The sequence below is a fragment of the Duganella sp. P38 genome (assembly GCF_050859475.1).
In the GTDB taxonomy this organism is placed as follows: domain Bacteria; phylum Pseudomonadota; class Gammaproteobacteria; order Burkholderiales; family Burkholderiaceae_D; genus Rugamonas.
Map to the genome: position 1 here is coordinate 286,273 of NZ_CP193936.1, position 56,281 is coordinate 342,553.

53 protein-coding genes, 1 tRNA gene and 5 pseudogenes (2 of these 59 running past the window's edge) are annotated in these 56,281 nt (G+C 65.6%); 41 read left to right on the forward strand and 18 right to left on the reverse strand.

Translation table 11 applies throughout. From position 1 onward, the window contains the following. A protein-coding gene (gene ampC / locus ACRQ5J_RS01245) for a class C beta-lactamase (RefSeq protein WP_432383563.1) crosses the window boundary here: on the forward strand, positions 1-726 show its 3' portion. Its footprint begins 399 nt before the window's first position; only the last 726 of its 1,125 coding nucleotides appear in the window; its start codon lies beyond the left edge, outside the window; its stop codon occupies positions 724-726. Here the strand turns inward: ampC and ACRQ5J_RS01250 are convergent. The 6 genes from ACRQ5J_RS01250 to ACRQ5J_RS01275 form a co-directional block, all read right to left on the reverse strand. Continuing rightward, positions 723-1,556 (reverse strand): N-acetylmuramoyl-L-alanine amidase, encoded by an 834-nt coding sequence (locus tag ACRQ5J_RS01250; protein ID WP_432380787.1) that lies wholly within the window; start codon positions 1,554-1,556, stop codon positions 723-725. The genes ampC and ACRQ5J_RS01250 overlap by 4 nt on opposite strands. Before the next feature lie 18 nt (positions 1,557-1,574). Further along, complete coding sequence (locus ACRQ5J_RS01255; protein ID WP_432380788.1) at positions 1,575-2,474, reverse strand: N-acetylglucosamine kinase; 900 nt, start codon at positions 2,472-2,474, stop codon at positions 1,575-1,577. Positions 2,475-2,476: 2 nt separating this feature from the next. Then, entirely contained in the window at positions 2,477-4,168 is a 1,692-nt protein-coding gene (locus ACRQ5J_RS01260; RefSeq protein ID WP_432380789.1) for a glycoside hydrolase family 10 protein, read from the reverse strand. A 32-nt stretch (positions 4,169-4,200) separates the two neighbouring features. After that, a complete protein-coding gene (locus tag ACRQ5J_RS01265; RefSeq protein ID WP_432380790.1) occupies positions 4,201-5,478 on the reverse strand; it encodes an MFS transporter in 1,278 nt (425 codons plus the stop codon). A gap of 116 nt (positions 5,479-5,594) precedes the next feature. Continuing rightward, positions 5,595-6,482 (reverse strand): N-acetylmuramic acid 6-phosphate etherase, encoded by an 888-nt coding sequence (locus ACRQ5J_RS01270; RefSeq protein WP_432380791.1) that lies wholly within the window; start codon positions 6,480-6,482, stop codon positions 5,595-5,597. 5 nt (positions 6,483-6,487) lie between these two features. Further along, positions 6,488-7,228, reverse strand: coding sequence for a GntR family transcriptional regulator (locus ACRQ5J_RS01275; protein WP_432380792.1), 741 nt, complete (start codon positions 7,226-7,228; stop codon positions 6,488-6,490). Between the two features lie 168 nt (positions 7,229-7,396). Here ACRQ5J_RS01275 and ACRQ5J_RS01280 point away from each other — a divergent pair, with 168 nt between their 5' ends. The 11 genes and pseudogenes from ACRQ5J_RS01280 to ACRQ5J_RS01330 all read left to right on the forward strand — a co-directional run bounded on the left by ACRQ5J_RS01280 (position 7,397) and on the right by ACRQ5J_RS01330 (position 19,673). Continuing rightward, entirely contained in the window at positions 7,397-7,834 is a 438-nt protein-coding gene (locus ACRQ5J_RS01280) for a YchJ family protein (protein WP_432380793.1), read from the forward strand. An 18-nt stretch (positions 7,835-7,852) separates the two neighbouring features. Continuing rightward, positions 7,853-9,460, forward strand: coding sequence for a carboxyl transferase domain-containing protein (locus ACRQ5J_RS01285; protein ID WP_432380794.1), 1,608 nt, complete (start codon positions 7,853-7,855; stop codon positions 9,458-9,460). 11 nt (positions 9,461-9,471) lie between these two features. Then, the gene (locus tag ACRQ5J_RS01290) at positions 9,472-10,260 is read left to right on the forward strand and encodes an enoyl-CoA hydratase/isomerase family protein (RefSeq protein WP_432380795.1); all 789 of its coding nucleotides are present in this window, start codon (positions 9,472-9,474) and stop codon (positions 10,258-10,260) included. A gap of 94 nt (positions 10,261-10,354) precedes the next feature. Then, a complete protein-coding gene (gene bioA, locus ACRQ5J_RS01295; RefSeq protein ID WP_432380796.1) occupies positions 10,355-11,683 on the forward strand; it encodes an adenosylmethionine--8-amino-7-oxononanoate transaminase in 1,329 nt (442 codons plus the stop codon). Positions 11,684-11,685: 2 nt separating this feature from the next. Then, a pseudogene (gene bioF / locus ACRQ5J_RS01300) lies at positions 11,686-12,869 on the forward strand (8-amino-7-oxononanoate synthase). Between the two features lies 1 nt (position 12,870). Further along, a complete protein-coding gene (gene bioD, locus ACRQ5J_RS01305) occupies positions 12,871-13,647 on the forward strand; it encodes a dethiobiotin synthase (RefSeq protein WP_432380797.1) in 777 nt (258 codons plus the stop codon). Positions 13,648-13,658: 11 nt separating this feature from the next. Next, positions 13,659-14,705, forward strand: coding sequence for a biotin synthase BioB (gene bioB / locus ACRQ5J_RS01310; RefSeq protein ID WP_432380798.1), 1,047 nt, complete (start codon positions 13,659-13,661; stop codon positions 14,703-14,705). A 102-nt stretch (positions 14,706-14,807) separates the two neighbouring features. Further along, positions 14,808-16,768 (forward strand): annotated as a pseudogene (locus tag ACRQ5J_RS01315) (acetyl/propionyl/methylcrotonyl-CoA carboxylase subunit alpha). A gap of 18 nt (positions 16,769-16,786) precedes the next feature. Continuing rightward, on the forward strand, positions 16,787-17,719 hold the full coding sequence (locus ACRQ5J_RS01320; protein WP_432380799.1) for a 2-hydroxyacid dehydrogenase: 933 nt from the start codon (positions 16,787-16,789) through the stop codon (positions 17,717-17,719). Between the two features lies 1 nt (position 17,720). Continuing rightward, positions 17,721-18,632, forward strand: coding sequence for a hydroxymethylglutaryl-CoA lyase (locus ACRQ5J_RS01325; RefSeq protein ID WP_432380800.1), 912 nt, complete (start codon positions 17,721-17,723; stop codon positions 18,630-18,632). Positions 18,633-18,725: 93 nt separating this feature from the next. Further along, entirely contained in the window at positions 18,726-19,673 is a 948-nt protein-coding gene (locus ACRQ5J_RS01330; RefSeq protein WP_432380801.1) for an IS481 family transposase, read from the forward strand. A 200-nt stretch (positions 19,674-19,873) separates the two neighbouring features. On the opposite strand, the gene ACRQ5J_RS01335 is transcribed toward ACRQ5J_RS01330, so the two are convergent. Beyond that, positions 19,874-19,950, reverse strand: a tRNA-Pro gene (locus tag ACRQ5J_RS01335). A 75-nt stretch (positions 19,951-20,025) separates the two neighbouring features. Further along, positions 20,026-20,928 carry a 16S rRNA (cytidine(1402)-2'-O)-methyltransferase gene (rsmI, locus tag ACRQ5J_RS01340; protein ID WP_432380802.1) on the reverse strand — a complete coding sequence of 301 codons (903 nt, stop codon included), beginning with the start codon at positions 20,926-20,928 and terminating at the stop codon, positions 20,026-20,028. Positions 20,929-21,069: 141 nt separating this feature from the next. Between rsmI and ACRQ5J_RS01345 the strand changes: the two genes are divergently transcribed. The 12 genes from ACRQ5J_RS01345 (at position 21,070) to cynS (ending at position 29,858) form a co-directional block, all read left to right on the forward strand. Further along, positions 21,070-22,356 (forward strand): penicillin-binding protein activator, encoded by a 1,287-nt coding sequence (locus tag ACRQ5J_RS01345; protein ID WP_432380803.1) that lies wholly within the window; start codon positions 21,070-21,072, stop codon positions 22,354-22,356. 7 nt (positions 22,357-22,363) lie between these two features. Further along, complete coding sequence (locus ACRQ5J_RS01350; RefSeq protein ID WP_432380804.1) at positions 22,364-22,714, forward strand: YraN family protein; 351 nt, start codon at positions 22,364-22,366, stop codon at positions 22,712-22,714. A 57-nt stretch (positions 22,715-22,771) separates the two neighbouring features. Continuing rightward, a complete protein-coding gene (locus ACRQ5J_RS01355) occupies positions 22,772-23,368 on the forward strand; it encodes a phosphoheptose isomerase (RefSeq protein ID WP_432380805.1) in 597 nt (198 codons plus the stop codon). Positions 23,369-23,389: 21 nt separating this feature from the next. Further along, entirely contained in the window at positions 23,390-23,629 is a 240-nt protein-coding gene (locus ACRQ5J_RS01360; protein ID WP_432380806.1) for a hypothetical protein, read from the forward strand. 8 nt (positions 23,630-23,637) lie between these two features. Continuing rightward, a complete protein-coding gene (locus tag ACRQ5J_RS01365) occupies positions 23,638-24,024 on the forward strand; it encodes a BON domain-containing protein (RefSeq protein ID WP_432380807.1) in 387 nt (128 codons plus the stop codon). Further along, positions 24,021-24,533, forward strand: a complete 513-nt coding sequence (locus tag ACRQ5J_RS01370; protein ID WP_432380808.1) for a peroxiredoxin family protein — start codon at positions 24,021-24,023, stop codon at positions 24,531-24,533. Before ACRQ5J_RS01365 ends, ACRQ5J_RS01370 begins: the two co-directional genes overlap by 4 nt. 6 nt (positions 24,534-24,539) lie before the next feature. Then, complete coding sequence (locus ACRQ5J_RS01375) at positions 24,540-25,673, forward strand: PAS domain S-box protein (protein ID WP_432380809.1); 1,134 nt, start codon at positions 24,540-24,542, stop codon at positions 25,671-25,673. Then, complete coding sequence (locus tag ACRQ5J_RS01380) at positions 25,670-26,269, forward strand: response regulator transcription factor (protein ID WP_432380810.1); 600 nt, start codon at positions 25,670-25,672, stop codon at positions 26,267-26,269. The genes ACRQ5J_RS01375 and ACRQ5J_RS01380 overlap by 4 nt, the downstream gene beginning before the upstream one ends. 82 nt (positions 26,270-26,351) lie before the next feature. After that, on the forward strand, positions 26,352-27,725 hold the full coding sequence (locus ACRQ5J_RS01385; protein ID WP_432380811.1) for a CmpA/NrtA family ABC transporter substrate-binding protein: 1,374 nt from the start codon (positions 26,352-26,354) through the stop codon (positions 27,723-27,725). After that, positions 27,725-28,633: a nitrate ABC transporter permease gene (gene ntrB / locus ACRQ5J_RS01390; RefSeq protein ID WP_432383564.1), complete on the forward strand. Its 909-nt coding sequence runs from the start codon at positions 27,725-27,727 to the stop codon at positions 28,631-28,633. Before ACRQ5J_RS01385 ends, ntrB begins: the two co-directional genes overlap by 1 nt. Next, complete coding sequence (locus tag ACRQ5J_RS01395; RefSeq protein WP_432380812.1) at positions 28,623-29,402, forward strand: ABC transporter ATP-binding protein; 780 nt, start codon at positions 28,623-28,625, stop codon at positions 29,400-29,402. Before ntrB ends, ACRQ5J_RS01395 begins: the two co-directional genes overlap by 11 nt. Positions 29,403-29,414: 12 nt before the next feature. Then, positions 29,415-29,858, forward strand: coding sequence for a cyanase (cynS, locus tag ACRQ5J_RS01400; protein WP_432380813.1), 444 nt, complete (start codon positions 29,415-29,417; stop codon positions 29,856-29,858). Here the strand turns inward: cynS and ACRQ5J_RS01405 are convergent. The 6 genes from ACRQ5J_RS01405 to lipB all read right to left on the reverse strand — a co-directional run bounded on the left by ACRQ5J_RS01405 (position 29,855) and on the right by lipB (position 34,114). Next, positions 29,855-30,727 carry a DUF3034 family protein gene (locus tag ACRQ5J_RS01405; RefSeq protein WP_432380814.1) on the reverse strand — a complete coding sequence of 291 codons (873 nt, stop codon included), beginning with the start codon at positions 30,725-30,727 and terminating at the stop codon, positions 29,855-29,857. The genes cynS and ACRQ5J_RS01405 overlap by 4 nt on opposite strands. Beyond that, entirely contained in the window at positions 30,724-31,230 is a 507-nt protein-coding gene (locus ACRQ5J_RS01410) for a group I truncated hemoglobin (RefSeq protein ID WP_432380815.1), read from the reverse strand. The genes ACRQ5J_RS01405 and ACRQ5J_RS01410 overlap by 4 nt, the downstream gene beginning before the upstream one ends. A gap of 31 nt (positions 31,231-31,261) precedes the next feature. After that, positions 31,262-31,684 carry a PaaI family thioesterase gene (locus ACRQ5J_RS01415; RefSeq protein ID WP_432380816.1) on the reverse strand — a complete coding sequence of 141 codons (423 nt, stop codon included), beginning with the start codon at positions 31,682-31,684 and terminating at the stop codon, positions 31,262-31,264. A 2-nt stretch (positions 31,685-31,686) separates the two neighbouring features. Further along, a complete protein-coding gene (locus tag ACRQ5J_RS01420; RefSeq protein WP_432380817.1) occupies positions 31,687-32,349 on the reverse strand; it encodes a uracil-DNA glycosylase in 663 nt (220 codons plus the stop codon). Positions 32,350-32,472: 123 nt separating this feature from the next. Then, positions 32,473-33,447 (reverse strand): lipoyl synthase, encoded by a 975-nt coding sequence (lipA, locus tag ACRQ5J_RS01425; RefSeq protein ID WP_432380818.1) that lies wholly within the window; start codon positions 33,445-33,447, stop codon positions 32,473-32,475. A 7-nt stretch (positions 33,448-33,454) separates the two neighbouring features. After that, a complete protein-coding gene (gene lipB / locus ACRQ5J_RS01430) occupies positions 33,455-34,114 on the reverse strand; it encodes a lipoyl(octanoyl) transferase LipB (RefSeq protein WP_432380819.1) in 660 nt (219 codons plus the stop codon). Between the two features lie 160 nt (positions 34,115-34,274). Between lipB and ACRQ5J_RS01435 the strand changes: the two genes are divergently transcribed. Then, positions 34,275-34,883 carry a LysR family transcriptional regulator gene (locus tag ACRQ5J_RS01435; RefSeq protein ID WP_432380820.1) on the forward strand — a complete coding sequence of 203 codons (609 nt, stop codon included), beginning with the start codon at positions 34,275-34,277 and terminating at the stop codon, positions 34,881-34,883. Here the strand turns inward: ACRQ5J_RS01435 and ACRQ5J_RS01440 are convergent, their stop codons facing one another. Beyond that, positions 34,884-35,159, reverse strand: a complete 276-nt coding sequence (locus ACRQ5J_RS01440; RefSeq protein WP_432380821.1) for a DUF493 family protein — start codon at positions 35,157-35,159, stop codon at positions 34,884-34,886. Positions 35,160-35,419: 260 nt separating this feature from the next. Here ACRQ5J_RS01440 and ACRQ5J_RS01445 point away from each other — a divergent pair, with 260 nt between their 5' ends. After that, positions 35,420-35,902, forward strand: coding sequence for a phage regulatory CII family protein (locus ACRQ5J_RS01445; RefSeq protein ID WP_432380822.1), 483 nt, complete (start codon positions 35,420-35,422; stop codon positions 35,900-35,902). A gap of 3 nt (positions 35,903-35,905) precedes the next feature. Here ACRQ5J_RS01445 and ACRQ5J_RS01450 read toward each other — a convergent pair whose 3' ends face one another. Both ACRQ5J_RS01450 and ACRQ5J_RS01455 read right to left on the reverse strand, forming a co-directional pair. Then, positions 35,906-37,930 (reverse strand): DUF6600 domain-containing protein, encoded by a 2,025-nt coding sequence (locus tag ACRQ5J_RS01450; RefSeq protein ID WP_432380823.1) that lies wholly within the window; start codon positions 37,928-37,930, stop codon positions 35,906-35,908. Positions 37,931-38,008: 78 nt separating this feature from the next. Next, positions 38,009-38,647, reverse strand: coding sequence for a LysE family transporter (locus tag ACRQ5J_RS01455; RefSeq protein WP_432380824.1), 639 nt, complete (start codon positions 38,645-38,647; stop codon positions 38,009-38,011). Between the two features lie 101 nt (positions 38,648-38,748). Here ACRQ5J_RS01455 and ACRQ5J_RS01460 point away from each other — a divergent pair. From ACRQ5J_RS01460 to ACRQ5J_RS01520, 13 genes and pseudogenes are all read left to right on the forward strand, one after another. Then, positions 38,749-39,719: pseudogene (locus tag ACRQ5J_RS01460) on the forward strand (DUF808 domain-containing protein). 394 nt (positions 39,720-40,113) lie between these two features. Beyond that, positions 40,114-41,751 (forward strand): methyl-accepting chemotaxis protein, encoded by a 1,638-nt coding sequence (locus tag ACRQ5J_RS01465; RefSeq protein ID WP_432380825.1) that lies wholly within the window; start codon positions 40,114-40,116, stop codon positions 41,749-41,751. Positions 41,752-41,753: 2 nt separating this feature from the next. Further along, positions 41,754-43,166, forward strand: a complete 1,413-nt coding sequence (gene hemN, locus ACRQ5J_RS01470; protein ID WP_432380826.1) for an oxygen-independent coproporphyrinogen III oxidase — start codon at positions 41,754-41,756, stop codon at positions 43,164-43,166. Between the two features lie 7 nt (positions 43,167-43,173). Continuing rightward, the gene (locus tag ACRQ5J_RS01475; RefSeq protein WP_432380827.1) at positions 43,174-43,521 is read left to right on the forward strand and encodes a sulfite exporter TauE/SafE family protein; all 348 of its coding nucleotides are present in this window, start codon (positions 43,174-43,176) and stop codon (positions 43,519-43,521) included. After that, a complete protein-coding gene (locus ACRQ5J_RS01480; protein ID WP_432380828.1) occupies positions 43,437-44,027 on the forward strand; it encodes a sulfite exporter TauE/SafE family protein in 591 nt (196 codons plus the stop codon). The genes ACRQ5J_RS01475 and ACRQ5J_RS01480 overlap by 85 nt, the downstream gene beginning before the upstream one ends. Then, on the forward strand, positions 44,006-46,471 hold the full coding sequence (locus tag ACRQ5J_RS01485; protein ID WP_432380829.1) for a heavy metal translocating P-type ATPase: 2,466 nt from the start codon (positions 44,006-44,008) through the stop codon (positions 46,469-46,471). The genes ACRQ5J_RS01480 and ACRQ5J_RS01485 overlap by 22 nt, the downstream gene beginning before the upstream one ends. After that, positions 46,471-46,617: pseudogene (ccoS, locus tag ACRQ5J_RS01490) on the forward strand (cbb3-type cytochrome oxidase assembly protein CcoS); the annotation flags it as partial. The gene ACRQ5J_RS01485 and the pseudogene ccoS, both read left to right, overlap by 1 nt. Positions 46,618-46,801: 184 nt before the next feature. After that, positions 46,802-48,223, forward strand: a complete 1,422-nt coding sequence (gene ccoN / locus ACRQ5J_RS01495) for a cytochrome-c oxidase, cbb3-type subunit I (RefSeq protein ID WP_432380830.1) — start codon at positions 46,802-46,804, stop codon at positions 48,221-48,223. A gap of 14 nt (positions 48,224-48,237) precedes the next feature. Beyond that, positions 48,238-48,852: a cytochrome-c oxidase, cbb3-type subunit II gene (gene ccoO, locus ACRQ5J_RS01500; protein ID WP_432380831.1), complete on the forward strand. Its 615-nt coding sequence runs from the start codon at positions 48,238-48,240 to the stop codon at positions 48,850-48,852. Between the two features lies 1 nt (position 48,853). Then, positions 48,854-49,021: a cbb3-type cytochrome oxidase subunit 3 gene (locus ACRQ5J_RS01505; RefSeq protein WP_432380832.1), complete on the forward strand. Its 168-nt coding sequence runs from the start codon at positions 48,854-48,856 to the stop codon at positions 49,019-49,021. Then, positions 49,014-49,988 (forward strand): cytochrome-c oxidase, cbb3-type subunit III, encoded by a 975-nt coding sequence (gene ccoP, locus ACRQ5J_RS01510; protein WP_432380833.1) that lies wholly within the window; start codon positions 49,014-49,016, stop codon positions 49,986-49,988. The genes ACRQ5J_RS01505 and ccoP overlap by 8 nt, the downstream gene beginning before the upstream one ends. Further along, a complete protein-coding gene (ccoG, locus tag ACRQ5J_RS01515) occupies positions 49,985-51,370 on the forward strand; it encodes a cytochrome c oxidase accessory protein CcoG (protein WP_432380834.1) in 1,386 nt (461 codons plus the stop codon). Before ccoP ends, ccoG begins: the two co-directional genes overlap by 4 nt. A gap of 9 nt (positions 51,371-51,379) precedes the next feature. Then, on the forward strand, positions 51,380-51,877 hold the full coding sequence (locus ACRQ5J_RS01520; protein WP_432380835.1) for a FixH family protein: 498 nt from the start codon (positions 51,380-51,382) through the stop codon (positions 51,875-51,877). A gap of 90 nt (positions 51,878-51,967) precedes the next feature. On the opposite strand, the pseudogene fnr reads toward ACRQ5J_RS01520, so the two are convergent. After that, positions 51,968-52,725: pseudogene (gene fnr / locus ACRQ5J_RS01525) on the reverse strand (fumarate/nitrate reduction transcriptional regulator Fnr). Positions 52,726-52,905: 180 nt separating this feature from the next. Between fnr and ACRQ5J_RS01530 the strand changes: the two are divergent. Together ACRQ5J_RS01530 and ACRQ5J_RS01535 are read left to right on the forward strand one after the other, a co-directional pair. Next, on the forward strand, positions 52,906-53,649 hold the full coding sequence (locus ACRQ5J_RS01530) for an alpha/beta fold hydrolase (RefSeq protein WP_432380836.1): 744 nt from the start codon (positions 52,906-52,908) through the stop codon (positions 53,647-53,649). 188 nt (positions 53,650-53,837) lie between these two features. Beyond that, positions 53,838-56,281, forward strand: the 5' portion of a protein-coding gene (locus ACRQ5J_RS01535; RefSeq protein ID WP_432380837.1) for a response regulator. The gene runs 1,441 nt beyond the window's last position; the window shows 2,444 of its 3,885 coding nt (coding positions 1-2,444); it begins with the start codon at positions 53,838-53,840; its stop codon lies off the right edge, out of view.

Here is a 56,281-nt window from a genome sequence, read left to right on the forward strand (position 1 = left end):
GATGACGTGGCGGACAGCGAGCAGGGCATGCTGGACTACTTCGGCGGCATCAAGCCTAAGGCCGCGCCGGGCGTGGTGCGTGAGTATTCGAATCCGAGTCTGGGCATGTTTGGCCATCTGGCCAGCGTGGCGCTGAAAGCCGATCAGGCGGACGTGCTGGAAAAGCAGATCCTGCCAGGACTGGGCCTCACCAGCACCTATGTGCGCGTGCCTTCCAGCGAAATGTCGCGTTACGCCTGGGGCTACAACTACCAAAACAAACCGGTGCGCATGGGCGCGCAGCTGTTCTCAGTGCAGACCTACGGCGTGCGTTCCAGCAGCGCGGACCTGATCCGCTACGTGCAGGCGAATATCGATCCGGGCCAGCTGGACGCCACGCTGCGCCGCGCGATCGAAGCCACCCATGTGGGCTATTTCCAGATCGGCGGCATGGTGCAGGGACTGGGCTGGGAACAGTACGCGTATCCGGTGTCGCTGGAGACGCTGCAGGCCGGGAACTCCAGCAAAATGAGCCGCGAGCCGAATGCCGTCACGCCGCTGTCGCCACCGAAGCCGGCACCGGCGGCCACCTGGTATAACAAGACCGGCGCCACCGGCGGCTTCAGCTCCTACGTAGCCTTTGTGCCGGAAAAGAAAATCGGCATCGTCATTCTGGCAAACCGCAACTATCCGATCGCGGATCGCCTGAAGGCGGCGCACACCATTCTGTCGTCGCTACAGAATTAATTGCCGTCGGGCGCAGGCGCTGGCGATGGCAGCGCCGGCAGGGGCGTGGTCAGCACGTCCAGCTGGGCGGCCGTCTCCGCGTCCGGCGTGCCGTCGAACAGCGACGGCCGATACTTGGTCTGGAACACCGAGATCACATTGCGCGTCGCCTGATCCAGTTCGCCGGTCTGCGGCACCGCGTAGCCTATCTCCGCCAGCTTGCGCTGGAACCAGAGCACCTCCGGCAGCTGCTCCTGATAGCCCGGCAGGCGCGCGGCCACGCGGCTCGGTTCCGGCCACGGAATCAGGCCGGCATCGGCCAGCTGCTTCCATGGGAACGCGGGGCCCGGGTCCTGCTTGCGCTGCGGCGCGATGTCGTTATGGCCGAGGATATTCCCCGGCGCGATATTGTGACGCCGGACGATATCCTTCAACAGCAAAATCAGCTGGTCGATCTGCGCCTGCTGGAACGGCGCGTAGACGCGGCCCTGCGGCGTCTCCTTGAAACCGGGATTGACGATCTCGATGCCGATCGACGCGGAGTTGAGCTGGTTGTAGATCTTCCAGCTGCTGTAGCCCGCGTGGTTCGACTGGCGCGACTCGTCCACCAGCGTGTAGAAGAACGGCGGATTGGTATCGGTCAGCAGATAGTGCGCGCTGACCGTGCTGCCATGGGCCAGCGTATTGATGGAGCGCGGCAGGTCGCTCACCGTGTAGTGCAGGATCACGTACTTGATGCGATCGCTCTGCGCGCGCGCGGTCAGCGAATGATCGAGGCGCGGTCCTTCGGGCGGCGCCGTGGCGCAACCGGCCAGCAGGGCGGTCAAAGCGAGGAGCGGAACAATTTTCATAAGCGTGTCGGCATCGGGTCAATGGTTGGAGTGTAGAGCAATCCGCGCCGCCGCGTGGTGCGCAAGCGTGTGCCGCTGCGTCAGCGGCACTTCCGGCGGCAGCGCCGCGCGCATGCTGTGCGCGATCAGCGGGTGCAGTTGCGCCGCGCGGCCGCCCAGCACCACCGGGCGGGCGCCATAACGGCGCACCAGCGCCAGCGCGATGCGCGCCAGTTCGGCGCCGGCGCGTTCGAGAATATCGCGCGCCACCGGATCGGCATCCGCGCTGGAAGCGACGGCCAGCGCCAGGGCGCCGATGGCGCCGCGATCCTGGCCGTAGATGAACTGGCGCGACACGGCCCAGTCGCTGCCGCCGATGCGGTCGAACACCGCGCGCGCCATGGCCGATTGCCGCCACGCGCCCGGCTGCTCGTCCTCCTGCCGCCAGATGTGGCGCATGGCTTCGCGCGCGATCCAGAATCCGCCGCCGCCGTCGTCCAGCGTCACGCCGCGGCCGCCGGCGCGGTGAAACTGGTGGCTGGCGTCGATCCACGCGGCGATGGAGCCGGTGCCGGCGTACACCAGATAACCCTGGCCCGGCGCAAAGCTGTCTAGGTAGGCGATTTCGACGTCGTTGCGCATGCCGATGGCGGCCGGCGCGATGTTCAGCGCCTCCGCCAGCAAATGCGCGGCCTGCGTACTGGCGCCGTCAAAGCCGGTCAGGCCGGCGCAAACGCGCACCGGCCGGCCGGCGGCCAGCACCTGCGTCGCCAGCATGGCAAAGATGCCGCGCACCGCGTCGCGCCCGGCGGCGCTGTGCATCTGCGTGGCCGACATGCCGCCCACGCTGCCCTCGGCCACGATAGCGCCGGTGGCGTCGGCCAGCGCCCAGCGGGTCTGCGTACCGCCGGCATCGATGCCCAGACCGAGATCGCCCATCATCAGCTCCGCGCGTTGCCGTTGTAGACGTGAATGCGCTCACTCTCGTTGCCCAGCCGGTCGACCGCGCTGACCACCACCGCCTGCGACGCGCCGCCGGCCGCGTCGTCGGCCAGCAGCAGCACCGGGCGCGAGGCCGGCGCCACGGCAAAGCGCCACTCGTTACCGTAGCGCGACCAGATGGCGTAATGCGACGGCGCCTTGCCGGCGCTGGCGGACAGCTTCAGCGCCACGCCGTTGCTCTCGCGCCGCGCGGACGCTTGCGGCGCCGCCGGCGCGTCGGAACCGAGCCACGGCGTGGCTGGCGTCAGCGCGGCGGTCTGATAAGACTGCGCTTTCAATTGATCGGTGACGCCTTTGCGGTTCTGCATCAGCGGCGCGATCGAGAAGTGCAGGTGGCCGCGTACGCCGCCGCGGCTGCGCGTCACGGCGATCTGCTTGACGATTTCCTCCGGCCCGAAAGCCTTGGCGCTGTTGTCGATGCGGCTGGTGTACAGGCCGGGCCACACATGGCGCGCGCGCGTGTTCTGCGCCAGCCAGTAATCGAGCAGCACATCGAAGGCCTGCGGCGCCTGCGCCACCGGCCAATACAACTGCGGCGCCAGGTAATCGAGCCAGCCGTTTTGCAGCCATAGTTCGGCGTCCGCATACAGCTTGTCGTACTGGCTGAAGCCGATGATGCCGGCCGGGCGGCGATCCGGGCGGCCGATGCCGAACGGGCTGATGCCGAAGCGCACCCACGACTTCTCCTTGCGGATGCCCTTGTACATCGCCTCGATCAGCGCATTGACGTTCTGGCGGCGCCAGTGCGGACGGTCCAGCGTGCCGCCTTCCAGCAGGTAGCGCTGCCACGACGGCTGGTCCGGGAACTCCAGCTCCTGCCGCGCGCCGCCGACGCCGCCGTCCAGCGCCACGCCCTCCGGGCCGGCCGCGTTCGGCGTATCGATCGGATACGGATAGAAGTAATCGTCGATATGCACGCCATCGATGTCATAGCGGCGCACCACGTCCAGCACCACCTCCAGCGTATGCCGCGAGGCGGCGGCCTCGCCCGGGTCCATCCACAGGTAGCGGCCGTAGGACTTGACCAGGTCCGGCTGCCGGCGGCCGATATGGTTGGCGGCCAGCGGCGTCTTGGCCGTCGCATGGCGCGCGCGATAGGGATTGAACCACGCGTGCAGCTCCATGCCGCGCGCGTGCGCCTGCTCGATCCAGAATTGCAGCGGGTCCCACGGCTGCGCCGGCGCGCGGCCCTGCTGGCCGGTGAGGAATTCCGACCACGGCTCCAGCGCCGACGGATAAATCGCATCGGCGCTCGGGCGCACCTGCAGCACGATGGCGTTCAGGTTGAGCGCCTTGGCGCGGTCGAGAATGGCGAGGGCTTCGGCCTGCTGCCTGGCGGTGGACAGGTTGCTGCGGCTCGGCCAATCGATGTTGGCCACGGTCGACACCCAGGCCGCGCGGAATTCGCGCGGCGCCGGCGGCGGCATGCGCGGATCGAACGTGGCCGTGACCGGGCCGCCCGGCGCTGGCCGCGCCGACGGCTCCGGCGGCCGCGGCGATGGCGGCGTCGGGCCGGCTTCCGGACCGGGCGCGGTCGGCGTACTGGAACATCCCTCAAGCAGCGCCGCCACACCAGCCGCCACGCCAGCCGACAAGGTCAGCCGCTTCTTCGCATTAAAAACCAAAACCACTCTCCGAATCAGTAGAGGACGTATTGTAATGGCTATTTCTGACCAAATTCAGCAGGAATCCGCACCCTGGCGGCCATATAAAACGCCGGCAGCGTGGAAATACATGCCCAGATGAAAAAGTGCTGATAACCAAGCTGCTGCTGCACCCAGCCGCTGACCATTCCCGGCAGCATCATGCCCAGCGCCATGAAGCCGGTGCACAGCGCGTAGTGGGCGGTTTTATGCGCGCCGTCGGCCACCATCACCATGTACAGCATAAAGGCGGCAAAGCCGAAACCGTAGCCGAACTGCTCGACGGCAAGGCAGGCCGCGATCAGCACCAGGTCGTCCGGCAGCGCCGTTGCCAGGTAGACAAACACCAGGTCCGGCACGTGCATGATGACCACCATCGGCATCAGCGCGCGCTTGAGGCCGAAGCGCGACACCACCACGCCGCCGGCGATGCCGCCGACCACCAGCGCGCACACGCCGATGGTGCCGTAGACCAGGCCGAAATCCGAGGTACTCAAGCCCAGTCCGCCTTTAGCGCGCGGATCGAGCAGGAACGGCGCCGCCATCTTCAGCAGCTGCGCCTCGCCGAGGCGATACAGCAGCAAAAAGGCCAGCGTGGCGACGATATCTTTCTTGCGGAAAAAACTGGCAAAGGTCTGCACAAAATCCTGCCACAGCGCGCCGCCGGCGCTATGGGCATGATCCTGCGAAGGGCGCGGCAACATCAGCTGATGCCACGCGCACAGCGCCAGGAAGCCGGCCGCCATCAGCGCGAACACCAGCGACCAGGCCTGGGCCGGGTCGCCGGTGGACTGGATCAATTCGCCGGCAAGATAAACCAGGCCGCCCTGGCCGCCGATCATGGCCAGCTTATAAAACGCGCTGCGGACGCCGACAAAGGCGGCCTGCTGCCGCTGCGTGGGCAGGCCCAGCATATAGAAACCATCGGAAGCGATATCATGGGTGGCCGAGCTGAACGCCATCAGCCAGAAAATCACCAGCGTCCAGCGGAAGAAATCGGGCACGTGCAGGGTCAGCGCCACGGCCGCCAGGCCGGCGCCGCCGACCAGCTGCATCAGCACGGTCCAGCGGCGCTTGGTGCCGAACATCTCCACGATGGGCGACCACAGCGGCTTCACCACCCACGGCAGGTACAGCCACGCGGTATAGAACGCCAGATCGGCGTTGGAAATGCCGAGGTTCTTATACATCACGGTGGACAGCATCATCACCGCCACATACGGCACGCCCTGGCTGAAAGACACGCTCGGCACCCACGCCCAGGGATTACGCTGCTGCACCATACAACCTTTCTGCATAAAAGCTCAAGGCAGCCACCATACCCACACCTCTCCCATAACGCAACCGCCCCGGGGTCAGGTCTGACATTCGCACACGGGCTCAACTGCTGCGCAGTTGAGCCCGTGTGCGAATGTCAGACCTGACCCCGGATTGCGGTGCGGAGGTTGCCGGTGTGGCGGTCGAGCAGGGCTTGGGCGGCGCTGGCGGTTTGCTGGTTCAGTAGCATGAGGATGGCGGTTTTGACCTGGTACTGGCAGGCTTCGAGCGCGCCGCGGGCCGCGCCGGCGTCGGCGCCGGTGGCGTGCATCGTGAGCCGGATGGCGCGCTCCGCCAGCTTGGCGTTGCTGGCGCGCAGGTCGACCATCAGGTTGCCGTAGACTTTGTGCAGCCGCACCATCAGCGCGCTCGATAACGTGTTGAGCGCGATTTTCTGCGCGGTGCCGGCTTTCAGCCGCGTGCTGCCGGAGATCACTTCCGGCCCGGTGTCGAGGCAGATGCCGATGTCGGCGCCGCCCAGCAGCGGCGTGCCGCCATTGTTGGCGATGCCGATCGTGAGCGCGCCGACCGCCCGCCCCGCCTGCAAGGCGCCCAGCACGTAGGGCGTGGAGCCGGACGCGGCAATGAGCAGGAGCACGTCGTTGTGGCCCGGACACAGCAGCCGCAGATCGGCGGCGCCGCGGTCGCGGTCGTCCTCGGCGCCTTCGACCGCCGCGAACATCGCGCCCCGGCCGCCAGCCAGCAGCGCCAGCGCGCGCGCCGACGGCCACGAAAACGTCGGCGGCAGTTCGGCGCTGTCGAGCGCGCCCAGCCTGCCCGAGGTGCCGGCGCCGACGTAGATCAGCCGTCCGCCGGCGGCGATGCGCGCGGTCATCGCGTCCACCGCCGCCGCCATGGCTGCCGAGGCCGCCTTGACGGCCTGCGCCGCCTGCGCCTGGTCGTCAAGCAATGCCGCGACCAGGTCCTCCACCGGGTAGAGGTCCAGCTGCGGATGCTGCGTACTCGGCGTCTCGGTCTTGAGCATGGCGGTCAGGTGGCGCGGCGCATCTCCGCGACAAAGTCGTAGTGGTCACTATGGCAATACGAGTGCGTCAGCTCCATCGCCTCGCCGGTGTCGAGGTAGGCGATGCGCGTGATGTACAGCAGCGCCTGCCCCTCGGGCACGCCCAGCTGCGCGGCCAGATCGGCCGAGGCGTTCATCGCGCGGATGTGCTGCAAGGCCCGCGCCGGCGCCTTGTTGATGCCTTCCAGGTACTGGTACAGCGAGTTGCCGACCGCGTTAGGGTCGTTCAGCACCGTCTGCGGCAACACCGACACCTCATACGCCATCACCACGTCGTCGGCCGGGCGCAGCCGCTCCAGCCGCGCCACCTTGGAGTACGGCGACAGGCCCAGGCTCAGCTGTTCTTCCGGCGTCGGCGTGACGATCGCCCGCTTCAGCCAGCGCGAGCCGGGAATGTGGCCGCGCTGCTGTAATTGCTCCGAGAAACTGGTGAGGTTGGACAGCGGCTGCTCGATGCGCGGCGCGATATAGTTGCCCGAACCGCGCCGGCGCACCACCAGCCCCTGGTCCACCAGCTGGTCGATGGCCTTGCGCGCGGTCACCCGGGAAACGTTTAACAGCTCCGACAGGGTCCGTTCGGACGGCAGCGCCTGATCCACCTGATAGCGGCCATTGAGCACATCATCGCTCAACTTGCGGGCAATTTGCATGTACAACGGCGAACTGTCGTTGGCATCCGCCTTGAATTCAAAACTGGTCTGGCTCATTCGATTCTCCTCACGCCTCTAGTGTAATAGCGATGCGGAAAACGGTGTGCGCCGGATGCGATGGGAATCAACAATATTTCTACATCTAGCGTAACGCCGGACGCGGCGAAACCGCCGGTTTGGCGGATAATGCGGGGTTTGCACCACCAGCCCAGACTGTTCCAGACCATGTCCAAGAAGTCCACCGCGCCCGCCGGCTGCCCCTGCGGCGGCCCCGCGCTTGCCACCTGCTGCGGCCCGTACATCGACGGTTCCGCCATCGCGCCGACCGCCGAGGCGCTGATGCGCTCGCGCTATACCGCCTACGGCCAGCGCAACGAGCCTTACCTGCTGGCCACCTGGCACGCCAGCACCCGCCCCGCCGAGCCGATCATGAGCGACGAGGAAAAGGTGCAATGGCTGGGACTTGAGGTAAAATCCGCTTTACGTTTACGTCAACGTAAAGCGGATGAAGCCGACCCGGCCAGGGACACGGTGGAATTCGTCGCCCGGTTCAAGATCAATGGCCGGGCCCAGCGCCTGCACGAGATCAGCAACTTTGTCCGCGAACCGGCAGAAACAGGAGACCTGCGCTGGTTTTACGTTGACGGTAGTTTTCCAGAATAGACCGACAAAGGAAACACCATGCCGCACATCGAAAGCAAGCTCAATCCTCGCAGCGAGGAGTTCAAGGCCAACGCCGCCGCCATGCAGGCCGTCGTCGACGACTTGCGCGACAAGATCGCCCGGATCGCCGAGGGCGGCGGCGAGGCGGCGTCGGCCAGGCACGTGGCGCGCGGCAAGCTGCTGCCGCGCGACCGCGTGCAGATGCTGCTCGATCCCGGCACGCCCTTCCTCGAACTGTCGCAGATGGCGGCCTACGGCATGTACGACGATGCGGCGCCGGCCGCCGGCATCATCACCGGCATCGGCCGCGTGGCCGGGCAGGAGTGCGTGATCGTCTGCAATGACGCCACCGTCAAGGGCGGCACTTATTATCCGATGACGGTGAAAAAACACCTGCGCGCGCAGGAAATCGCCGACCAGAACAGGCTGCCGTGCATTTACCTGGTCGATTCGGGCGGCGCCAACCTGCCGAACCAGGATGAGGTGTTCCCGGACCGCGACCACTTCGGCCGCATCTTCTACAACCAGGCCAACCTGTCGGCCAAGGGCATCCCGCAGATCGCGGTGGTGATGGGTTCCTGCACCGCCGGCGGCGCCTATGTGCCGGCGATGAGCGACGAGTCGATCATCGTCAAGGAGCAGGGCACCATCTTCCTCGGCGGCCCGCCGCTGGTGAAGGCCGCCACCGGCGAGGTGGTGACGGCCGAGGACCTCGGCGGCGGCGATGTGCACACCCGCCTGTCCGGCGTGGCCGACCATCTGGCGCAGAACGACCTGCACGCGCTGTCGCTGGCCCGCACCATCGTCTCGAATCTGAACCGCACCAAGCCGCGGCAGGGCGCGTTGCGCGAGCCGGTGGAGCCGCTGCATGCGGCCGCCGAGCTGTATGGCGTGATCCCGGTCGATACCCGCAAGCCCTTCGATGTGCGCGAGGTGATCGCCCGCATCGTCGACGGCAGCGAGTTCGATGAGTTCAAGGCGCGCTACGGCACCACGCTGGTGTGCGGCTTCGCGCATATCTTCGGCATCAAGGTCGGCATCATCGCCAACAACGGCATCCTGTTCTCCGAGTCGGCGCTGAAAGGCGCGCACTTCATCGAGCTGTGCGCGCAGCGCAAGATCCCGCTGGTGTTCCTGCAGAATATCACCGGCTTCATGGTCGGCCGCAAGTACGAGAACGAAGGCATCGCCCGCAACGGCGCCAAGATGGTGACGGCGGTGGCCACGGCCAGGGTGCCCAAGTTCACCGTCATCATCGGCGGCAGCTTCGGCGCCGGCAACTACGGCATGTGCGGCCGCGCGTTCTCGCCGCGCTTCATGTGGATGTGGCCCAACGCGCGCATTTCGGTGATGGGCGGCGACCAGGCGGCGTCGGTGCTGGCGACCGTCAAGCGCGACGGCATCGAGGCCAGGGGCGGCGCCTGGTCGGCCGACGAGGAGGCCGCGTTCAAGCAGCCGATCAAGGAGCAGTACGAGCACCAGGGCCACCCGTACTACGCCACCGCGCGCCTGTGGGACGACGGCGTCATCGATCCGGCCGATACCCGCATGGTGCTCGGCCTGGGCCTGTCGGCCGCGCTGAATGCGGAAATCGAAGACACCAGGTTCGGCGTCTTCCGCATGTAAGGAGCGATCAGATGAGCTATACCACGCTGACCATCACGCGCGAAGCGCATGTCGCCACCGTCACGCTGAACCGCCCGGACGTGCGCAACGCCTTCAACGAAACCGCCATCGCCGAAATTAAGCGCGCCTTCAGTGAACTCGGCGATGATGCCGCCCTGCGCGCGATTGTGCTGGCGGCCAACGGCCCGGCCTTCTGCGCCGGCGCGGACCTGAACTGGATGAAGAAAATGGCGGGCTACACGCACGCCGAAAACCACGCCGACGCGCTGCAGCTGGCCGGGATGCTGCGCGCGATTTACCTCTGCCCCAAGCCGGTGGTGGCCAGGGTGCAGGGCGATTGCTACGCCGGCGGCATGGGCCTGGTGGCAGCGTGCGACATCGTCGTCGCGGTGGAGGAGGCCAGCTTTTGCCTGAGCGAGGTGAAACTCGGCCTGATTCCGGCGACGATTTCGCCGTACGTGATCAAGGCCATGGGCGAGCAGGCCGCGCGCCGCTACTTCCTGAGCGCCGAGCGCTTCGGCGCGCGGGAAGCGCTGCGCATCGGCTTCGCGCATGAAGTGGTCGGCGCCGATGCACTCGATGCCAAAGTGGCGGAGATAGTGAAGGCGCTGGTCAACAACAGCCCGTACGCCGTGCAGCAGGCCAAGGTGCTGGTGCGCGAGGTGAGCGGGCAGGCGGTGAGCGATGCGCTGCTGGCCGATACGGCCGAACGCATCGCGCAAATCCGCGCCTCCGGCGAGGGGCGCGAAGGCGTGGCTTCCTTCCTTGAGAAGCGCAAGCCCGCGTGGCTGAATAGTTAACCGTCGCCCCGCGCAGGCGGGGACCCATGCCGAGTGTCAGCGCATACTCAGCATGGATCCCCGCCTGCGCGGGGACGACGACATAGGAGCAATTTTGGAATTGAATAAACAAAGCGACTGGGTAGCACGCAGCCTGCGCAGCGTATGGCATCCCTGCACCCAGATGCAGCATCACGAAACCATTCCCCTGATCCCCGTCAGCCGGGGCAAGGGCGCATGGCTGTACGACCATGAAGGCCGCCGCTACCTGGACGCGATCAGCTCCTGGTGGGTGAACCTGTTCGGCCACGCCAACCCGCGCATCAACGCCGCGCTGAAAGACCAGCTGGACACGCTGGAACACGCCATGCTGGCCGGCTTCACGCACGAGCCGGTGATCGAACTGTCGGAGAAGCTGTCGGCGCTCACCGGCCATGTGCTGGGCCACAGCTTCTACGCCAGCGACGGCGCATCGGCCGTTGAAATCGCACTGAAAATGAGCTTCCACTCGTGGCGCAACAACGGCCACGCCGGCAAGCAGGAATTCGTCTGCCTCAAAGGCAGCTACCACGGCGAAACCATCGGCGCGCTGGCCGTCACCGACGTCGCCCTGTTCAAGGACGCCTACGGCCCGCTGCTGCGCGCCTCGCAGACCGTGATGTCGCCCGACGCGCGCGCCGCCGCGCAAGGCGAAACGGCGCAGGACGTGGCGCGCCGCGCCGCCGCCGATGTCGAGCGCCTGTTCATCCAGCGCGGCGACCAGATCGCCGCCATCATCATCGAACCGCTGGTGCAATGCGCCACCGGCATGGCGATGCACGATCCGCTGTACCTGCAACTGGTGCGCGCGCTGTGCGACCAGCACAAGGTGCACCTGATCCTCGACGAAATCGCCGTCGGCTGCGGCCGCACCGGCACCTTCTTCGCCTGCGAGCAGGCCGGCGTGTGGCCGGACTTCCTGTGCCTGTCGAAAGGCATCAGCGGCGGCTATCTGCCGCTGTCGCTGGTGATGACGCGCGACGACATCTACCAGGCCTTTTACAGCAGCGACGTTACGCGCGGCTTCCTGCATTCGCACTCGTACACCGGCAACCCGCTGGCCTGCCGCGCCGCCCTGGCGACGCTGCAAATCTTCGAGGAAGACGATGTGCTCAACGCCAACCGCGCCAAAGCCGAACGCCTGACCCGGGCCCTGCAACCGCTGGCGCAGCACGAACAAGTGCGCCACTTCCGCCAGCGCGGCATGATCTGGGCCTTCGACGCCGTCGGGGCGCCGAAGGACTTCGCGCGCCGCTTCTTTGCCACCGCCACCGAGCACGAACTGCTGATGCGCCCCATCGGCGCCACCGTCTACATGATGCCGCCGTATATCCTCAGCGATGAGGAAATCGACGGCCTGGCCGCCAACACGCTGGCCGTGTTCAACCAGGTCATGGCGGGCTGACGATGGAACTGCTGAACCAACTCCGCCAGCAGCTGCAAGCGCTGGACGAGCGGCAGCTGATCCGCAAGCGCCGCACGGTGGAGACGCCGTGCGGGCCGCGCGTCACCGTCGACGGCCGCGAACTGCTGGCCTTCTGCAGCAACGACTACCTCGGCCTGGCCAACCACGGCAAGATCAAGCTGGCGCTGCAAGAGGGCGCGGCGATCTACGGCGCTGGCAGCGGCGCCTCGCACCTGATCAGCGGCCATGGCCGCGCCCACGCCCGGCTGGAGGAGCGGCTGGCGCAATTCGTCGGCGACCACCTGGAGGCGCCGCGCGCCATCAGTTTCTGCACCGGCTACATGGCCAACCTGGCCGTCATCACCGGCCTGACCGCGCATGACCGCGACGCCGAGATTTTTCCGAGGCGCTCAACCACGCCTCGCTGATCGACGGCGTGCGCCTGTCGCGCGCCAGGGCCCATGTCTACCCGCATGCCGACCTGCCGGCGCTGGCAGCGCTGCTCAAGGCCAGCAACGCCGCTACCAAGGTGGTAGTCACCGACAGCGTGTTCAGCATGGATGGCAACCTGGCGCCGCTGCCGCAACTGCTGGCGCTGTGCGAGCAGCACAATGCCTGGCTGGTGGTGGACGACGCCCACGGCTTCGGCACGCTGGGCGATCAGGGCCACGGGGCGCTGCAACACTTCAAGCTGCGCTCTCCTTATCTGGTCTATATGGGCACCTTCGGCAAGGCGGCCGGCGTGGGCGGCGCTTTCGTCGCCGCGCATGAGACGGTGATCGAAACGCTGATCCAGAAATCGCGCCCGTATATTTTCACCACCGCCGCGCCGCCGGCGCTGGCGCATGCGCTGCTGGCCAGCCTCGACCTGCTGGAAGGCGGCGAAGGCGCCACACGGCGCGCACACTTGCAGGCATTGGTGGCACAATTAGACGATGGCCTGCGCCTGGAGCGCTGGCGGCGCCTGCCGTCGAAGACGGCGATCCAGCCCATCCTGATCGGCGATAATGGCGAAACCATGCGCGCCGGCGCCGCCCTCTACCAGCAGGGGCTGTGGGTCGGCGCCATCCGTCCGCCGACCGTGGCGCCGGGCACCGCGCGGCTGCGCGTCACGCTGTCGGCCGGCCACACCAGCGCGGAAGTAGCAACTTTAACCGCAGCGCTCAATGCATTGGAAAGGACTTGAGATGAGCTTGGACGATCCCGTGTTGGCAGTCGCGCCACAAACCGAACCGACGGCGGCGGCCAGCGGCATGCCGCCGCGCTTTAACTGCTTCGTCACCGGCACCGACACCGAAATCGGCAAAACGCTGATTTCCGCCGCCATGCTGCACGCGCTGGTGGAAACCGGCGTGCGCGCCTGCGGCATGAAGCCGGTGGCCGCCGGCACCGAACTCGGGGAAGACGGCAAATGGCACAACGACGATTGCGACCGGCTGGCCGCCGCCGGCAATGTGCACCTGCTGCCGTCGATCACCACGCCGTTCCTGCTGAAGGAACCGGCGGCGCCGCACATCGCCGCCGCGCTGGAAGGGGTCACCATTTCGCCGGTGCCGATCCTGGCGGCCTACGTGGAAATCAACGCCGCGTCGGACGCGGTGGTGGTGGAGGGCGTGGGCGGCTTCATGGTGCCGCTGAACGACGAATTCGACACCGCCGACCTGGCCGAGCAGCTGGCGCTGCCGGTGGTGCTGGTGGTCGGCCTGCGCCTCGGCTGCATCAGCCACGCGCTGCTGACGGTGGAGGCGATCCGCTCGCGCGGCCTGAAGCTGGTGGGCTGGGTTGCCAATGAAACCCAGGCCGACATGGCCTTCGCCGATGACAACGTGGCGGCGCTGGCGCAGCGCATCCCGGCGCCGTTGCTCGGCCGCGTGCCGCGCCTGGCACAGCCGACCGCCGCAGCGGCGGCGGCATATATCGATTTTACGCAGCTGCCGAACTGGCCGCTGCCGAATGCAATTTAAAAGGAAAACAGATGTCTGAAACTACCCTCCAGGAACCGAAAGTCGTTTCCCTGCACCGCCCGACCGCGCCGATCCAGCCGGCCGCCGCCACCTGGCCGCGCGAAGAAGTGCTGGCGCTGTTCGCGCTGCCGTTCAATGACCTGATGTACCAGGCGCAGCAGGTCCACCGCGCCAACTTCCCGGACGGCGACGTCGAACTGGCGACGCTGCTGTCGATTAAAACCGGCGGCTGCGAGGAGGATTGCGGCTACTGCCCGCAAGCGGCGCGCTACGACACCGGCGTCGAAGCCAAGAAGATCCTCGACATCGACACCGTGCTGGACGCGGCCAGGCAGGCCAAGGACAACGGCGCCACCCGCTTCTGCATGGGCGCCGCCTGGCGCAGCCCGAAAGACCGCGACATGGACAAGGTTGAACAGATGGTGCGCTCGGTGAAGGCGCTGGGCCTGGAAACCTGCGCCACGCTGGGCATGCTGGAAGAGCACCAGGCGCAGCGCCTGAAGGACGCGGGCCTGGACTACTACAACCATAATCTGGACACGGCGCCGGAGTTCTATGACAACGTGATTTCGACCCGCCAGTACCAGGATCGCCTGGACACGCTGGGCCACGTGCGCGAAGCCGGTTTGAAAATCTGCTGCGGCGGCATCGTCGGCATGGGTGAGACGCGCGACCAGCGCGCCGGCCTGATCGCGCAGCTGGCCAATCTGAATCCGTATCCGGAATCGGTGCCGATCAACCACCTGGTGCAGGTGGAAGGCACGCCGCTGCACGGCCTCGATCCGCTCGACCCGTTTGAATTCGTGCGCACCATCGCCGTGGCGCGCATCACCATGCCGAAGGCGCGCGTGCGCTTGTCGGCCGGCCGCCGCGAGCTGGGCGAGGCGATTCAGGCGATGTGCTTCATGGCCGGCGCCAATTCGATCTTCTACGGCGACAAGCTGCTGACCACCGATAACCCGGAAGCCAACGACGACCGCGCGCTGCTGGAGAAGCTGGGCCTGCGCACCCGCGGCGCGGTGCTGGAGTCGGTACAGAAGGAGAGCTGCGGCTGTTGAGCTGACCACACCGTCACTCCCGCGCGCCTGCGCGGGAACGACGCATCGCGATGACAAAAAACTTCCGGCAAATTACAAAATCAAGCCGCAAAGAGAGAGACGATGTTTACCAAAATTCTGATCGCCAATCGTGGTGAAATTGCCTGCCGTGTGGCCGCCACCGCGCGCCGCATGGGCATCAAGACTGTCGCCGTGTATTCCGACGCCGACGCCAACGCCAGGCATGTCGCCGTCTGCGACGAGGCGGTGGCCATCGGCCCTGCCGCCGCCAAGGAAAGCTACCTTTGCGGCGACAAGATCATCGCCGCCGCCAAGGCCAGCGGCGCGCAAGCCATCCATCCCGGCTATGGCTTCCTGTCGGAAAACGCCGATTTCGCCGACGCCTGCGCGGCAGCGGGCCTTGTATTCATTGGCCCGCCGGCATCGGCCATGCGCGCCATGGGCTCCAAGTCGGCCGCCAAGCAGCTGATGGAGAAGGCCAACGTGCCGCTGGTGCCGGGCTATCACGGCGAGCGGCAGGACGCCGACTTCCTCAACGGCGAGGCGGACCGCATCGGCTACCCGGTGCTGCTGAAGGCTTCGGCCGGCGGCGGCGGCAAGGGCATGCGCGTGGTGGAGAGCGCGGCGCAGTTCAAGGACGCGCTGGCGTCGTGCAAGCGCGAGGCGATCAGTTCCTTTGGCGACGACAAGGTGCTGGCGGAGAAATACCTCCAGCGGCCGCGCCACATTGAAATCCAGGTGTTTGCCGACACCTTCGGCAACTGCATCTATCTGTTCGAGCGGGACTGCTCGGTGCAGCGGCGCCACCAGAAGGTGCTGGAGGAAGCGCCGGCGCCGGGCATGACGGACCAGCGCCGCGCCGCCATGGGTGAAGCCGCCGTCGCCGCCGCGCGCGCCGTCGGCTATGTCGGCGCCGGCACGGTGGAGTTCATCGCCAATCAGGATGGCACCTTCTATTTCATGGAGATGAACACCCGCCTGCAGGTCGAGCATCCGGTCACGGAGATGATTACCGGGACCGATCTGGTGGAGTGGCAGCTGCGCGTGGCGGCCGGCGAGCCGCTGCCGAAGCAGCAGCATGAACTGGCGATCAACGGCCACGCGATCGAGGCGCGCATCTACGCCGAGAATCCGGAAAAGGGCTTCCTGCCGTCGATCGGCACGCTGCGCCATCTCGACACGCCGGCCGCCGTCTCGTTCGAGCTGGGTGGAGTCGCGGGCGCGCCGGCGGCGGTGCGGATCGACTCGGGCGTGCGCGCTGGCGACGCGATTTCACCGTTCTACGATCCGATGATCGCCAAGCTGATCGTCTGGGGCGCGGACCGCGAGCAGGCGCTGGCCCGCATGGCGCAGGCGCTGGAGCAGTACCACATCGTTGGCCTGAGCACCAACATCGCCTTCCTCAAGCGTCTCGTCGAGGGGCGGCCCTTCGCCAGCGCCGATCTGGATACGGGCCTGATCGAGCGCCATCACGACACGCTGTTCCCGCCCGCGCAACCCGCGCCCGCAGCCGCCCTCGCGCTGGCAGCGGACGCGCTGCTTGGCGGCGAGCGCACCGCGGCCGCCGATCCGTGGGCGCAAACGAGCGGCTGGCGCATGAACCAAACCTATACCCGCGAGCTCGCCTTCGCCGACGAGCACACCACCTACGACGCCAGCGTCACCTACGGGCCCGGGGGCGCCGCTTCAGCGTGGGCGGCGACAGCCTGCCGCTTGGCGGCCAGGCCAGCCGCGGCGCCGTGCTGCGCGACGGCGATACCTTCCACGTCTTCACCAACGGCGCGCACTACCAGCTGGCCTGGAACGACCCGATGGCCCACGCTGGCGACGCCGAAGCGGAAGGCGGCCGCCTCACCGCGCCGATGCCGGGCAAGGTCGTCGCCGTCCTCGCCAGCAAAGGCCAGGAGGTGAAGAAGGGCGCGGCGCTGGTGATCATGGAAGCCATGAAAATGGAACACACCATCGCCGCCCCGCACGACGGCACCGTTGACGACATCCTCTACAACGTCGGCGACCAGGTTGCGGATGGCGCCCCGCTGCTGGCCTTCAGGGCGGCGGCATAGCAGAACCAGGAGAACCACATGCGCATACTGCTCCACCGCGCGGACGGCAAAACCGAGCCATGGATCAAGGACTTCGCCAAGTTCCTGCCCGCAGCGGAAATCGAAATCTGGCACGCCGGTGAAAAGTGCCAGGCCTGCGATTACGCGGTCGTCTGGTCGCCGCCGGAGGCGATGCTGCCGGAGCTGGCCACCGTCAAGGCCATCTTCGTCACCGGCGCCGGCGTCGACGCGTTGCTCAAGTTCGGCGACGCGCTGCCGGCCCACACCCCCATCATCCGCCTGGAAGATGCCGGCATGGCGGTGCAGATGGCCGAATACGTCACGCACGCGGTGCTGCGCTACTTCCGCCGCTTCGACGAATACGAAGCGCAGGCACGGGCCGGCAAGTGGGCGCCGCTGCCGCAATATAACAAGGAGGATTTCGCGGTCGGCATACTCGGCATGGGCGTGCTGGGCACGCGCGTGCTGGAGGCGCTGGCGCCGTTCGGCTTCCCGCTGCGCGCGTGGAGCCGCACCGAAAAGAGCGTGCCAGGGGTGCAGACCTTCACCGGCGCCGACGGGCTGGACACCTTCCTGCGCGGCAGCCGCGTGCTGGTCTGCATGCTGCCATTGACGGCCGAAACCAGCAACATCATGGACCGCACCAATATGTGCAAGCTGCCGGCCGGCGCCTACGTCGTCAATGTCGCGCGCGGCGCGCACATCGCGGAGCCGGACCTGCTCGCGCTGATCAAGTCCGGCCACATCGCCGCCGCCACGCTGGACGTGTTCCGCAACGAACCCTTGCCGGCGCAGCATCCGTTCTGGCAGGAGCCGCGCATCACCATCACGCCGCACATCTCCGCGCTGACCTTGCGCCGCGAGAGCGTGCAGCAGATCGCCGACAAACTGCGCCGCACCGAAGCGGGCGAGCAGGTCGCCGGCATCGTCAACCGCACACTGGGATATTGAAATGAGCAGCTTGCCGAAACAAGTCAAGATCGTCGAAGTCGGCCCGCGCGACGGCCTGCAGAACGAAAAGGAAAACGTCCCGGCGGGGATCAAGGTCGAACTGGTGAACCGCCTGACGGCGGCCGGCTTCCGGAACATTGAGGCCGCCGCCTTCGTCTCGCCGAAATGGGTGCCGCAGATGGCCACCAGCGCCGAGGTGATGGCCGCCATCGAGCGCAAGCCGGGCGTGCTCTACTCCGCGCTGACGCCGAACATGCAGGGTTTTGAAGCGGCGCTGGCGGCGCGCGCGGACGAAGTGGTGATCTTCGGTTCCGCCTCGGAGGCCTTCTCGCAAAAGAACATCAACTGCTCGATCGCCGAATCGATCGCCCGCTTCGAGGGCGTGGCCAGGGCGGCCAAGGAACACGGCATCCGCCTGCGCGGCAGCATCAGCTGCGCCTTCGGCTGCCCATACCAGGGCGAGGTGCCGCTGGACGCGGTGGCCGACGTGGTGGGCCGCATGCGCGACCTCGGTTGCGATGAAATCGACATCGCCGACACCATCGGCGTGGCCACGCCGCGCAAGACGCAGGCGGTGATGGAGCGCGCCATCGGCGCCTTCCGCGTCGATGGTCTGTCGGGCCACTTCCACGATACGTATGGCCAGGCGCTGGCGAACATCTACGCCAGCCTGGAACTGGGCATTTCGATTTACCACTCGTCGGTGTCGGGCCTGGGCGGCTGCCCGTATGCGAAGGGCGCGACCGGCAACGTCGCCACTGAGGACGTGCTGTACCTGATGCAGGGACTCGGCATCGACACCGGCATCGATCTCGACATCGTGGTCGATGCGGGGCAGTTCATTTCGCAATTCCTCGGCCGCAAAGGCGCCAGCCGCGCCGGCAACGCCATCGCCGCCAAGCGCGCCGGCTAGTTGTGATGCTTCAATAGGTTATTGTGGTTCATTCGGACTGGATTTGAGACACTGGAAATCGCCAAACCCCCAGTTCTCAAGGAGACCAGCCGAATGAACATCCATAAGAATGCCCGATTGACCTTCGTACGTCGAGTCGAAATGGTGCAAAACGTGTTACAGAGCAGAATTCCAGCTGAGCAAGCGGCGGCTCACTATGGAGTGAGTGCGCAGACTGTGCGCAAATGGGTGAGGCGGTTTTTGGCTGAAGGAGATGGCGGATTGTTAGATCGATCTTCTCGGCCGCAGGTAAGTCCGAGATCCATTGATGCGAACAAAGCGCTGACCATCGTGGAATTGCGCAAGAAGCGCATGACCCAGGCGCGGATCGCCACATATGTACTAGTCTCGAAAGCGACCGTCAGCCGTGTTCGCAAACGTGCAGGTTTGTCGCTTCTAAGCGATATCGATCCGGTCGAGCCTGTACAACGCTATGAACACGCCAATCCTGGCGACTTGCTGCACTTCGACACCAAGAAGCTCGGGCGTATTGAGAAAATGGGCCATCGGGTCACAGGGGATCGTAGCGGTGCTACAAATGCGGGATGGGAGGTACTTTACGTCGCCATTGACGACCATGCACGGGTGGCCTTTACCGAAATCCATCCTGATGAGACAGGGCGAAGTTCTGCGAATTTTTTGCGCAACGCTATCGCATATTTCAGAAGCTTGGGAATTACGTCTCGCGCCGTGCTAACCGACAATGGCTCGCCGTTCGTGGCCAGGGCTTTTCGCGATGGATGCTTGGCACTTGGTATCAAACATCGCCGCACCCGGCCCTATCGTCCGCAAACAAACGGCAAAGCCGAGCGTTTCATACAATCTGCCTTACGCGAGTGGGCCTACGGCTTTGCTTATCACCATTCGACTGAGCGCGCTGCCATGCTCAATGAATGGCAACACCACTACAACTGGCACCGCCCTCATCAAGGAATCGGTGGGGTGGCGCCAATGTCCAGACTCAAGTCTTCACGCAAGAACCTCTTGCAACTCCACAGCTAGTCGTCCCCGCGAAGGCGGGGACCCATGGCCTGCGGTCGTGCCCGACAGGGGCGGACTGGAGGTAGAAAGGCGCCGCATGCATAACAGCCATCTACCGGCGGCGCAGCGCGGCAACGGCGCGTGCGACGAACGCGGCAAAATCGGGCGCGAATAGGAAAAAACCCTGTCTGACGTTGCCATCAGACAGGGTTTTTAGATTTTGGTCGGAGTACAAGGATTCGAACCTTGGACCCTCTGGTCCCAAACCAGATGCGCTACCGGGCTGCGCTACACTCCGAAGAAGCAAGATAATACCGGGAAGCCGGTAGCTCGTCAAGTGCAACCTGCGTTGCGCTGCAATTAATGCGCAAAATCAGCCTTTCAGCGCCAGCGCGCGCTCGTACAGCGCGTTTTTCTTGCGGCCGGTGATCTGCGCGGCCAGGCCGGCTGCCTGTTTGACGGGCAGTTCGGCCAGCAGAATCTGCAAAATGCGGTCGGCCTCGGCGTCGTTTTCATCGTCGGCCGCGGCGGCGCCCTCCAGCAGCACGACGAACTCGCCTTTTTCGCGGTGGCCGTCGGCCTTGATCCACGCTGCCGCCTCGGACAGCGGGCAGCGGTGGATTTCTTCGAACATCTTGGTCAGTTCGCGCGCGAACACCACCTGCCGGGTCGGCTCGAAAGCGGCCGCCAGCGCACCGGCGCAGTCGAGGATCCGGTGCGGCGCCTCGTAGAACACCATGGTGGCGGTCACCGCGCGCAAGGTGCCGAGGAAGTTCTCGCGCTGCTTGGCCTTGGCCGGCAGAAAACCCACAAAGTAAAACTGATCGTTCACCAGTCCGCTGGCCGACAAGGCTGTCACTGCCGCCGACGCCCCCGGCAGCGGCAGCACGCGCAGGCCGGCGGCCCGCACCGCGTCGACAATCCGCGCGCCCGGGTCCGACACGGCCGGCGTGCCGGCGTCCGACACCAGCGCGATGCGCTCGCCCGCCTGTAGACGGGAAATCAACATTTCAGCGGCCTCGCGCTCATTGTGCTGATGCGCGGCAATCAGCGGCTTGTGCAGGCCGAAGCGTCCCATCAGCGTCGCCGTGTTGCGCGTGTCCTCGCATGCCACAGCATTGACCAAGCTCAAAACATGCAGCGCGCGCAGGCTAATATCGGTGACATTGCCTATGGGGGTCGCCACGACGTACAAGGTTGCGCTAGGATAGGTCTGATGCGCCATTTCGCCCAGCACGGGCAAACTGGCTATGGAACTGGATTCAAGATCGCTCATTGGGGGTAGGATGAAAAGTGTGAAGTTGACGCTGCTGTGCGTGGCCGCCGCAGTTTTAAGTGCGTGCAGCACGCCGTTTTGCAACGCGCCGGGGGATTGTGCTCGCCCCAGGCGGCAAACACAAGCCCGCCACCGCCGCCGGTGCAGCCGCCGCCACCACCGCTGCCCAAGCCGCCGCCTGAGCCGCCGCTGCCGGCGGCGGAAACCTTCGCCATCGCGCTGCCCGGCGCCAGCGGCGATGTCGACGACAGCCGCGGCCAGCCAGACGCGCGCGCCGAGCCGCCCGCCATCACCCGCGCCGGCGGCGACTACGGCCAGCCGTCCAGCGCGCCGATCCGCATCGGCCTGCTGCTGCCGCTGCAGTCGGAAACGCTGGGCGGCGCCGCCGACGCGGTGCGCGCCGGCTTCATGGCCGCCTGGGAGCGCGACCGCAGCAACATCACCGTCACCGTGCTGGAAACCGGCGACGTGCCGCAGGACATCCTGGCGGTCTACGCGCGCGCGCTGCAAAGTGAGGACATCGTGGTCGGCCCGCTGTCGCGCTCGGCCGTGGCGACGGTGGCGGCCAGCCCGCTGCTGAGCAAGCCGACCATCGCGCTCAACTATCCGGAAGGCTACGGCCAGCCGGGCACGCCGCCGCTGCCGCAGCCGATGGTGGCCATCGGCCTGTCGATCGAGGAAGAGGCGCGCCAGGCGGCGCAGTGGGCCGCCAGCGAGCAGCCGGACGGCGCCGCCGTGGTCATCACCACCAGCTCGCCGTGGCAGCGCCGCGTGGCCAACGCCTTCGCGGCCGAATGGCAACGCCTGGGCCGGCCGGTCCGTACCGTCGAGCTGAGCGCGCCCGACAGCTATCTCAGCGATCCGGAACTGGTGCAGCTGCGCGCCGGCCTGCGCCAGAACCTGCCGGCGCTGCTGTTCTCGGCCATGGGCGCCGACCAGACGCGCCAGCTGCGCATCGCCCTCGGCAGCACCGTCAGCAGCGCGCCGGACAACCCGACCTTCAGCACCGCCGACGCGCTGCCGCCGACGCCGCCGGCCGCGCCCGGCGAACAGTTCAGCAGCCTGCCGTTCTACGGCACCTCGGCGCTGAATCCGGGCCGCGAGGCCGGCTTCCCGACCCAGGACCTGGAAGGCGTGCGCCTGCTGGACCTGCCGTGGCAGGTCCAGCGCGACCACCCGGCGGTGATGGTCTACCCGCGTCCGCTGCAGGCCGGCGCCGGCAGCGCCGACCTGTCGCGCCTGTACGCGCTGGGCATCGACGCCTTCCGCGTGGCGCGCGAGATCGGCCGCCATCCGGTCGGCCGCTTCCAGCTGGACGGCGTCACCGGCCGCCTGAGCGTGGATTTCGGCCAGGGCCCGGCGCGCTTCGAGCGGGTCGAGCCGGCCGCGATCTACAAAAACGGCACGCCCGAGCCGCTCAACCCATGAGCAGGCGATGCGGCGCACGCCACAGCAGCGGCTGGGCCGGCAGGGCGAGGACCGCGCCCTGGCCCACCTGCAAGCCCACGGCCTGACGCTGCTCGAGCGTAATTTCCTGTGCAAGTCCGGGGAAATCGACCTGATCATGCAGGAAGGACCGGTGCTGGTGTTTGTCGAAGTGCGCCGGCGCGCCAGCGCGCGCTTCGGCGGCGCCGTCCACAGCGTGACGCCGGCCAAGCAGCAGCGCCTGTTTCGCGCGGCGCAATATTATCTGTTGCGCCATGCATTGCCGCCGCCGTGCCGCTTCGACCTGGTCGCCATCGACGCGGAAAAGTTGTCGTGGATACAAAATGCGCTGGAGATGTAAGCATTTTTAACAGCGCTTGTCCGGTCCGCCGGGTGACTGCACTATAATCAGCACACTATGACTAATCAACGCATCCTGGCGCACTTCCACGAAAGTGCCGAAACTAAAATCCAGTCCGCCACCGTCCTCGCGCCGCATATCGCGCAAGCGATCGAGATGATGTTCACGGCACTGTCCAACGGCAACAAGATTCTGGTCTGCGGCAACGGCGGTTCGGCTGCCGACTCGCAGCACTTCGCTGCCGAACTGGTGGGGCGCTTCGAACGCGAGCGCTTCCCGCTGCCAGCCATCGCGCTGACCACCGACACCTCGATCCTGACGGCGGTGGCCAACGACTACAGCTACCGCGAGATTTTCTCGAAGCAGGTGCAGGCCTTCGGCCAGGCCGGCGACATCCTGATGGCGTTTTCGACCTCGGGCAACTCGGGCAACGTGATGGCGGCCATCGAGGCGGCGCTGGAACGCGAGATGCGCGTGGTGGCGCTGACCGGCAAGGGCGGCGGCGCCATCGGCAAGATGCTGACCGACGCCGACGTCCATATCTGCGTGCCGCACGACCGCACCGCCCGCATCCAGGAAGTCCACCTGGTCACCATCCATGCTATTTGCGACGGCATCGACGTCGCCCTGTTCGGAGGAGATGTGAATGAGTAATGCCAGCGCGATCTGGAAAAAGTGCAACGTCCGCTGGCCCTGAGCGTGCTGTGCGGCGCCATGCTGGCATCCCTGTCGGGCTGCGTCGCGCTGGTCGCGGGCGGGGCGATTTCCGGCACGCTGGCCGCCTCCGACCGCCGCACCTTCGGCGCGCAAACCGAAGACAAGGCGATTGAAGTCAAGGCCGGCATCAAGGTCAACAATGTGGCGGCAGCGCCGCCCACGTCAACATCAACAGCTTCAACCGCCGCGCGCTGCTGACCGGCGAGGTGCGCGACGAGGAAATGAAAGCGCGGATCGAACGCGAAATCCGCGGCATCGAAGGCGTGATCGACGTCATCAACGAGCTGGAAATCGCCGGCCCGTCGAGCTACACCTCGCGCTCCAGCGACACCATCATCACCGGCAAGGTCAAGGCCAGCCTGGTCGACGCCAAGGACATTTCGGCCAACTCCTACCAGGTGGTGACCGAGCGCGGCGTGGTCTACCTGCAGGGCCGCGTGACCCAGCGCGAAGGCCAGATCGGCGCCGACATCGCCCGTGGCGTCAGCGGCGTGACCAAGGTGGTCAAGGTGTTCGAATACATCTCGGACGAAGAGTGGAAGACCTACCAGCCGCAGCCCGCCAACACCGCCAACAGCACGGGCAATCAATGAGCAGCACCTCGCGCGGCTGGATCAAGCCGGTGATCGCCGCCGTGGCGGTCGCCGCCATCGGCTTCGGCGCCTACGCCACCGTTTCCAAGCGCGAGGTGGCGCCCGAGCTGACCTTCCTCAGCATCAAGGGCGACAAGATCACGCCGGAGAGCCTGAAGGGCAAGGTGGTGATGGTGAACTTCTGGGCCACCGACTGCGCCACCTGCATCAAGGAGATGCCGGACATGGTCGCCACCTACAACAAGTTCAAGCCGCAGGGCCTGGAGTTTGTCGCCGTGGCGATGAGCTACGACCGCCCGGACTACGTGATCAACTACACCGAAACGCGCCAGCTGCCGTTCAAGGTGGCGCTGGACGTCGACGGCTCGGCCGCCAGGGCCTACGGCAATGTGTCGATGACGCCGACCACCTTCGTCATCGGCAAGGATGGCAAAATCCTCAAGCGCTACCTCGGCGAGCCGGACTTCCCGGCGCTGCACAAGCTGCTGGAAGCATCGCTGAAGAGCTGATCGGCCATGCAGGCCGCATGGCATGACAAGCTGACGCTGTTGCTGGAATCGACCGGCGACGGCATGTTCGGCGTCGATCTCGACGGCCGCTGCACCTTCATCAACCGCGCCGGCGCCGAGATCCTCGGCTACAGCACCGCGCAGGTGCTGGGCCGGAACATGCATGACCTGATCCACCATTCCCATCCCGACGGCAGCCACTACGAAGAGCAGCAATGCCCGATCTTCCTGGCCTTCCGCACCGGGCGCCCGTGCCGCAACGACCAGGAAGTGTTCTGGCGCGCCGACGGCAGCCGCTTCAACGCCGAATATTCGTCGCACCCGGTGATCGACCACGGCCAGGTATGCGGCGCGGTCATCACCTTCACCGACATCACGCAGCGCAAACAGACCGAGGAAGCGCTGGCGCGCGCGCGCCAGGAGCTGGAACAGCGCGTTGCCGAGCGTACCGCCGAACTGTCGCAGGCGCTGCTGCAACTGCGCCAGCTGTCGGCCCACACCGAAGCGGTGCGCGAACAGGAACGCAAGCGCATCGCCCGCGAGATCCACGATGAACTGGGCAGCCTGCTGGTGGCGCTGAAATTCGATGTGAACTGGATCGCCCGCCGCGTCAGCGACCGCGAACCGGTGGCCGACAAGTGCCGGACCATGAACCGGCTGATCGAAACGGCGGTGGAGGATGTGGGCCGCATCATCACCGACCTGCGCCCCAGCATTCTTGACCATCAGGGCCTGGTGGCGGCGCTGGAATGGCAGTTGCAGGAGTTTGCCGACGCCACCGAAATCGCCTGCGATGCCGACATTGTGGCCGCACCCGATGCACCGGCGCCCGAGGCGCAGCAGGCCACCGCCGTATTCCGCATCTTCCAGGAGATGCTGAGCAACGTCGCGCGCCACGCCGACGCCAGCGCGGTGCGCATCCGCATCCACCTGCTGGCGCACGAATTGCGAATGGAGGTGGCGGACAACGGCGTGGGCGCGCCGGCCGCGCGCCTGAGCGACCAAAGCGCGTATGGCGTGATGGGCATGCGCGAGCGCGCGCTGCACTTTGGCGGCGCGCTCGATATCGACCGTGGCGACGATGGCGCCGGCACGCGCGTGCGCCTGACCATGCCGATGCCGCGCAGGGCCGCCGCATGATCCGCGTACTGCTGTGCGACGACCACCGCGTGGTGCGCGAAGGCCTGAAACAGATCCTCGCCGACGCCGGCGACATCGAAGTGGCGGCCGAATGCGCCGACGGCCCGGAAGCGCTGCGCCAGGCCGCCATCCAGGCCATCGACATGGTGCTGCTGGACGTCGCGCTGCCGTTGCAGGACGGCCTTGAAGTGCTGGCCGAACTGCGGCGCCGCGCGCCGCGCCTGCCGGTGCTGATGCTGTCCACCTATCCGGAAAAGCAGTACGCGCTTCGCTGCCACAAGCTGGGCGCGGCCGGCTACCTGAATAAAAGCGTGGACGCCGACGAACTGCTGGCCGCTATCCGCCTGATCGCCAACGGCGGGTCGCTCGCTCCCGGCAGCACGCCCAAGCTGCCGCATGAAACGCTGTCGCAGCGCGAGTACCAGGTGTTTGAAGCCATCGCCGCCGGCCGCAGCGTCGGCCAGATTGCACTGGAATTGGGCGTCAGCTCCAACACCGTGAGCACTTATCGTGCACGCATCCTGGAGAAGACCGGCACCAGCAACGACGTCGGCATCGCCCTGTACGCCGTGCAGCACAAGCTGATTCAACTCTGATGTAGGGCCAGCACTACAAGCGGCAGGCGGCTGGCCCGGCGCTTGCGAGCAGTGATCGACATCACCACTCAAGGAGTAGTCCATGTCGATCTTCCGTTCTTATGACGCCGACCGCCCGGCGCTGGCCTGCGGCTGCGGGCGCCACGCCAGCGCCGCCGAACATGCGGCCGAGGAAGCCGCCTCGCTGGAGCAACTGAGCAACGACGTCGTCGAGGAATCGCTGCTGCGCGCCATGTTCCCGCAGGCGCGTCAACGCCGCGACTTCCTGCGCGCGGTCGGCGCCAACACCGCGCGCGCGGCCATCGCCAGCGTGCTGCCGCTGGGCGCGATGCAGGCCATGGCGCAGGAAAGCAAGGGCGCCAATGGTACGCTGGAAAAGAAGGACCTGAAGGTCGGCTTCATCGCCATCACCTGCGCGGCGCCGCTGATCATGGCCGACCCGCTGGGCTTCTACCGCAAGCAGGGCCTCAACGTCACGCTGAACAAGACCGCCGGCTGGGCGCTGATCCGCGACAAGATCATCAACAAGGAACACGACGCTTCGCACTTCCTGTCGCCGATGCCGCTGGCGATGTCGCTTGGCCTGGGCGGGGCGGCGCCGCAGCCGATGCGCATCGCCACCATCCAGAACGTCAACGGCCAGGCCATCACGCTGCACGTCAAGCACAAGGACAAGCGCGATCCGAAGCAGTGGAAGGGCTTCAAGCTGGCCATTCCGTTCGAGTATTCGATGCACAACTACCTGCTGCGCTACTACCTGGCCGAACATGGCCTCGATCCGGACCGCGACGTGCAACTGCGCGTGACGCCGCCGCCGGAGATGGTGGCCAATCTGCGCGCCGGGAATATCGACGGCTTCCTCGGCCCCGATCCGTTCAACCAGCGCGCGGTGTATGACGAAGTGGGCTTCATCCACATTCTGTCGAAGGAAATCTGGGACGGCCATCCATGCTGCGCATTCGGCGCGCCGGACGAATTCGTGCGCCAGAATCCGAACACCTTCGCCGCGCTGTTCCGCGCCGTGCTGACCGCCGCCGCCATGGCCAACGATCCGCAGCACCGCGCGCTGGTGGCGAAAGTGATTTCGCCGGCCGCCTACCTGAACCAGCCGGAGACGGTGGTTACGCAAGTCCTGACCGGCAAGTTCGCCGATGGCCTGGGCAATGTGCGCAACGTGCCGGGCCGCGCCGGTTTCGATCCGGTGCCGTGGCACTCGATGGGCGTGTGGATACTGACGCAGATGAAACGCTGGGGCTATATCAAGGAGGACATCGATTACCAGGCCATCACCCAAAAAGTGCTGCTGCTGACCGACGCCAAAAAGCATATGAAGGAACTGGGCCAGCCGGTGCCGCAAGGCGTCAACAAGCCGATTACGGTGATGGGCAAGGTGTTCGATCCGGCCAGGCCTGCGGCATATGCCGACAGCTTTGCCATCAAGCGGAGCAGCCGTTGATGCGCCCATCGCTTGCTCTACGCTCTGCGCTGGTGTCGCTGCTGCTGTTGCTGGTGATCGTCGGCGCCTGGCACCTCGCCACGCTGCCGACGAGCGCGGCGCCGGGCCTCGGCGCTGGTGTCGACGCCGGGGCAGCGGCCGCCGGCGCGGCTGGCGGCGCCGATGCTGACGCCGCCGCTGCCGAATACGCCGCGCTGATGGGTCAAACCGCCGCGACGCCAAAAAGCGGCGGCTTCCCCACGCCGCTGGAATTCGCCCGCGCCGCCGGCGGCCATCTCGCCCATCCGTTCTACGACAACGGCCCGAATGACAAGGGCATCGGCATCCAGCTTGGCTACTCGCTGGCGCGGGTCGGCATCGGCTTCCTGCTGGCGGCCGTCGTGGCGATCCCGGTCGGCTTTGTGCTCGGCATGTCGCCGCTGATGCAGCGCGCGCTCAATCCCTACGTGCAGATCCTCAAGCCGATCTCGCCGCTGGCGTGGATGCCGCTGGCGCTGTACACCATCAAGGACTCCTCGCTGTCGGGCATGTTCGTGATCTTCATCTGCGCGCTGTGGCCGATGCTGATGAACACCGCCTTCGGCGTCGCCTCGGTGCGGCGCGACTGGCTCAACGTCGCCCGCACGCTGGAAGTCGGTGCGCTGCGCACCGCGCGCCGCGTGATCCTGCCGGCCGCCGCGCCGACCATCCTGACCGGCATGCGCATCTCGATGGGCATCGCCTGGCTGGTGATCGTCGCCGCCGAAATGCTGGTGGGCGGCACCGGCATCGGCTATTTCGTCTGGAATGAATGGAACAACCTGTCGCTGACCAGCGTGCTGTTCGCCATCGTCTTGATCGGCGTGGTGGGCATGCTGCTGGACCTGGCGCTGGGACGACTGCAAAAACTGGTGACCTATGTCGAATAACATCCCCTTCCTGCGCGTGCAGGACCTGGCCAAGCGCTACGTGCCGTCGGCGCCGCCGGTATTTGAAAACGTCTCCTTCGACATCGAGCAGGGCGAATTCGTCTGCGTGATCGGCCACTCCGGCTGCGGCAAGTCGACCATCCTGAATGTGCTGGCCGGCCTCGAATCGGCATCCGCAGGCCACGCTTTCATGAACAACCGCGAGATCAACGGCCCCGGCCTGGAACGCGGCGTGGTGTTCCAGGGCCACGCGCTGATGCCGTGGCTGACGGTACTGGAAAACGTGCTGTTCGCCGTGCAGTCGCGCTATCCGGATTGGCGCAAGGCGGAGATGACCGAACATGCGCGACGCTTCATCGCCATGGTCGGGCTGTCGCATGCGGAGCACAAGAAACCATCCGAACTCTCGGGCGGCATGAAGCAGCGTGTCGGCATCGCTCGCGCGTTTTCCATCGAGCCGAAGATGCTGCTGCTGGACGAACCCTTTGGCGCGCTGGATGCGCTGACGCGCGGCGTGATCCAGGACGAGCTGCTGAAGATCTGCGCCGCCACCCGCCAGACCGTTTTCATGATTACGCACGACGTCGACGAGGCGATTCTGCTGTCGGACAAGATCATGCTGATGTCGAACGGACCGCGTGCGCACATCGCCGAAGTCGTCGCCAACCCGCTGCCCAAGGACCGCACGCGCGCCGGCATGCACCACGATCCGCAGTTTTACCCGCTACGCAATCACCTGGTGGACTTCCTGGTCCACCGTTCCAACTAAAGGAGAAACCCCATGGACCGCAATCAAGTCACGCAAAAAATCATCTCGGTCAAAGTCGCCAAGGGCCTGCGCTGGGCCGACCTGGCCGGGCACTTCGGCCAGAGCAAGGAGTGGACCACCGCCGCGCTGCTGGGCCAGATGACCTTCAGCCGCGCGCAGGCCGACAAGGCGCAGGAACTGTTCGGCCTCACCGACGAGGAAGCCGCCTGGCTGCAAATCGTGCCCTACAAAGGCTCGCTGCCGACCGCGGTGCCGACCGATCCGCTGATCTACCGCTGGTATGAAATCGTCAGCGTCTACGGCACCACCATCAAGGAACTGATCCACGAGGAATTCGGCGACGGCATCATGAGCGCCATCGACTTCTCGATGGACATCCAGCGCGAGGCCGATCCCAAGGGCGACCGCGTACAGGTGCTCCTGAGCGGCAAATTCCTGCCGTACAAATCCTATTAAAAGCCCGCCTGAAGGGACAAATACAGTCCCTTCTGCTTTTTCGGATTGAAGATGGTGATGTCGCCCAGGTTGGCATACGCCACCGTCGCCGAGACATGGCGGTTCGGGAAGATGGCGAGGAAGACGTCGTAATACGCCTTCTCGTTATCGACGCCGAGATTATGCGGCTTGCGGCGGTACTCGGCGCCCAGCGCCAGCTTGCGGTTGATCAGGTACGCGGCCGAGAACTCCGGCTTCAGGCGCCGGTCCTCATTGCGGTCGCCGCCGAAGCCGAGTATGCCCATCTGGTTGGCGCGCGTGGCGCGCAACGTGGCGTTCAACAGCAGGCTGTATTCCAGATAGAGCTTGGTGGCGGAGATGTAGTAGTCGTAATCGCTATCGTCCTTCGCGCCCAGCTGCTTGACGTTGGTGACGCCCAGCGCGCCCAGGCCATCGATGCCCTTGTTCTTCTTGTACATGACGCCAGCCGCCACCTGCGGCACCCAGCTATCCTGCTCGTACACCGCGTCGCCGAACAGCTTGACCTTGACGCCGGCGATGTCCTGCTTGATGTTGAGCTTATCGAGCGGCGCCAGGCTTCCCTGGAATTCCTGCCTGGCCAGCGACAGTTCCACCCGGTCGGCCAGCCCCACCGCCACACCGTAGGTATTGAGCTGATAATCCTGCGTGCTGACGTAAGTGAGGTGCGCGTTGGCGCCCCACGAATCGCGCGTGCCATAGCCGGTGATCAGCGCCCACGGCGTGAGGCCGCCGCCGCCGGCACCCTCCAGTTGCGACACGCCACCGGTGGCGAGCAGCTTGCCCATGTCCTGCGCGCCAACGCTGGCGCATGCGCATGCGGCCATCAAAGCTGGGATGAGTTTTTTCATGCTCGGCTCCTGGCGGTTATTGGGTGACGATATCGCGCTGCATCGGCGCCAGCTTGGCGACCAGCTTCAACGCAACGCTGCTGGGCACATTGTGCTGTTCCATCGCGATCTGCAAATCCTCGGTCAGCGCATTGAACATGGCGTTGGTGATCTTCAGATCCTGATGCACGGTCTTCATATCGCGCAACGGTGCCCACGCCGTCCATCGTCTTGTCGCGGTATTTGCCGGTGTACTTGCATGGACCGCCGGCGAATTCGCAGAACTGCTCTTGCAGGCGCACGTTCAGCTGCGGAATATCGAAGTCGGTGAAATTGTCCTTGATGCGCGGGTCCGCCAGCACCAGCGTGATGAAAGTATCGACGATCTTCTTGATACCTTCCTTGCCGCCCAGGCCCTGGTAGGTCGAGTCGTCGGTGTAGGGGTTTGCGCCGTCGCCAGCGAGGAGGCAAGCAGCAGGCCGATGGCGGCCATCCGGGTGAATCTGATCATCGGGATTCCTCATGAGTGGTTCATGCCTGATCCCAATTTATCAGCTATTTTGGGTACAAAACCATTTGTGTGCAGCGGAACAACGCTATCGTTTTGCCAGTCGCCTTGTTGATGACGGTGGCGTCCCACACCTGCGTGGTGCGGCCCAGGTGCACCGCCGTGGCGGTGGCGACCACCGTGCCCTCGCGCGCGGTGCCGAGGTGGTTCGATTTCAGTTCGATCGTGGTGAAGTTCTGCGCGTCCTGCGGCAGATGCGCGAAGCATGCGTAGCCGCAGGCGGTATCGGCCAGTGTGACCACGCTGCCGGCGTGCAGAAAGCCGTTCGGCGCCAGATGGTTTTTGGTGACATCGAACTCCGCGACGATTTCGCCTTCCTTCACCGACGTGATGACGATGCCCAGATGATGCGGCAGCGTGCCCTTGCCGAAGGTGTTGAAGTAGTCCGGATTGAATTTGCTGGCGTCCATGTTCAAGCCCATTGAATCGGCGCGTGGCCGTTGGCGGTGAGGTAATCGTTCGCGCGCGAAAACGGGCGGCTGCCGAAGAAGCCCTTGTGCGCGGAGAACGGCGATGGATGAGGCGAGGTAATCACCAGATGCTTGCGGCTGTCGATCAGCGCGCGCTTGGCGATGGCGTAGCTGCCCCACAAAATGAAGACGAGGTTTTCACGCTGCTGCGATAGCGTTTTGATGGCGCTGTCGGTGAAGGTTTCCCAGCCCTGGTTGGCGTGCGAGCCGGCTTCGCGCGCGCGCACGGTCAGCACGCTGTTCAGCAGGAACACGCCCTGCCGCGCCCAGTCGCTGAGATCGGTCTGTCGACGCTCCAGGTCAAGGTCGCTATGCAGCTCCTGGAAGATATTCTGCAAGCTGGGCTGCGGGCGGTTGCCCTCGGGGACCGAGAAGCAGAAGCCCATCGCCGCGCCGGGCGTGTGATACGGGTCCTGGCCGAGAATGACCACCTTGACCTGGTCGAACGGCGTCAGGTCGAACGCGCGGAAGATATGTTTACCGGCCGGGCAGCACTGGGTGGCCGCATACTCGGCGCGCACAAAGGCGGTCAGCGATGCCCAATAAGGCTGCTCGAACTCCCCCTGCAGCCGCTGCTTCCACGACTCCTCTATGCGTACACTCATCTGCGTTCCCGAATTGAGCCGCCACGTCATTCCGCATCGGCGGACCGCCGCGTAGGCGGGAATCCATGCTGAGCAAGCGCTCTATGGATTCCCGCCTGCGCGGGAATGACGGTTCGCGCTGGATCAGCCCGCGGCCAGCACGTTATGCGCCTGCTCGTCCGCGTGGTACGAGGAGCGCACCATGGCGCCCACGGCGGCGTGCTTGAAGCCCATCTTGTAGGCCTCTTCCTCGAACATCTTGAACACGTCCGGGTGCACGTATCGGCGCACCGGCAGGTGGCTGTTGGACGGCGCCAGATACTGGCCGATGGTCAGCATGTCGATGTCGTGCTCGCGCATGTCGCGCATCACCTGCAGGATTTCCTCGTCGGTCTCGCCCAGGCCGACCATGATGCCCGACTTGGTTTTCACGTTCGGGTACATGGCCTTGAAGTCCTTCAGCAGCTTCAGCGAGTGCATATAGTCCGAACCCGGACGCGCTTCCTTGTACAGGCGCGGCACGGTTTCCAGGTTGTGGTTCATCACGTCCGGCAGGCCGTCGGCGAAGATCGCCAGCGCCTTTTCCAGGCGGCCGCGGAAGTCCGGCACCAGCACTTCGATCTGCGTCTTCGGCGACAGCGCGCGGGTGTTGGAGATGCACTCGACAAAGTGGGCGGCGCCGCCGTCACGCAGGTCGTCGCGGTCCACCGAGGTGATCACCACGTAGCTCAGGCGCAGCTTGGCGATGGTGTGCGACAGATTGGTCGGCTCGTCCTTGTCCAGCGGGTCCGGGCGGCCGTGGCCGACGTCGCAGAACGGGCAGCGGCGGGTGCACTTGTCGCCCATGATCATGAAGGTGGCCGTGCCCTTGCCGAAGCATTCGCCGATGTTCGGGCAGCTCGCTTCCTCGCACACCGTGACCAGCTTGTTCTCGCGCAGCGTTTCCTTGATTTCGTAGAAGCGGGTGTTCGGCGAACCGGCTTTGACCCGAATCCAGTCCGGCTTCTTCAAGCGCTCGACCTGCTCGACCGGCACGATCTTGATCGGGATGCGCGAGGTTTTGCTGGCGCCTTTTTGCTTTTCGCTCGGGTTGTAAGCTACAGTGGTTTCAGTGGTCATAATCAGTTCATTCGTTTGCCGCCAGGACGCGGACTAATTCCTCGGCCAGCTGCTGTTGCACATCAGACAGCACCGCCTGCGCACCGACAGTGCGCATATCGACTGTTTCCAGCCCGGCGTAGCCGCAAGGGTTAATCCAGGAAAACGGGGCCAGGTCCATCGCCACATTCAGCGACAGCCCGTGGTAGGTGCAGCCATTGCCGCGTACCTTCAAGCCCAGCGCGGCGATTTTGGCGCCCTTGTGGTCGCCGCCGGCCATGTAGATGCCCGGCGCGCCCGCAACGCGCTCACCGACGAGATTATACGCCTGCAAGACATTGATGATCGCCTGCTCGATTTTATGCACGAACTGGCGCGCGTACAGCTTGCCGCCGGGCTTGTTGCGGCGCAGGTCCATCAGCAGGTAGATCACCACTTGGCCGGGGCCGTGGTAGGTGACTTCGCCGCCGCGGTCGGTCTGCACCACGGGAATCTCCGCCGCCCCCGCCAGCAGGTGGCCGCGATCGGCGCCCAGGCCCAGCGTGTACACCGGCGGATGCTCGACGATCCATAGTTCGTCGCGCGTGTCCGGCGTGCGGGCGTCGGTGAAGGCGCGCATGGCGGCGAAGGTGCTGTCGTAATCGGCTTGGCCGAGATGCTTGATCTCAGGGAAGGTTGGAGACGTCATCCCGGCATTATACCCCCGGGCGTCGGCTTCGGCCCGGCCGGCGCCGGCGCGGCTCGCTTTATTAGTGATATTTATTCACATGCAAAACCTTGTGTAAGTGCCTGTATAAAGGTATATTTCGCCCATTCTTGTTAGTTTTACTCACAAAGTTATCCACAGGATGACACGCCGACTGCCTAATTTTTCCGCACTGCGCGCCTTCGAGGCGGCGGCGCGCCACGAGAATTTCTCGCGCGCGGCGGCGGAGTTGCAGCTGACGCACGGCGCCATCAGCCACCAGGTGCGGGGATTGGAAGAGGAGTTGGGGCGGCAACTGTTCGTGCGCCACGGCCGGCAAGTGAAAATAACTCACGACGGGCTGCAATTCGCCCAGTTCCTCGGCAAGGCCTTTGCCGACATCGCCGCCGCCACCGACGCCATGCGCGCGGCCAGCATCAGCCAGCGGCTGACGATCGTGTCGCTGCCGTCATTTGCCGCGCATTGGCTAACGCCAAGGCTGGGCCGGTTTATCGAGTTGCATCCGGAGATAGAGGTGGTGTTGCAGTCCAGCGCGCGGCAGGAACTGGCGCGGGATGCGGTGGCGGTCGGACTCCGCCTGGGCCGCGGCAATGAGCGCGGCCTGGAGTTGTTGCGGCTGATGGCGGCGCCGCCCGCTGCGGACGACTACTACCTGGCGACACCGCCAGGCGCCGCCACGCTGCCGCAGGTGCTGGCGTTCCGCCGCTGGCTGCTGGAAGAGGTCGAAGCCTTCCAGCGCCAGCAGCGATGATTACATGACGATTTTGACCATCGGGTGCGCCGACAGCTCGGTGTACAGCGCGTCCAGCTGCTCACGGCTGGTGGCGCGCACGGTGCAGGTCAGGCCGGTGTAATTGCCTTTGGCCGAAGGGCGCGCTTCCAGCCGGCCTTCGTGGAACTCGGCGTCATGCTTTTGCACGACCTGGATGATGGTCAGGGCGAAATCGTCGTGCGTTGGCCCCATGACCTTGATCGGGAAGTCGCTCGGGTATTCGATGAGGGACTCTGATGGTGGGATGGCGCGCATATTCTTTCCAATCTAGTAAGTTAGCGCCTCCAACATGGAGGCACTACCCCATATTGTAGCCGTATCAGGACTTTGCAAGCGTCAGCTCGGCCGCGTCTGGCGGTTGACGGGCTTGTTCTTTTGTGAAGAAAATCCACTTTTGCACGACGACGATGTGCCAGAATGAGAACCCGGCCGCGCTTGCGCCGGCACATTACCGGCCAGCGCAAGGCACACCATCAACAGCAGCACCGCATCGGTAATAAAAGGCTCGCTTCACCATGACTCGTAAATACCTGGACATGAATCAGCACGACGCGCTCTACAAGGTGGCGCGCAACTATCCCGGCGGCATTGAAGCGCTGGCGCAGACGATGGGCATCTCGGCCAATGTGCTGCGCAACAAGCTGGCGCCGACGATTGCGTCGCACTATCCGTCGTTTGAGGAGGTGTCCACCGTGGTGGACCTGTGCCACAAGGCAGGCGTGGCCGAGGCGCATTTGCCGCTGCACGCGCTGCTGGTGCGGCACGGCATGGCGGCGTTCGTGGTGCCGGCACCGGAGAGCGTTAGCGAGGATGAGCTGTCGCAGACGGTGTGCAGGGTGATGAGTCAGGTGGGCGCGGTGGCGGAGGCCGTCTCCAGCGCGCTGATGGACGGCAAGGTGACCACCGCCGAGGCGGATCTGATCGAGAAAGAATTTCAGGGCGCGCTGTCCGCGCTCGGCGAATGGCGCGCCCGGCTGCGCTTGAAGGCGCAGCAGTAGGGTTTATTGCAGGTTGGCGCGGCGGTCGCGGTTGTTATTGTTGTTGTCGTCGCGGCGGCGTTCCGGTTCGCGGCGCGGCTCATTGCGCGGCTCGTGACGCGGCTCGCTGCGCTGCACCGGCGGCTGCGCTTGCGGCGCGGGGGCGGGAGGCGGCGTGAACTGTCGCGGTGGCGCCTCCCGCTGCGGCTGCGCCTGCTGTACAGGCGGCGGCATGAACTGGCGCGGCGGCCTATCGTCCCGCTGCGGTTGCGGGCGCTGCTGCTGTGCTTGCTGCTGCTGTGCTTGCTGCTGCTGTGCTTGCTGCTGCTGTGCTTGCTGCTGCTGTGCTTGCTGTTGCTGCGCCTGCTGTTGCTGCACTCGCTGCTGCCATTGCTGCCGCTCCTGATGGCGGCGCTCTTCCTGCGCACGGGAGCCGCGGTTATCGTCGTCGCGCTGGCCGGCTGGCGGCGACACCTGCATCACCGGCTGCGGCATCTGCGGCGACTGCTGCTGCGGACGCGGCTGGCCCGGCTGCCAGTTCGGACGCGGCCGCAACTCCAGCCGCATATCATTCGGATTGATGTGCTGGGTCGGCGCATCCGGCTGCCCAAACTGATTCGGCGCCAGCGTGCTGATGCGGCCCGGCGGCTGCTGCGCCGGCACCTGCTGCGGCTGCGACGGCGCGGTGATCACCCGCCCCGGCCCCGGACGCTCATTGCCGCGCCCCGGCCGGCCGTCATCGCGGTCGAAACGGTCCGGAATGCCATCGCGGTCGCGGTCGCCCCGGCCGCCACGGTCGGTGCTCAGCGGGCGATGCGGTCCCTGCGGCTGCGGCGGCGCCACCGGCGTCACGTTCTTCACAAAACTCGGCGGCGGCAGCACCTGCGAACCGCGCCCCACGTTCACATTGCGGCGCCCCTCGAACTGCTCGCGCGGCAGCACCGTCAGGCCGTCGCGGCGCGGCTGCCCATTCGGACGCGGCGTGAACGGTTTCCCGTTGTGCATCCACGTCACGCGCCGCTCGTAATCGGACGACACGCGGTAGTTCGGCACAAAGCGGTCGCGCGGCGACAGCGGATACCAGCCCAGCCCCGGCCCCGGCCGATGCGGGCCGCCATTGCCGCCGACCCAGCCGACCAGCGCCGGCGCCCACACCGGCCGCCCGGCGGGACGGCCGGGCGCCCAGCGCCAGCGGCGCTCGACCAGCACCCAGCGGCCATAGTGCGACGGCGCGTAGCCCCACGGCGCGTTGTCAACCCAGGTCCAGCCCCAAGGCGCCAGCCAGATCCAGCGGCCGTCGCGGTAGGGCGCCCAGTCCAGCGCCACATTGCGCGGCGTCCACAGCGGGCCGTATTCGACGCTTTCGGTCCAGCTGCCGTTGCGGTCCAGCTCCTCGTAGCCGGTGATGCCGCTGGACACAAATCGGGTGGTGCTGGTGGCGCTGTCGAGCCGGTCGCGGTCCTCGGCCCAGACATCGAAACCGTCGCGCCGGGCGACGCTGGTGCGCACGTCCTCGGGCGTGATATCGACATGGCGGCCGTTGTTGACCACCACCGACGAGCCGGCGCCTTCCACCCGCGCCGCGCCGGCCAGCACCGTGACCTGACTGGTGTCCGGCTGACGCTCAGCATCGACCCGCAAAATGCCCGGCTCCAGCATGGTGATGCGCGCCTGCGGCGTGGTCAGCTCGAAGTCGCGCAGCAGTTCAGGACTGCGCACCCGGATGCTGACGCTGCCGTAGTTCAGGCGCAAGCGCAGCAAATCGTCGTCCATGCCGACGATTTCCAGATCGGAATCGCTATCGAGCCGCACCGCCGTCGCGCCAACGCGGAATTCCGTGCGGGCGCCGCTGGCGGTAGTGATATGGTTGTCGGCCGTCACCGGCCAGTTCAGCGACGCGCCGACCGGCTCGCCATCGCCCACCAGCGTCACCTGGCCCTGCACGCTGGAAATCCGGCCGACGATGGCGGGCGGATCTTCGGCGTAGGCCAAAGCACTATAGCCGGCCAAAGCGGCCAGCACGAGGGCGGGGATGATCTTGCGGCTCATGGCTGCGTCTCCTGTGTTGATACCTGATTTAACGCCGCACCTGCTGCTTCGACTACCGCGGTTACAAATAATTGCACTTTATGCAGCAGCGCTGCCACGCTTTACAAAGAACAGCGCCGCGCCGACCGCCATCAGCAGGCCGCCGAACACGCGGTTCTGCTTCTTGACGGCGCCGGCGTCGCGGAAGAAGCGCTGCATCGACGAGGCCAGGAAGGCGTAGCTGTGCATCACCACCAGGTCGATGCAGCACATGGTCACGGCCAGGATCAGCAGCTGCGGCAGCAGCGGGGCGCTGCTGGTGATGAACTGCGGCAGCACCGCCACCATGAAGATGATGCCTTTCGGATTGGTGGCGTTGGTCAGGAAACCGGTCAGGAAGCGCCGCCTGACGCTCGGCACCACCACTTCGGCGCGCTGCTGCTGGCCGATGCTGACCTTGGCGCGCCACTGGCTCAGGCCAAGGTAAATCAGGTACAGTGCGCCGACCGTCTTGACGATGTTGAACGCCACCTCGGACGCCATCAGCAGCGAGCCGACGCCGGCGCCGGCGATGAAGAACACCAGCAGCAGCCCCGTTTGCAGGCCGAGAATGGTGGCGCTGGCGCGCCGCACGCCATACGACAAGCCATGCGACATCGACAACACCGCGCCCGAACCCGGCGAGACGGCAATGATGCAGGCGGCGACGAAAAAGGTAATCCAGGTGGCGAACGTCATGGTGGTTCCGTGTGATGTGTGGCAATCATCATTGTAGCGGTATCGTGACACCGCCTGCTTGGGTTAATATTGCTTAACAAACCACATAGGAGTTACACCAGATGGCCGGTTCCAGCCTGTTAATGCTAATCGACGATATCGCCACCATCCTCGACGACGTCGCCGCGATGAGCAAGGTGGCGGCCAAGAAGACCGCCGGCGTGCTCGGCGACGATCTGGCGCTGAACGCGCAACAAGTGGCCGGCGTGCGCGCCGAGCGCGAGCTGCCGGTGGTGTGGGCGGTGGCGGTCGGCTCGCTGAAGAACAAGGCGATCCTGGTGCCGGCGGCGCTGGCGATCAGCGCCTTTGCGCCGTGGGCGATCACGCCGCTGCTGATGATCGGCGGCCTGTACCTGTGCTTCGAGGGCTTTGAAAAGATCGCCCACAGCCTGTTCCCCTCCGGGGAGGACGACGACCACAAGCAGCAGCTGCACGCGGCGCTGGCCAATGACGAGGTGGACCTGGTGGCGCTGGAGAAGGAAAAATCAAGGGCGCGGTGCGCACCGACTTCATCCTGTCGGCCGAAATCATCGTCATCGCGCTGGGCACGGTGGCGACGGCGGCGTTCGCGCAGCAGGTCACGGTGGTGGTCGGCATCGCGCTGGCGATGACGGTGGGCGTGTACGGCCTGGTGGCCGCCATCGTCAAGATGGACGACGCCGGCCTCTACCTGAGCCAGCGCGGCGGCGCGGCGGTCAAGGCGCTGGGCCGGCTGCTGCTGTCGGCGGCGCCGGTGCTGATGAAGCTGCTGGGCATCGTCGGCACGCTGGCCATGTTCATGGTCGGCGGCGGCATCCTGACCCACGGCCTGCCGTTCGCGCACGACCTCATCCACCACGCCAGCGAGGCGGTCGCCACCGTGCCGACGGTCGGCCCGGCGCTGAACGTGATGGTCCCGAGCCTGCTGGACGCGGTGGCCGGCGTGATTGCCGGCGCCCTGGCGCTGCTGGTGGTCGGCATCGGCGGCAAGCTGCTGCGCCTGGTCAAAAATCCGCCTGAACCCCGTCGTTCCCGCGTAGGCGGGAACCCATAGAACATGTGCCTGGTCAGCATGGACCGCAGCGGCGGACCGTCCCCCCTGCGCGGGAATGACGGTTTTTGCGTTCATGGGGTTTTCCGTTTATGACAAGTTTTCCCATTTAGCGACACAAATCCCACCCCGGCGCACGCCAAACATCTACCAGTTTCATCTGGCCGCATGGTCTATGCTGGATGTCTGTACTCCCATCAGTTTTACTGTTATTAATTGCTCTACGGAATGCCCAGCGCTCCGTCCAACCGCCTGCCCTGTCGACTTTTCGCCGGAGGGGACATAACCGTCTCATTCCGGTGATTTTTGATCTAAATCAATAAATTCGACAGGTGGACTACGTAAACTGAACTATACCTATTGCGATAAAGCAATAATACCGCCCGGAGAGACGATAATGCGCAACAATCAACCAGTCACCAATCGCGAAGTAGAAGTCCTGGACGACCAGGCCATCGTGTCGAAGACTGATCTGAACGGCAATATCACCTATGTAAATCCGTACTTCACCCAGGTCAGCGGCTTCACCGAAGAAGAACTGCTGGGCCAGCCGCAAAACATCGTCCGCCATCCGGACATGCCGGCCGAAGCGTTCGCCGACCTGTGGACCTCGCTCAAGGACGGCACGCCCTGGACCGGCATCGTCAAGAACCGCTGCAAGAACGGCGACTTCTACTGGGTGCGCGCCAACATCACGCCGATCCGCGAACACGGCAAAACCATCGGCTACATGTCGGTCCGCACCAAGGCCGAGCGCAACCAGATCGCCCGCGCCGAGCAGGTCTACCGCACCATCCGCACCGACAGCAACCACGGCATCCGCATCAAGAACGGCCAGGTCATCGAGCCGGGCCTCGGCACGCTGCTGTCGCGCCTGAGCCATACCTCGCTCGGCTTCCGCATCTGGGCCGCCACCAGCCTGGTCAACGTGCTGCAGGTGATCGTCTGCGCCGCCGCGCTGCTGAATGGCACCAGCGCCAACAACTACGGCATCTTTGCCGCCACCTTCCTCGGCCTGATCATCAACGTCTTCCTGTGGTACACGCTGCGCGTGTCGGTGCTGCAACCGCTGGACCGCGCGCTGCAGGGCGCCCGCGCCATCGCCGCCGGCGACCTGTCGGGCAAGTTTGAAACCGAAGCCACCGACGAAGTCGGCCAGTTGCTGCGCGCGCTGGAACAGATGAACAGCAACCTGATCGCCACCATCCGCGACGTCCGCGTCAACGTCGAGACGATGGCCGTGGCCACGCGCCAGATCGCCGCCGGCAACGCCGACCTGTCCGGCCGCACCGAGGCGCAGGCGGCCAGCCTGGAGGAAACCGCGTCCAGCGTCGAACAGTTCTCGTCGACCGTCAAGCAAAACGCCGACAACTCCGAGCAGGCCAACAAGCTGGCGCAGAACGCCTCCGACGTGGCGGTGCAGGGCGGCGTGATCGTGGCCGACGTCATCGCTACCATGGACGAGATCAACAACTCCTCGCGCAAAATCGTCGACATCATCGGCCTGATCGAAGGCATCGCCTTCCAGACCAACATCCTGGCGCTGAACGCCGCCGTCGAAGCGGCGCGCGCCGGTGAACAGGGCCGCGGCTTTGCCGTGGTGGCCGGCGAGGTGCGCAACCTGGCGCAACGCAGCGCCACCGCCGCCAAGGACATCAAGAACCTGATCGACGTCTCGGTCGGCAAGGTCAGCGCCGGCATGCAGCAGGTCGACCGCGCCGGCGCCACCATGAAGGAAGTGGTGGCCTCGGTGCAGCAGGTGACCGCCATCATGCGTGAAATCTCGGTCGCCTCGCACGAACAGAGCATCGGCGTCGACCAGGTCAATTCCGCCATCGCCCACATGGACCAGGTGACGCAGCAGAACGCCCAGCTGGTTGAAGAGGCGGCGGCGGCCACCGCCAGCCTGGCGCTGGAAGCGGGCGGCCTGACGCAAGCGGTCAGCCTGTTCAAATTTGGCCCGGCCCGCAGCTCGCGCGCAGCGCGGGCGGCGTCCCAGCCGTCTTCAACCTCAGTGAAACGCCTCGCAGCATAATTATGATTACGCCCTTCCCACCCGTCGAATTCGACGCCGAGATCATCGGCAAGCTGAGTCAGTCGGGACCTCGCTACACCTCGTATCCGACCGCGGACCGCTTCCAGAACGACTTTGGCTACGGCCAGTTCCTGGAAGCGGTGGCCGGCCTGCGCATGCGCCGCAGCCGCCGCCCGCTGTCGCTGTACGTGCATATCCCGTTCTGCGACACGATCTGCTACTACTGCGGCTGCAACAAAATCGTCACCAAGGATCACAGCAAGGCGGCCGTCTACCTCGGCTACCTGAAGCAGGAAATCGATATGCAGGGGCGTTTGTTCGACGGCATGGGACAGATCGAGCAGCTGCACTTCGGCGGCGGCACGCCGACCTATCTGAGCGACAGGCAGATGGGCGACCTGATGGCGCACCTGCACGCCAACTTCGATTTCGCCGATGATGCGCACGGCGAATATTCGATCGAGATCGATCCGCGCACGGTCAGCGTGGAGCGCGTGCACAGCCTGCGCAAGCAGGGCTTCAACCGCATCAGCCTGGGCGTGCAGGATTTCGATCCGGACGTGCAGAAGGCGGTCAACCGCATCCAGCCGGAGGCTGAAACGCGCGCCGTGATGAACGCCGCGCGCGCCGCCGGCTATCGCTCGATCAGCATCGACCTGATTTACGGCCTGCCGAAGCAGTCCATCGACAGCATGACGCAAACGCTGGACAAGGTGATCGATGCCTCACCCGACCGTATCGCACTGTACAACTACGCGCACCTGCCGCACATCTTCAAGCCGCAGCGGCGCATCGCCGATGCCGACATGCCATCGCCGGCGGTCAAGCTGGAGTTGCTGAAGATGAGTATCCAGCGTTTGTGCGACGCCGGCTACATCTACATCGGCATGGACCATTTCGCCAAGCCGGACGACGAGCTGGCGGTGGCGCAACGCCAGGGACGTTTGCAGCGCAACTTCCAGGGCTATTCCACGCGCGCCGAGTCCGAGCTGATTTCGTGCGGCGTGTCGGCCATCAGCGCGGTCGGCGCGACGTATAGCCAGAACGAGAAGACGCTGGAGGCGTATTACGAGAAGCTCGACGGCGGCGTGCTGCCGATCACGCGCGGCATCAGGCTCGATAACGATGATTTGCTGCGGCGGATTGTGATCGCCAAGTTGATGTGCAATTTCGAGTTGTCGATGTCGTCGATCGAGCAGGGCTTTCCGATCAAGTTCCGCCAGTATTTCGAGACGGAGCTGGGCAAGCTGGAGGCCTTCGAGGATGATGGCTTGCTGACCATTGATGATGAATGGATTTCGGTGACGCCGAAGGGCCGTCTGCTGATCCGCAATATCTGCATGGTGTTCGACCGCTATCTGGGCGTGGCGCAAGACGTCGCGCCGCAACCGCTGCGCTATTCGAAGACGATCTGAGGATGCGATGAACGCCGCACAGCTATTGCCAGTGTTTGTGGTCGGCCTGGCCGGCAGCGTTCACTGCGCCGGGATGTGCGGCGGGATTGTTACCGCGATGTCGACTGTTGGGCGTGGCGCTACTGGACGTGACGGCGCCGTGCGGGTCGCCGTTGCACATAACAGCGTCGCACGCAACAGCGTCGCTCCCGCGCAGGCGGGAGCCTATGCTGAGTATCCACTCACGCGCTCTATGGGTTCCCGCCTGCGCGGGAACGACGGGGGCGGGTGTTGGCTTATAACGCCGGACGGATTTCCAGCTACATGCTGGCCGGCGCGCTGGCCGGTGGCCTCGCGGGCGGCGCCCGCAACATGACCGCCATCGCCGGCGTGCAAATGAGCTTCTACTGGCTGGCCAACCTGATGCTGGTCGCCCTCGGCCTCTACCTGATGAACGCCTGGCGCGGCCTGGCCATGCTGGAAACAGGCGGCCGCGTACTGTGGCAGCGCGCCCAGCCCCTCATCAGCCCCGCCATGAAAACCCTGATGCCAGCCGACACCGCCGCCAAATCCTACGCGCTCGGCGCACTGTGGGGCTGGCTGCCATGCGGCATGGTCTACAGCGCGCTGACCACCGCCATGCTGAGCGGCTCCGCCGCCGACGGCGCCGCCACGATGCTGGCCTTCGGCCTCGGCACGCTGCCGATGCTGACCGGCCTTGGCCTGCTTGGCGCCCGGGTGCAGCAAGCGATGCAGCGCCGCCCGGTGCGCATCGCCTGCGGCCTGCTGGTGCTGGCGTTCGGCGTGATCGGGCTTGCCCGCGCAGCGGGTGGCGTCACGCCCGAATGGATGGAAATGTTATGCCTCACACCAAACCACTGAGCGACGCCGACCACGAAGCCGCGCCGTGCTACCACTGCGGCCAGCCGCTGCCCGATACCATCGACGCGGCATGGACCGTCAACATCGCCGGCGTCGCCCACAGCATGTGCTGCCCCGGCTGCGCGGCCGTCGCGCAAACCATCGTCGATCTCGGCCAGGAAAGCTACTACCGCGACCGCACCGCCTACGCCGCCAGCGCCGAGGGCGCGCAGCAGCTGCCGCCGGAACTGCAACTGTACGACAACGCCGACCCGCGCTTCGCGCTCGATGCAGACAGCCGCGAATCCACCTTCACGGTGGAAGGCATCCGTTGCGCCGCCTGCGTGTGGCTGATCGAGCAGCGCCTCGCGCGCCTGCCCGGCGTCGACAGCGCGCAGATGAACGTCGCCACCGAGCGCCTGTACGTGCGCTGGCGCCAGGACAGCTGCCAGCCGGGCGACATCCTCGGCGCGCTGCACACCATCGGCTACGCCGCCTACCCGTACGACACCGACCGCCACGCCGACCAGCAGCGCCGCGCCGCGCGCACGCTGGGCCGCCAGCTGTTCGTCGCCGGGCTGTCGATGATGCAGGTGATGATGTACGTCGCCCCATCCTACCTGGCGGCCGAAGACGGCACGCTCGATCACGACATGGCCGCGCTGCTGCGCTGGGCCAGCCTGCTGCTGACGCTGCCGGCCGTGCTGTATTCGGCGCTGCCGTTCTGGCGCGGCGCCTGGGCCGGCCTGCGCGCGCGCACCTTGGGCATGGACGTGCCGGTGGCGCTGGGCATCGCCGCCGCCTTCGGCGCCAGCGTCATCGCCACCGTGACCGGCCAGGGCGAGGTGTGGTTCGACTCGGTGACCATGTTCATCTTCCTGCTGCTGTGCAGCCGCTTCCTCGAACTGCGCGCGCGGCGCAAGGCCGGGGCCGCGCTGGAACGCTTGCAGCACGCGCTGCCGGCATCGGCCTCGCTGCTGGAAAACTACCCAGCCAGCCGCGCCGCCACCATTGTCCGCGCGGCCGCGCTGGCTGTGGACAACGTCATTGTTATCAAGCCCGGCGAAGCGGTGGCCGCCGACAGCGTCATCATCGAGGGCCGCACCTCGCTCGACCTGTCGCTGCTGTCCGGCGAAAGCGCGCCGGTGCCGAAGAATATCGGCGACGCCATTCCCGGCGGCGCCATCAACGCCGGCAGCGTGATCGTCGCCCGCGTCACGCGCAAGGCGCAGGACAGCACCTTGTCCGACCTGATTAAACTCATCAACCGCGCCGGCGGCGAAAAGCCGCGCATCTCCCTGTGGGCCGACCGCGTGGCCGCGTATTTCGTCGCCGGCCTGCTGCTGTTCGCGCTGTCGGCCTTCGGCTTCTGGTTCTGGCTCGATGGGAACGCACTGCGCGCCTGGCCGATCGCCATCGCGGTGCTGGTGGTGTCGTGTCCGTGCGCGCTATCGCTGGCCACGCCGACGGCGCTGGCCGCCGCCACCGACAATCTGCTGCGCCACGGCGTGCTGGTGACCGGCCCGCAAACGCTGGAGACCCTGCACCGCGCCACCCATATCGTGCTCGATAAAACCGGTACGCTGACCTGGGGCCGGCCGGTGCTGCAGGCGACGCAGCCGCTCGGTGCGATGCGCGCCGACTTTTGCCTGCAAGTGGCGGCCGCGCTGGAAGCCGGCAGCGCCCACCCGCTGGCGCGCGCCATCGTCAACGCCGCCGACGAGGCCGGGCGCGAGGACTGGAGCGCCGTTGCGCTGACCGAAACGGCCGGCTGCGGCCTGGAAGGCACGCTGCACAACCGCCGCTATCGGCTGGGCAGCGCGCAGTTCGTGTCCGGCATCGCCGGCCTGGCGCCGCAGCGCGAGCATGGCGAAGGCGTGACGCCGGTCTACCTCGGCGCGGAAGGCCAGTGGCTGGCCTGCTTCCACCTGCAGGACGGCCTGCGGCCGGACGCGCAGCAGACGGTCGATTACTTCCGCAAGGCCGGCAAGACGGTGGTGCTGGTCAGCGGCGACGACGATGTGCTGGCGCGCCGTGTCGGCGACCAGCTGGGCATCGAAACCACGGTCGGCGGCTACCTGCCGGCCGACAAGCTCAATTTCGTGCAGCAGCTGCAACGGCGCGGCTGCGTGGTGGCGATGATCGGCGACGGCATCAACGACGCCGCCGTGCTGGGCGCGGCCGACGTCTCGTTCGCCATGGGCGGCGGCGCCGCGCTGGCGCAGGCGCATGCCGATGCGGTGCTGCTCAACGGCCGCCTCGGCGCGGTGGCCGACAGCGCGCGCACCGCCGGGCGCACCATGCGTATCATCCGCCAGAACCTCGGCTGGGCCATGCTGTATAACGTGACGGCCATTCCGGCGGCGGCGCTCGGCCTGCTGAATCCCTGGCTGTCCGGCGTGGGCATGGCGGCCAGTTCGGCGGTGGTGGTGCTCAACGCGCTGCGGCTGCGAAGGAAGGTGTGATGGAATCGCTGTACCTGCTTATTCCGCTTAGCGTGATCCTGGTGTTCGTGGCGCTGTGGCTGTTCTTCCGCGCCTCCGACGACGGCCAGTTCGACGACCTGGTCGGCCCCGGCCTGCGCATCCTGCAAGACGACGACCGCCCGCCACCCGTCGTCATTCCCGCGCAGGCGGGAATCCATGGAACGTCTGATCAGCCTCAGCATGGACCGCAGCGGCGGACCGTCCCCCCTACGCGGGAATGACGGTGATTTTGACTTAAATCAAGGTTTTTTAAGTCTCTCCTAAGTAACCTTTGACGCACATCATCAAAGTGTTCTGGGGAGAACAAAATTGGATCAACATTACAACTACAAGGTCGTCAAGCAATTCACGATTGCGACCGTAGTCTGGGGCGTCGTCGGCATGCTGGTCGGCGTCATCATTGCCGCGCAGCTTGCATGGCCGGCACTGAATCTGGACATTCCATGGCTGACTTATGGCCGTCTGCGTCCGCTGCATACCAACGCCGTGATTTTCGCGTTCGGCATCTGCGGCCTGTTCGCTACCTCGTACTACGTGGTACAACGCACCTGCCAGGTGCGGCTGTTTTCTGACAAGCTGGCCGCCTTCACCTTCTGGGGCTGGCAGGCGGTCATCCTGAGCGCGGTCATCACGCTGCCGATGGGCTTCACGCGCGGCAAGGAATACGCCGAGCTGGAATGGCCGATCGCCATCCTGATCGCGCTGGTGTGGGTGTCCTACGCGGTGGTGTTCTTCGGCACCATCATCAAGCGCAAGGTCAAGCACATCTACGTCGCCAACTGGTTCTTCGGCGCCTACATCATCGCCGTGACCATCCTGCACGTGGTGCAGGGCATGTCGATGCCGGCCTCGCTGTTCAAATCCTATTCGTTCTACTCGGGCGTGCAGGACGCGATGATCCAGTGGTGGTACGGCCACAACGCGGTGGGCTTCATCCTGACCGCCGGCTACCTGGGCATGGTCTACTACTTCATTCCGAAGCAGGCCGAGCGCCCGGTGTACTCGTACCGGCTGTCGATCGTCCACTTCTGGGCGCTGATCTTCACCTACATGTGGGCCGGTCCGCACCACCTGCACTACACCGCGTTGCCGGACTGGACGCAATCGGTCGGCATGGTGTTCTCGCTGGTGCTGCTGGCGCCAAGCTGGGGCGGCATGATCAACGGCATGATGACCTTGTCGGGCGCCTGGCACAAGCTGCGCACCGACCCGATCCTGAAGTTCATGATCGTTTCGCTGTCGTTCTACGGCATCGCCACCTTCGAAGGTCCGATGATGTCGATCAAAACCATCAACTCGCTGTCGCACTACACCGACTGGACCGTGGCACACGTGCACGGCGGCGCGCTGGGCTGGGTCGGCTTCATCACCATGGGTTCGATCTACTACATCATCCCGCGCCTGGCCGGCCAGCAGAAAATGCACTCGACCAAGCTGATCGACCTGCACTTCTGGGTCGCCACCATCGGCGTGGTGCTGTACATCGCCGCCATGTGGATCGCCGGCGTGATGCAGGGCCTGATGTGGCGCGCAGTCAATCCGGACGGCACGCTGACCTTCACCTTCGCCGAGAGCGTCAAAGCCACCTATCCGTACTACGTGGTACGCGTGGCCGGCGGCGCGCTGTACCTGACCGGCATGTGCGTGATGGCTTACAACACCTGGATGACCTTGCGTAACACCAAGACCGCGGTCGCGCCTATCCCGGCTGTCAACCCGGCCCACGCCTGAAATCGGAGCACAGAATGAAATTTTCACATGAATGGATCGAGAAAAATCCCTGGCTGCTGATCGCGCTGGTGACGCTGGTGGTCAGCGTCGGCGGCGCCGTCGAGATCGTGCCGCTGTTCTTCCAGAAATCGACCACCGAACCGGTGGCCGGCCTGAAACCGTACTCGCCGCTACGCCTGACCGGCCGCGACATCTACATCCGCGAAGGCTGCTACAACTGCCACTCGCAGATGGTGCGGCCGCTGCGCGCCGAGACCGAGCGCTATGGCCACTATTCGGTCGCTGGCGAGTTCGTCTATGACCACCCGTTCCAGTGGGGTTCCAAGCGTACCGGTCCCGACCTGGCGCGTGTCGGCGGCCGCTATTCCGACGAATGGCACCGCACCCACCTGAACAATCCGCGCGACGTGGTGCCGGAATCGAATATGCCGAACTACCCGTGGCTGGCCAAGACCGCGCTGGTACCGGCCGAGGTGCAGCCGAAGATGCGCGCGCTGCGCCGCATCGGCGTGCCGTACACCGACGCCGAGATCGCCGCCGCGCCGGAAGAGCTCAAGGATAAGACTGAAGAAGACGCCCTGGTCGCTTACCTGCAAGGCCTGGGCACCCTGATCAAAACGAGGAACTAGCATGGCCATCGATATCCTGTTTGACAACGCCAGCAGCGTGATGACGGTAGTCTCGTTCATCACCTTCGCCGGCATCCTGTGGTGGACCTACGTCCACCACAAGGACGCCGATTTCGCCACGGCAGCCGCGCTGCCGTTCGCCGACGACGAGGAGACCCACCATGGCTGATTTCACCAATGGCTTCTGGGACATCTACATCGCCGCGTTCACGCTGCTGGGCATCATCGGCTGCGGCATCCTGCTGTACTCGCAGTCCAAGGTCAAGGTGGCCAAGACCGCCGAGGGCAAGACCGACACCACCGGCCACGTCTGGGACGAGGACTTGACCGAGCTGAACACGCCGATGCCGCGCTGGTGGATGTGGCTGTTCTACATCACCATCATCTTCTCGCTGGCCTACCTGTTCCTGTATCCGGGCCTGGGTTCCTACGCCGGCAAGCTGGGCTGGAAATCCAGCGGCGAGTACCAGGAAGAGCTGAAAAAGGCCGACGCCGAATACGGCCCGCTGTTCGCCCAGTTCCAGAAGCAGGACCTGAAGGCGGTGGCGGCCGATCCGCAGGCGCACGCCATCGGCGAACGCCTGTTCCTGACCTACTGCGCGCAGTGCCACGGCTCCGACGCGCGCGGCAACAAGGGCTTCCCCAACCTGACCGACAAGGACTGGCTGTTCGGCGGCGCGCCGGAAACCATCAAGGAAACCATCTTGCACGGCCGCGCCGGCCTGATGCCGCCGATGGGCGCGGCGGTCGGCGGCGACAAGGAAGTGGAAGCGGTGGCGCACTACGTGCTGAGCCTGTCGAACTCGACCCACGACCCGATCAAGGCGGTGTTCGGCAAAGAGAAGTTCGCCGCCTGCATGGCCTGCCACGGCGCCGACGCCAAGGGCAACCAGGCACTCGGCGCACCTAACCTGACCGACAAGATCTGGCTGTTCGGCGGCAGCGTCGAAACCATCAAGGAAACCATCAACAAGGGCCGTACCGCCACCATGCCGGCGTTTGCCGACTTCCTCGGCGAAGCCAAGGTACACGTGCTGGCAGCCTATGTATGGAGCTTGTCGAACGATCCTAAACAACCAGCGCCAGCCGTAACGCCAGCCGCGGCCGTCGCTGATCCACCAGCAAAAACAAAATGAACGAGCCACAGGAACAAGTCATCAAGATGTATGCAAAGCGCGAGGAGATCTATCCCCGCGAGGTCGACGGCAAGTACGCCCGGTTGCGCTGGCTGTTTGTCTGGCTGACGCAGATCGCCTTCTACTGTACGCCGTGGCTGCAGTGGAACGACAGGCAGGCGCTGCTGTTCGACCTGGGCACGCGCAAGTTCTACATCTTTGGCTTGGTCCTGTGGCCGCAGGACTTCATTTACCTGGCGGTGCTGCTGATCATCAGCGCCTACCTGCTGTTCCTGGCGACCGCGATCGCCGGGCGGGTATGGTGCGGCTTCACCTGCCCGCAAACGGTCTACACCGAAATCTTCCTGTGGATCGAACGCAAGATCGAAGGCCCGCGCAGCGCCCGCATCGCGCTCGACCGCCAGCCGCTGTCGGCCAAAAAGGCCGGCAAGAAAACCGCCAAGCACCTGGCCTGGCTGGCCGTGGCGCTGTGGACCGGCTTTACCTTCGTTGGCTACTTCACGCCGATCAAGCACCTGATGAACGAGGTGTGGACGCTGAACTTCGGCCCGTGGGAATGGTTCTGGGTACTGTTCTACAGCTTCGCAACTTACGGCAACGCCGGCTGGCTGCGCGAGCAGGTGTGCAAGTACATGTGCCCGTATGCCCGCTTCCAGAGCTCGATGTTCGACCGCGATACGCTGATCATCACCTACGACACCGAACGCGGCGAACCGCGCGGCCCGCTGGCCAAGAACAAGAACGGCAACGGCGGCTCGTGCATCGACTGCTCGCTGTGCGTGCAGGTCTGCCCGACCGGCATCGACATCCGCAACGGCCTGCAATACGAGTGCATCGGCTGCGCCGCCTGCGTCGACGCCTGCAACATCGTGATGGACAAGACCGGCCAGCCGCGCGGCCTGATCCGCTACAGCACCGAGCGCGCGCTGGACGAGCACCTGACGCCGACCGACATCCGCCGCCGCGCCATGCGCACGCGGGTGAAGATCTACACCGCCGTGCTGGGCCTGATCGTGATCGCCGCCTGTACCTCGCTGTATTTGCGCTCGCCGCTGAAGCTGGACGTGATCCGCGACCGCGGCTCGATGGGCCGCGAGGTCGAGGATGGCATGATCGAGAACGTCTACCGGCTGCAGATCATGAACACCTCGGAGCAGGAGCAGGTGTACAAGATCACCGTCAGCGGCCTGCCGACACTGGCCGTGGCCGCCGCCGACACGGTGCGCGTGGGCGCCACCGAAACCAAGGCGCACCCGATCCGCCTGCGTGCGCAGCATGGCGCCGGGCAACCCGGCTCAAACAAGATCGAGGTGACGCTGACCGCAGTTGGGGATCCGTCGCTGCATGTGAAAGAATCTGCGGTCTTCATCGTGCCGCGCTAAGGAGAAACCATGAGTACACTTGCCGCCCCCGTCGCCCCCTGGTGGAAACACCGCTGGCCCTGGCTGCTGATGGCCGGCCCGGCGATCATCATGGCCGCCACCGGCTACGCCGCCTATCTGGCGATCCAGACGCCGGACGCGGTGGTGGTCGGCGATTACTACAAGCAGGGCAAGGCGATCAACCAGGACCTGCGGCGCGACCGCGTGGCGGCGCAGATGGGATTGTCGGTGGCGCTGGGCTACGACGCGGCCAACGGCCTGCTGACCGGCCGCGTCAACCGCGCCGACACCGGGCCGTTGATGATCAGCCTGTCGCACGCGACGCAGCCTGGGAAGGATTTGAAGCTGGTGGTGGTGCCGGCCGCCGACGGCAGCTTCAGCACGCGTTTGCCGATGCTGGAACGCAGCCGCTGGGTGGTGCTGGTGGAAGGGGAGAAGCGCGAGTGGCGTCTGGCCGGCGCCTGGATCTGGCCGAAGCAGCGCGACATCACGCTGCTGCCCGACTAAGTCCGCCGCCGCCGTCATTCCCGCGCAGGCGGGAATCCATAGAACGCAAGCTCAGCATGGATTCCCGCCTGCGCGGGAATGACGAGGTTTTTAGCCGCAGGTCTCGGTGCCGGCGGTAATGGCTTTGAGCATGCGCGGATCGAGCAACTCAATCTCACGATTACTCACGCGCAGCAAGCCTTCCTTCTTAAACTTCGACAACAGCCGCGAAATACTCTCGATCGTCAGCCCCAGGTAATTACCAATCTCCTCGCGCGACATGCGCAGCTGGAAGGTATTCGGCGAATACCCGCGCGCCTCATAGCGCGACGACAGGTTCACCAAAAACGCGGCAAAGCGCTGCGTCGCCTGCATATTCCCCAGCAACAGCATCACACTCTGCTCGCGGGTAATCTCCTGGCTCATCATGCGGTGGAAGTGGCGCAGCAGGGTCGGCATCTCGGCCAGCAGCGACTGCAGCGTGCCGAACGGAATCTCGCACACCTCGCTATCCTCGAGCGCGATGGCGGTGCAATGGTGCTGGTCGGCGCTGATCGCGTCCATGCCCAGCAGCTCGCCGGCCATCTGGAAGCCGGTGATCTGCTCGGCGCCCTCGCGGTTGACCTGATAAGTCTTGAAATGTCCGAGGCGGATCGCGTACAGGTTCTGGAACGGGTCGCCGATGCGGAACAAGGTGGCGCCGCGCGCCACCTTTTGCGGCGGCCGATGATCTGGTCCAGCCGTTCCATATCGTTATTATCCAGCCCCATCGGCAGGCACAGTTGGTGCATGCTGCAGGATGCGCAGCTCGCCTTCAGGACCTCAATCGTCGCGCCGGGGATAACCAGCGAAGGAAGTTCTCGTATCATGCGGCTAGTGTAGCCCATCGGCATCGCTTTTGCCGCCTATTCCGCAGTCTTCCAATCAAGTATTCGATCCGCAGGTTTCACGAAATATTTAATACTTTTCTGTTGCACACAATTTAGTTGTGCACTATTATTCATACATCGAGCACGACTTAATAGCTAACTACTGAAAGGAAACAGATTATGAAACGCACTATCATCGCCTCCGCCCTGTTCGCCGCCGCCACCTTCGCCCAAGCCGCCCCGGCCAGCGACACCACCATCGTGCTGGTCCACGGCGCCTTCGCCGACGGCTCCAGCTGGGACCAGGTGATTCCGCTGCTGCAAGCCAAGGGCTATAAAGTCGTGGCCGTGCAGAACCCGCTGAGCTCCCTGGCTGACGACGTTGCCGCCACCCAGCGCGTGGTTGACGCGCAAACCGGCAAAGTGGTGCTGGTCGGCCACTCGTGGGGCGGCACCGTGATTACCGAGGCCGGCACCAGCGACAAGATCAAGGCGCTGGTCTATGTGGCCGCGTTCGCGCCGTCCGAAGGCGAGGCCACCGCCAACCTCGGCAAGGACTACGCCGTGCCGCCAGGTATCGCCACGCTGCGCCAGGACGCCGGCGGCTACCTGTGGCTGCCGGATGACTCGGTGGCAAAGAACTTCGCCCAGGACGTGCCGGCCGCCAAGGCCAGGCTGATCGCCGCCACCCAGGGCCCGATCGCCGCCAAGGCCTTTGGCGACACCACCAGCGTGGCCGCGTGGAAGAACAAGGCCAACTACTACATCGTGGCCAGCCAGGACCGCATGATCGCGCCGGACCTGGAGCGCGCGTTCGCCAGGAAGATCAACGCCGTCACCACCACGCTGCCGACCGGCCACGTGCCGATGGTGTCGCAGCCGGCCAAGGTGGCCGAGGTGATCATCGCCGCCGCCCAGCGCTAAACGTCATTCCCGCGCAGGCGGGAATCCATGCTGAGTGTGCGTTCAGGCGTTCTATGGATTCCCGCCTGCGCGGGAATGACGGGGGATTGTGCACGCGTCTCAACGGATCAGCACACCGCTCGGCTTTGTTCCTTGCCAACTTGTCGCTTTGATAGGAGAATCGTCCCACCTGCTCCATCAAGGACGATATGAAGCCTCTCGGCATCAAGGCCAAAGTCGCGCTCGCCACCAGCATCACCTCGGTCCTGATGATCGGCCTGGTGACGCTGGTGCAGACCCAGCGCATGCAGGAAGACTACACGCGGGTGCTGTTCACGCAGCAGACCGCGCTGGTCAACCGCACCGCGCAGGAACTCGACGACAAGCTGGCCATGTTGCTGGACATTATCGCGCTGTCGGCGCGCCACCAGCCGCCGGCGCTGGCCGCCTCGGGCGACAAGCTGCGCGAGTATTACCAGAACCGCGCCGTGCTGGCGCTGTTCGATGACCTGCTGGTGCTGGGCACCGACGGCAAGGTCATCTCCGACCTGCCGCTGGTGCCGGGCCGGGTCGGCATCGACGTTGCCGACCGCGCCTACTTCAAGACCGTGATGCGGACCCGCAAGCCGATGATCACCGAGCCGGTGATCGGCCGCTCCAACAAGCAGCCGGTGGTGCAGATGATCGCGCCGGTGCTCAACGACAAGGGCGAAGTTGTGTGCGTGCTGATGGGCGTGCTGCGCCTGTACAAGGACAACCTGCTGGGCCACCTGCGCACCGCGAAAATCGGCAACAACGGCTATTACTTCGCGCTCACGCGCAGCGACGACCCGGTGTACGTGCTGCATCCGGACATCACGCGCCTGCTCAAGCCGCGCGCGGTCAACGCCAACCCGGCCACCAACCGCGCGCTGTACGAGGGCTTCGAGGGCACGGCCATGGGCATGGGCGAAGGCCGGCCCACGCTCAACAGTTACAAGATGCTGAAGTCGGTCGACTGGCTGCTGGCCACCTCGCTGCCGGCCGAGGAGGCGTTCGAGCCGTTCGACGGCGTCGTCAAGCGCGTGCTGATCTGGAGCGGCATCGCTGCCGTGCTGACCGCGCTGCTGATCAGCGTGCTGACCCTGCGGCTGATGACGCCGCTGATGCGGCTGCGCAACGCCATCGTCGCGCTGCGCGCCGACCCGGCCCGCTTCACGCCGCTGCCGGTGCACGCGCACGACGAGGTCGGCCAGCTGACCTCGGCCTTCAACGACCTGATGCACGAACGGCTGGCGGCCGACGCCCGCCTGCAAAGCCTGGTGGAGTTCGCGCCCAACACCATCATCGTGGTCGGCGTCGACGGCCGCATCGAAACCTTCAACCGCGAAGGCGAGCGCTGCTTCGGCTACGAGCGCGACGAGGTGCTGGGCCAGCCGCTGGAAGTGCTGGTGCCGGAGCGGCTGCGCCAGCAGCACGTGACGCACCGCAACCGTTTCTTCGCCGACCGCCTCAGCGCCGAGCCGGTGCGCATGGGCGCCGGCATGGCCACCTACGGCCGCCGCCGCGACGGCAGCGAGTTCCCGGTCGAGGTCAACCTGAGCGCGGTGCGCACCGACCAGGGCACCAAGGTGCTGGCGGTGATTTCCGACATCACCGAGCGCCAGCGCCTGCAGCACGAGGTGGAGACGCGCGCGCTGGAGCTGGAGCGCGAGCGCGACCGCGCGCAGGCCGCCAACCGCGCCAAGAGCGATTTCGTCGCCAACATGAGCCACGAAATCCGCACGCCGATGAACGCGGTGCTGGGCATGGTGTATTTGCTCGGCAACACGCAGCTGACGCCGCAGCAGCGCAAATACCTGAACATGGTGCGTGTGTCCGGCCAGTCGCTGCTGGGCATCCTTAACGACGTGCTGGACTTTTCCAAAATCGAGGCGCGCAAGCTGGAGCTGTCGCCGGTCGATTTCGCCCTGAACGACGTGATGGATTCGCTGGCAACGATGATGACCATGAACGCCGGCGACAAAGAGCTGGAACTGGCCATCAGCGTCGACGCCGGCATCCCCAACCGGCTGCGCGGCGATTCGATGCGGTTGCAGCAAATCCTGGTCAACCTGGCCGGCAACGCCATCAAGTTCACCGAGCAGGGCGAGGTGGTGGTCAGCGTGCAGCTGAGCGCGCGCGACAACGGCAACGCGCTGCTGCGCTTCGAGGTGCGCGACACCGGCATGGGCATGACCGAGGCCCAGCTGGGCCAGCTGTTCAACGCCTTCTCGCAGGGCGACCAGAGCATCACCCGGCGCTTCGGCGGCACCGGCCTGGGACTGGCCATCACGCGCCGCCTGATCGAGCTGATGGGCGGACAGATCGCCGTCAACAGCCGGCCGGGGCAGGGATCGGCCTTCTGGTTCAGCCTGCCTTTCGAGATTCAGGCCGACCAGACCGACGAGCGGCGCAAGCCGGCGCTCGGCCAGTTGCGCCTGCTGGTGGCAGACGACAACCGCACCAGCCGCGAACTGGTGGCGCGGCTGATCCGCGCCTGGGGCTGGCAGGCGGACGAGGTCGATTCGGGCGAGGCGGCGCTGCGGCGCTACCGGCAAAGCATCGACAACCGCCAGCCGTACGACGTGGTGCTGGCCGACTGGCACATGCCCGGCATGGACGGGCTGGCCAT

What these genes read in the sequence shown, in the direction of transcription:
- ACRQ5J_RS01440 (WP_432380821.1), bottom strand. Translation starts at nt 35,159, where the DNA reads ATGCGCGCCATCCCACCATCAGAGTCCCTCATCGAATACCCGAGCGAC.
- ACRQ5J_RS01380 (WP_432380810.1), top strand. Translation starts at nt 25,670, where the DNA reads ATGATCCGCGTACTGCTGTGCGACGACCACCGCGTGGTGCGCGAAGGC.
- ccoO (WP_432380831.1), top strand. Translation starts at nt 48,238, where the DNA reads ATGAAATTTTCACATGAATGGATCGAGAAAAATCCCTGGCTGCTGATC.
- bioB (WP_432380798.1), top strand. Translation starts at nt 13,659, where the DNA reads ATGTCTGAAACTACCCTCCAGGAACCGAAAGTCGTTTCCCTGCACCGC.
- ACRQ5J_RS01415 (WP_432380816.1), bottom strand. Translation starts at nt 31,684, where the DNA reads ATGGACGCCAGCAAATTCAATCCGGACTACTTCAACACCTTCGGCAAG.
- ACRQ5J_RS01505 (WP_432380832.1), top strand. Translation starts at nt 48,854, where the DNA reads ATGGCCATCGATATCCTGTTTGACAACGCCAGCAGCGTGATGACGGTA.
- ACRQ5J_RS01330 (WP_432380801.1), top strand. Translation starts at nt 18,726, where the DNA reads ATGAACATCCATAAGAATGCCCGATTGACCTTCGTACGTCGAGTCGAA.
- hemN (WP_432380826.1), top strand. Translation starts at nt 41,754, where the DNA reads ATGATTACGCCCTTCCCACCCGTCGAATTCGACGCCGAGATCATCGGC.
- ACRQ5J_RS01475 (WP_432380827.1), top strand. Translation starts at nt 43,174, where the DNA reads ATGAACGCCGCACAGCTATTGCCAGTGTTTGTGGTCGGCCTGGCCGGC.
- lipB (WP_432380819.1), bottom strand. Translation starts at nt 34,114, where the DNA reads ATGACGTCTCCAACCTTCCCTGAGATCAAGCATCTCGGCCAAGCCGAT.
- ACRQ5J_RS01485 (WP_432380829.1), top strand. Translation starts at nt 44,006, where the DNA reads ATGCCTCACACCAAACCACTGAGCGACGCCGACCACGAAGCCGCGCCG.
- bioD (WP_432380797.1), top strand. Translation starts at nt 12,871, where the DNA reads ATGAGCTTGGACGATCCCGTGTTGGCAGTCGCGCCACAAACCGAACCG.
- lipA (WP_432380818.1), bottom strand. Translation starts at nt 33,447, where the DNA reads ATGACCACTGAAACCACTGTAGCTTACAACCCGAGCGAAAAGCAAAAA.
- ACRQ5J_RS01290 (WP_432380795.1), top strand. Translation starts at nt 9,472, where the DNA reads ATGAGCTATACCACGCTGACCATCACGCGCGAAGCGCATGTCGCCACC.
- ACRQ5J_RS01265 (WP_432380790.1), bottom strand. Translation starts at nt 5,478, where the DNA reads ATGCAGAAAGGTTGTATGGTGCAGCAGCGTAATCCCTGGGCGTGGGTG.
- ACRQ5J_RS01355 (WP_432380805.1), top strand. Translation starts at nt 22,772, where the DNA reads ATGACTAATCAACGCATCCTGGCGCACTTCCACGAAAGTGCCGAAACT.
- ACRQ5J_RS01285 (WP_432380794.1), top strand. Translation starts at nt 7,853, where the DNA reads ATGCCGCACATCGAAAGCAAGCTCAATCCTCGCAGCGAGGAGTTCAAG.
- ACRQ5J_RS01270 (WP_432380791.1), bottom strand. Translation starts at nt 6,482, where the DNA reads ATGCTCAAGACCGAGACGCCGAGTACGCAGCATCCGCAGCTGGACCTC.
- ACRQ5J_RS01445 (WP_432380822.1), top strand. Translation starts at nt 35,420, where the DNA reads ATGACTCGTAAATACCTGGACATGAATCAGCACGACGCGCTCTACAAG.
- ACRQ5J_RS01255 (WP_432380788.1), bottom strand. Translation starts at nt 2,474, where the DNA reads ATGGGCGATCTCGGTCTGGGCATCGATGCCGGCGGTACGCAGACCCGC.
- ACRQ5J_RS01410 (WP_432380815.1), bottom strand. Translation starts at nt 31,230, where the DNA reads ATGAGGAATCCCGATGATCAGATTCACCCGGATGGCCGCCATCGGCCT.
- ACRQ5J_RS01455 (WP_432380824.1), bottom strand. Translation starts at nt 38,647, where the DNA reads ATGACGTTCGCCACCTGGATTACCTTTTTCGTCGCCGCCTGCATCATT.
- ACRQ5J_RS01405 (WP_432380814.1), bottom strand. Translation starts at nt 30,727, where the DNA reads ATGAAAAAACTCATCCCAGCTTTGATGGCCGCATGCGCATGCGCCAGC.
- ccoG (WP_432380834.1), top strand. Translation starts at nt 49,985, where the DNA reads ATGAACGAGCCACAGGAACAAGTCATCAAGATGTATGCAAAGCGCGAG.
- ACRQ5J_RS01395 (WP_432380812.1), top strand. Translation starts at nt 28,623, where the DNA reads ATGTCGAATAACATCCCCTTCCTGCGCGTGCAGGACCTGGCCAAGCGC.
- ACRQ5J_RS01450 (WP_432380823.1), bottom strand. Translation starts at nt 37,930, where the DNA reads ATGAGCCGCAAGATCATCCCCGCCCTCGTGCTGGCCGCTTTGGCCGGC.
- rsmI (WP_432380802.1), bottom strand. Translation starts at nt 20,928, where the DNA reads ATGAGCGATCTTGAATCCAGTTCCATAGCCAGTTTGCCCGTGCTGGGC.
- ACRQ5J_RS01435 (WP_432380820.1), top strand. Translation starts at nt 34,275, where the DNA reads ATGACACGCCGACTGCCTAATTTTTCCGCACTGCGCGCCTTCGAGGCG.
- ACRQ5J_RS01370 (WP_432380808.1), top strand. Translation starts at nt 24,021, where the DNA reads ATGAGCAGCACCTCGCGCGGCTGGATCAAGCCGGTGATCGCCGCCGTG.
- ACRQ5J_RS01320 (WP_432380799.1), top strand. Translation starts at nt 16,787, where the DNA reads ATGCGCATACTGCTCCACCGCGCGGACGGCAAAACCGAGCCATGGATC.
- ACRQ5J_RS01250 (WP_432380787.1), bottom strand. Translation starts at nt 1,556, where the DNA reads ATGAAAATTGTTCCGCTCCTCGCTTTGACCGCCCTGCTGGCCGGTTGC.
- ACRQ5J_RS01385 (WP_432380811.1), top strand. Translation starts at nt 26,352, where the DNA reads ATGTCGATCTTCCGTTCTTATGACGCCGACCGCCCGGCGCTGGCCTGC.
- ACRQ5J_RS01325 (WP_432380800.1), top strand. Translation starts at nt 17,721, where the DNA reads ATGAGCAGCTTGCCGAAACAAGTCAAGATCGTCGAAGTCGGCCCGCGC.
- ACRQ5J_RS01520 (WP_432380835.1), top strand. Translation starts at nt 51,380, where the DNA reads ATGAGTACACTTGCCGCCCCCGTCGCCCCCTGGTGGAAACACCGCTGG.
- ntrB (WP_432383564.1), top strand. Translation starts at nt 27,725, where the DNA reads ATGCGCCCATCGCTTGCTCTACGCTCTGCGCTGGTGTCGCTGCTGCTG.
- ACRQ5J_RS01280 (WP_432380793.1), top strand. Translation starts at nt 7,397, where the DNA reads ATGTCCAAGAAGTCCACCGCGCCCGCCGGCTGCCCCTGCGGCGGCCCC.
- ccoP (WP_432380833.1), top strand. Translation starts at nt 49,014, where the DNA reads ATGGCTGATTTCACCAATGGCTTCTGGGACATCTACATCGCCGCGTTC.
- ACRQ5J_RS01465 (WP_432380825.1), top strand. Translation starts at nt 40,114, where the DNA reads ATGCGCAACAATCAACCAGTCACCAATCGCGAAGTAGAAGTCCTGGAC.
- ACRQ5J_RS01530 (WP_432380836.1), top strand. Translation starts at nt 52,906, where the DNA reads ATGAAACGCACTATCATCGCCTCCGCCCTGTTCGCCGCCGCCACCTTC.
- ACRQ5J_RS01275 (WP_432380792.1), bottom strand. Translation starts at nt 7,228, where the DNA reads ATGAGCCAGACCAGTTTTGAATTCAAGGCGGATGCCAACGACAGTTCG.
- ACRQ5J_RS01350 (WP_432380804.1), top strand. Translation starts at nt 22,364, where the DNA reads ATGCGGCGCACGCCACAGCAGCGGCTGGGCCGGCAGGGCGAGGACCGC.
- ACRQ5J_RS01375 (WP_432380809.1), top strand. Translation starts at nt 24,540, where the DNA reads ATGCAGGCCGCATGGCATGACAAGCTGACGCTGTTGCTGGAATCGACC.
- cynS (WP_432380813.1), top strand. Translation starts at nt 29,415, where the DNA reads ATGGACCGCAATCAAGTCACGCAAAAAATCATCTCGGTCAAAGTCGCC.
- ACRQ5J_RS01420 (WP_432380817.1), bottom strand. Translation starts at nt 32,349, where the DNA reads ATGAGTGTACGCATAGAGGAGTCGTGGAAGCAGCGGCTGCAGGGGGAG.